Source organism: Streptomyces sp. NPDC050263 (genome assembly GCF_040655955.1).
GTDB lineage: Bacteria > Actinomycetota > Actinomycetes > Streptomycetales > Streptomycetaceae > Streptomyces.
In genome coordinates, this window is the sequence record NZ_JBFAKW010000018.1 from 48,630 (window position 1) to 106,300 (window position 57,671).

Annotated in this window: 43 protein-coding genes and 2 pseudogenes (1 of these 45 only partly in view); 32 read left to right on the top strand and 13 right to left on the bottom strand. The window is 69.1% G+C overall.

Going from position 1 to position 57,671, the window contains the following annotated elements; genetic code table 11:
* Positions 1-161: 161 nt before the first annotated feature.
* The gene (locus AB0J04_RS11435; RefSeq protein ID WP_363168138.1) at positions 162-1,385 is read right to left on the bottom strand and encodes a cation:proton antiporter; all 1,224 of its coding nucleotides are present in this window, start codon (positions 1,383-1,385) and stop codon (positions 162-164) included.
* A 4-nt stretch (positions 1,386-1,389) separates the two neighbouring features.
* Positions 1,390-1,875, bottom strand: a complete 486-nt coding sequence (locus AB0J04_RS11440) for a TrkA C-terminal domain-containing protein (RefSeq protein WP_363168139.1) — start codon at positions 1,873-1,875, stop codon at positions 1,390-1,392.
* Between the two features lie 250 nt (positions 1,876-2,125).
* Between AB0J04_RS11440 and AB0J04_RS11445 the strand changes: the two genes are divergently transcribed.
* From AB0J04_RS11445 to AB0J04_RS11460, 4 genes are all read left to right on the top strand, one after another.
* Complete coding sequence (locus AB0J04_RS11445; RefSeq protein ID WP_363168140.1) at positions 2,126-3,124, top strand: sensor histidine kinase; 999 nt, start codon at positions 2,126-2,128, stop codon at positions 3,122-3,124.
* Complete coding sequence (locus tag AB0J04_RS11450; protein ID WP_363168141.1) at positions 3,121-3,837, top strand: response regulator transcription factor; 717 nt, start codon at positions 3,121-3,123, stop codon at positions 3,835-3,837. Before AB0J04_RS11445 ends, AB0J04_RS11450 begins: the two co-directional genes overlap by 4 nt.
* A gap of 66 nt (positions 3,838-3,903) precedes the next feature.
* Positions 3,904-5,433 (top strand): tRNA (N6-isopentenyl adenosine(37)-C2)-methylthiotransferase MiaB, encoded by a 1,530-nt coding sequence (gene miaB / locus AB0J04_RS11455; protein ID WP_363168142.1) that lies wholly within the window; start codon positions 3,904-3,906, stop codon positions 5,431-5,433.
* 63 nt (positions 5,434-5,496) lie between these two features.
* On the top strand, positions 5,497-6,210 hold the full coding sequence (locus tag AB0J04_RS11460; protein WP_363168143.1) for a class III extradiol dioxygenase subunit B-like domain-containing protein: 714 nt from the start codon (positions 5,497-5,499) through the stop codon (positions 6,208-6,210).
* A gap of 187 nt (positions 6,211-6,397) precedes the next feature.
* Here AB0J04_RS11460 and AB0J04_RS11465 read toward each other — a convergent pair whose 3' ends face one another.
* Positions 6,398-6,667, bottom strand: a complete 270-nt coding sequence (locus AB0J04_RS11465; RefSeq protein WP_363168144.1) for an antitoxin — start codon at positions 6,665-6,667, stop codon at positions 6,398-6,400.
* Positions 6,668-6,692: 25 nt separating this feature from the next.
* Positions 6,693-7,022: a hypothetical protein gene (locus AB0J04_RS11470; protein WP_363168145.1), complete on the bottom strand. Its 330-nt coding sequence runs from the start codon at positions 7,020-7,022 to the stop codon at positions 6,693-6,695.
* Between the two features lie 181 nt (positions 7,023-7,203).
* Between AB0J04_RS11470 and miaA the strand changes: the two genes are divergently transcribed.
* The 6 genes from miaA to hflX all read left to right on the top strand — a co-directional run bounded on the left by miaA (position 7,204) and on the right by hflX (position 15,502).
* On the top strand, positions 7,204-8,142 hold the full coding sequence (gene miaA / locus AB0J04_RS11475; RefSeq protein ID WP_363168146.1) for a tRNA (adenosine(37)-N6)-dimethylallyltransferase MiaA: 939 nt from the start codon (positions 7,204-7,206) through the stop codon (positions 8,140-8,142).
* A gap of 108 nt (positions 8,143-8,250) precedes the next feature.
* Positions 8,251-8,760, top strand: a complete 510-nt coding sequence (locus tag AB0J04_RS11480) for a hypothetical protein (RefSeq protein WP_363168181.1) — start codon at positions 8,251-8,253, stop codon at positions 8,758-8,760.
* A 32-nt stretch (positions 8,761-8,792) separates the two neighbouring features.
* The gene (gene dapF / locus AB0J04_RS11485) at positions 8,793-9,662 is read left to right on the top strand and encodes a diaminopimelate epimerase (RefSeq protein ID WP_363168147.1); all 870 of its coding nucleotides are present in this window, start codon (positions 8,793-8,795) and stop codon (positions 9,660-9,662) included.
* Positions 9,663-9,961: 299 nt separating this feature from the next.
* The gene (locus tag AB0J04_RS11490; RefSeq protein WP_363168148.1) at positions 9,962-12,151 is read left to right on the top strand and encodes an HD domain-containing protein; all 2,190 of its coding nucleotides are present in this window, start codon (positions 9,962-9,964) and stop codon (positions 12,149-12,151) included.
* A 196-nt stretch (positions 12,152-12,347) separates the two neighbouring features.
* A complete protein-coding gene (locus AB0J04_RS11495) occupies positions 12,348-13,871 on the top strand; it encodes a M1 family metallopeptidase (RefSeq protein WP_363168149.1) in 1,524 nt (507 codons plus the stop codon).
* A gap of 137 nt (positions 13,872-14,008) precedes the next feature.
* Positions 14,009-15,502 carry a GTPase HflX gene (hflX, locus tag AB0J04_RS11500; RefSeq protein WP_363168150.1) on the top strand — a complete coding sequence of 498 codons (1,494 nt, stop codon included), beginning with the start codon at positions 14,009-14,011 and terminating at the stop codon, positions 15,500-15,502.
* 97 nt (positions 15,503-15,599) lie between these two features.
* Here the strand turns inward: hflX and AB0J04_RS11505 are convergent, their stop codons facing one another.
* Positions 15,600-16,790: a hypothetical protein gene (locus tag AB0J04_RS11505; protein WP_363168151.1), complete on the bottom strand. Its 1,191-nt coding sequence runs from the start codon at positions 16,788-16,790 to the stop codon at positions 15,600-15,602.
* Between the two features lie 252 nt (positions 16,791-17,042).
* Positions 17,043-18,263 carry a hypothetical protein gene (locus AB0J04_RS11510; protein ID WP_363168152.1) on the bottom strand — a complete coding sequence of 407 codons (1,221 nt, stop codon included), beginning with the start codon at positions 18,261-18,263 and terminating at the stop codon, positions 17,043-17,045.
* A 280-nt stretch (positions 18,264-18,543) separates the two neighbouring features.
* Here AB0J04_RS11510 and AB0J04_RS11515 point away from each other — a divergent pair, with 280 nt between their 5' ends.
* From AB0J04_RS11515 to AB0J04_RS11530, 4 genes are all read left to right on the top strand, one after another.
* Positions 18,544-20,103, top strand: a complete 1,560-nt coding sequence (locus tag AB0J04_RS11515; RefSeq protein WP_363168153.1) for a diaminobutyrate--2-oxoglutarate transaminase family protein — start codon at positions 18,544-18,546, stop codon at positions 20,101-20,103.
* A gap of 160 nt (positions 20,104-20,263) precedes the next feature.
* A complete protein-coding gene (locus AB0J04_RS11520) occupies positions 20,264-22,141 on the top strand; it encodes an IucA/IucC family protein (RefSeq protein ID WP_363168182.1) in 1,878 nt (625 codons plus the stop codon).
* A gap of 115 nt (positions 22,142-22,256) precedes the next feature.
* Complete coding sequence (locus AB0J04_RS11525) at positions 22,257-22,880, top strand: GNAT family N-acetyltransferase (protein ID WP_363168154.1); 624 nt, start codon at positions 22,257-22,259, stop codon at positions 22,878-22,880.
* Between the two features lie 163 nt (positions 22,881-23,043).
* Positions 23,044-25,074: an ATP-dependent DNA helicase gene (locus AB0J04_RS11530; protein WP_363168155.1), complete on the top strand. Its 2,031-nt coding sequence runs from the start codon at positions 23,044-23,046 to the stop codon at positions 25,072-25,074.
* Positions 25,075-25,230: 156 nt separating this feature from the next.
* Here the strand turns inward: AB0J04_RS11530 and lexA are convergent, their stop codons facing one another.
* On the bottom strand, positions 25,231-26,010 hold the full coding sequence (lexA, locus tag AB0J04_RS11535; protein ID WP_351909523.1) for a transcriptional repressor LexA: 780 nt from the start codon (positions 26,008-26,010) through the stop codon (positions 25,231-25,233).
* Between the two features lie 583 nt (positions 26,011-26,593).
* Between lexA and nrdR the strand changes: the two genes are divergently transcribed.
* Complete coding sequence (gene nrdR, locus AB0J04_RS11540) at positions 26,594-27,163, top strand: transcriptional regulator NrdR (RefSeq protein WP_363168156.1); 570 nt, start codon at positions 26,594-26,596, stop codon at positions 27,161-27,163.
* A 166-nt stretch (positions 27,164-27,329) separates the two neighbouring features.
* Positions 27,330-30,230 carry a vitamin B12-dependent ribonucleotide reductase gene (locus tag AB0J04_RS11545; RefSeq protein ID WP_363168157.1) on the top strand — a complete coding sequence of 967 codons (2,901 nt, stop codon included), beginning with the start codon at positions 27,330-27,332 and terminating at the stop codon, positions 30,228-30,230.
* A 103-nt stretch (positions 30,231-30,333) separates the two neighbouring features.
* Here the strand turns inward: AB0J04_RS11545 and AB0J04_RS11550 are convergent, their stop codons facing one another.
* Positions 30,334-30,867 (bottom strand): TerD family protein, encoded by a 534-nt coding sequence (locus AB0J04_RS11550; RefSeq protein WP_363168158.1) that lies wholly within the window; start codon positions 30,865-30,867, stop codon positions 30,334-30,336.
* A 155-nt stretch (positions 30,868-31,022) separates the two neighbouring features.
* Here AB0J04_RS11550 and AB0J04_RS11555 point away from each other — a divergent pair, with 155 nt between their 5' ends.
* The 3 genes from AB0J04_RS11555 (at position 31,023) to AB0J04_RS11565 (ending at position 33,337) form a co-directional block, all read left to right on the top strand.
* Positions 31,023-31,628, top strand: a complete 606-nt coding sequence (locus tag AB0J04_RS11555) for a YdbC family protein (protein ID WP_363168183.1) — start codon at positions 31,023-31,025, stop codon at positions 31,626-31,628.
* Positions 31,629-31,759: 131 nt separating this feature from the next.
* Positions 31,760-32,419, top strand: a complete 660-nt coding sequence (locus AB0J04_RS11560) for a histidine phosphatase family protein (RefSeq protein ID WP_363168159.1) — start codon at positions 31,760-31,762, stop codon at positions 32,417-32,419.
* Positions 32,420-32,431: 12 nt separating this feature from the next.
* The gene (locus AB0J04_RS11565) at positions 32,432-33,337 is read left to right on the top strand and encodes an ADP-ribosylglycohydrolase family protein (protein ID WP_363168160.1); all 906 of its coding nucleotides are present in this window, start codon (positions 32,432-32,434) and stop codon (positions 33,335-33,337) included.
* A 309-nt stretch (positions 33,338-33,646) separates the two neighbouring features.
* Here AB0J04_RS11565 and AB0J04_RS11570 read toward each other — a convergent pair.
* A pseudogene (locus tag AB0J04_RS11570) lies at positions 33,647-35,107 on the bottom strand (MFS transporter).
* A gap of 189 nt (positions 35,108-35,296) precedes the next feature.
* On the opposite strand from AB0J04_RS11570, the gene AB0J04_RS11575 reads away from it, so the two are divergent.
* The 3 genes from AB0J04_RS11575 (at position 35,297) to AB0J04_RS11585 (ending at position 37,963) form a co-directional block, all read left to right on the top strand.
* Positions 35,297-36,082: an ArsR family transcriptional regulator gene (locus AB0J04_RS11575; RefSeq protein WP_363168161.1), complete on the top strand. Its 786-nt coding sequence runs from the start codon at positions 35,297-35,299 to the stop codon at positions 36,080-36,082.
* Positions 36,079-36,456, top strand: coding sequence for a VOC family protein (locus AB0J04_RS11580; protein ID WP_363168162.1), 378 nt, complete (start codon positions 36,079-36,081; stop codon positions 36,454-36,456). Before AB0J04_RS11575 ends, AB0J04_RS11580 begins: the two co-directional genes overlap by 4 nt.
* Positions 36,457-36,685: 229 nt before the next feature.
* Positions 36,686-37,963, top strand: a complete 1,278-nt coding sequence (locus AB0J04_RS11585; RefSeq protein WP_363168163.1) for an APC family permease — start codon at positions 36,686-36,688, stop codon at positions 37,961-37,963.
* 99 nt (positions 37,964-38,062) lie between these two features.
* On the opposite strand, the pseudogene AB0J04_RS11590 reads toward AB0J04_RS11585, so the two are convergent.
* Positions 38,063-38,419: pseudogene (locus tag AB0J04_RS11590) on the bottom strand (DUF4396 domain-containing protein); the annotation flags it as partial.
* 628 nt (positions 38,420-39,047) lie between these two features.
* Between AB0J04_RS11590 and AB0J04_RS11595 the strand changes: the two are divergent.
* On the top strand, positions 39,048-41,024 hold the full coding sequence (locus AB0J04_RS11595; RefSeq protein ID WP_363168164.1) for a LuxR C-terminal-related transcriptional regulator: 1,977 nt from the start codon (positions 39,048-39,050) through the stop codon (positions 41,022-41,024).
* A 154-nt stretch (positions 41,025-41,178) separates the two neighbouring features.
* Here the strand turns inward: AB0J04_RS11595 and AB0J04_RS11600 are convergent, their stop codons facing one another.
* Positions 41,179-43,857, bottom strand: a complete 2,679-nt coding sequence (locus tag AB0J04_RS11600) for an AAA family ATPase (protein ID WP_363168165.1) — start codon at positions 43,855-43,857, stop codon at positions 41,179-41,181.
* A 465-nt stretch (positions 43,858-44,322) separates the two neighbouring features.
* Between AB0J04_RS11600 and AB0J04_RS11605 the strand changes: the two genes are divergently transcribed.
* The 9 genes from AB0J04_RS11605 to AB0J04_RS11645 all read left to right on the top strand — a co-directional run bounded on the left by AB0J04_RS11605 (position 44,323) and on the right by AB0J04_RS11645 (position 54,850).
* Complete coding sequence (locus tag AB0J04_RS11605) at positions 44,323-45,384, top strand: polyprenyl synthetase family protein (RefSeq protein WP_363168166.1); 1,062 nt, start codon at positions 44,323-44,325, stop codon at positions 45,382-45,384.
* On the top strand, positions 45,384-46,487 hold the full coding sequence (gene mvk / locus AB0J04_RS11610; protein ID WP_363168167.1) for a mevalonate kinase: 1,104 nt from the start codon (positions 45,384-45,386) through the stop codon (positions 46,485-46,487). The genes AB0J04_RS11605 and mvk overlap by 1 nt, the downstream gene beginning before the upstream one ends.
* Complete coding sequence (gene mvaD, locus AB0J04_RS11615) at positions 46,477-47,526, top strand: diphosphomevalonate decarboxylase (RefSeq protein WP_363168168.1); 1,050 nt, start codon at positions 46,477-46,479, stop codon at positions 47,524-47,526. The genes mvk and mvaD overlap by 11 nt, the downstream gene beginning before the upstream one ends.
* Positions 47,523-48,641: a phosphomevalonate kinase gene (locus tag AB0J04_RS11620; RefSeq protein ID WP_363168169.1), complete on the top strand. Its 1,119-nt coding sequence runs from the start codon at positions 47,523-47,525 to the stop codon at positions 48,639-48,641. Before mvaD ends, AB0J04_RS11620 begins: the two co-directional genes overlap by 4 nt.
* Positions 48,638-49,744 (top strand): type 2 isopentenyl-diphosphate Delta-isomerase, encoded by a 1,107-nt coding sequence (fni, locus tag AB0J04_RS11625; protein WP_363168170.1) that lies wholly within the window; start codon positions 48,638-48,640, stop codon positions 49,742-49,744. Before AB0J04_RS11620 ends, fni begins: the two co-directional genes overlap by 4 nt.
* The gene (locus tag AB0J04_RS11630; protein ID WP_363168171.1) at positions 49,741-50,802 is read left to right on the top strand and encodes a hydroxymethylglutaryl-CoA reductase; all 1,062 of its coding nucleotides are present in this window, start codon (positions 49,741-49,743) and stop codon (positions 50,800-50,802) included. The genes fni and AB0J04_RS11630 overlap by 4 nt, the downstream gene beginning before the upstream one ends.
* A gap of 2 nt (positions 50,803-50,804) precedes the next feature.
* Complete coding sequence (locus AB0J04_RS11635; RefSeq protein ID WP_363168172.1) at positions 50,805-51,980, top strand: hydroxymethylglutaryl-CoA synthase; 1,176 nt, start codon at positions 50,805-50,807, stop codon at positions 51,978-51,980.
* 58 nt (positions 51,981-52,038) lie between these two features.
* Positions 52,039-52,926: an aromatic prenyltransferase gene (locus tag AB0J04_RS11640; protein WP_363168173.1), complete on the top strand. Its 888-nt coding sequence runs from the start codon at positions 52,039-52,041 to the stop codon at positions 52,924-52,926.
* A gap of 427 nt (positions 52,927-53,353) precedes the next feature.
* Positions 53,354-54,850, top strand: a complete 1,497-nt coding sequence (locus tag AB0J04_RS11645) for a prenyltransferase/squalene oxidase repeat-containing protein (protein WP_363168174.1) — start codon at positions 53,354-53,356, stop codon at positions 54,848-54,850.
* Between the two features lie 91 nt (positions 54,851-54,941).
* On the opposite strand, the gene AB0J04_RS11650 is transcribed toward AB0J04_RS11645, so the two are convergent.
* Complete coding sequence (locus tag AB0J04_RS11650) at positions 54,942-56,405, bottom strand: DUF6851 domain-containing protein (RefSeq protein ID WP_363168175.1); 1,464 nt, start codon at positions 56,403-56,405, stop codon at positions 54,942-54,944.
* Positions 56,406-56,748: 343 nt separating this feature from the next.
* A protein-coding gene (locus tag AB0J04_RS11655; RefSeq protein ID WP_363168176.1) for a sensor histidine kinase crosses the window boundary here: on the bottom strand, positions 56,749-57,671 show its 3' portion. It continues 316 nt past the right edge of the window; 923 of the gene's 1,239 nt are visible here — the last part of the coding sequence; the start codon falls outside the window, past its right edge — the gene reads right to left on this strand; it ends in the stop codon at positions 56,749-56,751.

Here is a 57,671-nt window from a genome sequence, read left to right on the forward strand (position 1 = left end):
CCGTAGCCGTAGCCGTAGCCGTAGCCGTAGCCGTAGCCGTAGCCGTAGCCGTAGCCGTAGCCGTAGCCGTAGCCGTAGCCGTAGCCGTAGCCGTAGCCGTAGCGGCAGCGGCAGCCGTCAGCGGCCGTGCTCAGCCGCCGGCAGGCATCAGCGGCTGTGCCTCAGTCGCCCACCCGCGTCGGCGGCAGCGCCTCGGGCAATTGCTCCGGCTTGCCGTTGTCCTGGGCCGCCCGGCGGCGCGCCCAGCGAGCCGCCAGGGGTTCCGTGTAGCGGGCGGTGATCGGGCCCGCGATGACCAGGATCAGGACGTATGCCGTGGCCAGCGGACCCAAGGACGGCTCGATCCCGGCGGTGACGGCGAGTCCGGCGATGACGATCGAGAACTCCCCGCGCGCCACCAGCGCACCGCCCGCCCGCCAGCGACCCTTGACCGATATCCCGGCCCGCCGGGCCGCCCAGTAGCCCGTGGCGATCTTCGTAGCGGCGGTGACGACCGCCAGCGCGAGGGCGGGCAGGAGCACCGGAGGGATGCTCGCCGGGTCGGTGTGCAGCCCGAAGAAGACGAAGAAGACCGCGGCGAACAGGTCCCGCAGCGGGCTCAGCAGGGTGTGCGCCCCCTCGGCGACCTCCCCGGACAGCGCGATGCCCACCAGGAACGCCCCCACCGCCGCCGACACCTGGAGCTGCTGCGCCACGCCCGCGACCAGGATCGTCAGCCCCAGCACGACGAGGAGCAGCTTCTCCGGGTCGTCGCTCGACACGAACCGGGAGATGACCCGGCCGTAACGCACCGCCACGAACAGCACGAGCCCCGCGACCCCCAGCGCGATCGCCACGGTCACGCTGCCGGCCGCCAGCCCCACCCCGGCCACCAGGGCGGTGACGACGGGCAGGTAGACCGCCATGGCCAGGTCCTCCAGCACCAGCACGCTCAGGATCACCGGCGTCTCCCGGTTGCCGACCCGGCCCAGATCGCCGAGCACCTTGGCGATCACCCCGGACGACGAGATCCAGGTGACGCCCGCCAGCACCACGGCCGCCACCGGCCCCCAGCCCAGCAGCAGCGCGGCGGCCGCGCCCGGCACGGCGTTGAGGGCACAGTCGACGAGACCTGCCGGATAGTGGCACTTCAGGTTGGAGACCAGATCGCTCGCCGTGTACTCCAGGCCGAGCATCAGCAGCAACAGGATGACGCCGATCTCGGCGCCGATGGCGACGAACTCCTCGCTCGCGCCCAGCGGCAGCAGCCCGCCCTCGCCGAAGGCCAGCCCGGCCAGCAGATACAGCGGGATCGGCGAGAGCTGGAAGCGGGCGGCGAACCGGCCGAGCAGGCCGAGGCCGAGGATGATGGAACCGAACTCGATGAGCAGGACTGCGGAGTGCACCGGATCACTCCCGGCCGAGTATCGCCGCGGCCGCGTCCACGCCCTCGCGGGTGCCGATGACGATGAGCGTGTCGCCGCCCGCGAGCCGGAAGTCGGGCGTCGGGGACGGAATCGCCTCGGCCCGGCGCAGAACCGCCACGATCGAGGCTCCGGTCTCCGTGCGCATCCGGGTGTCGCCCAGCAGCCGCCCGTTCCAGCGCGAGGTGGCCGCCACCTCGACCCGCTCGGCGACCAGTCCCAGGTCCGTGGTGTAGAGCAGGCTCGGGCTGTGATGGGAGGGCATCAGCGCGTCGATCAGCGCGTCCGCCTCGGTGCCGGTCAGCCGCAGGGACTGGGCGCAGGAGTCGGGGTCGTCGGCCCGGTACACGCTGAACGTGCGGGTGCCGTCGCGGTGGGCCACCACGGAGAGGTGGCGCTGCTCCCGCGTCACAAGGTCGTACTGGACTCCGATGCCTGGCAGCGGTGTCATTCGGAGGCGTGGAGCAGACACGTTTCTTCCCCTTGCTGGTCGCGGGCGGTTGTTCCTGTGACGTGTAGTGGCGTCTGCTGACGTCTGCTGACGTCTGCTGACCTTCTTCTGACCTTCTTCGGCGAGTGCCCGGAGCAGCCATGCTGCCATCCCCCCGTACGGTGACGACATGGGTGTCGTGACGGATGGACAGGGCCGACGGTGGACGAAGAGGCTGGTCACGGCGGTGCCATGGCAAGGGGGAGAGAGCGGGAGAGGAGGAGCCGCGCACGTGTCGTTGTTCTGGCGGATCTTCGTCCTCAACGCCTTCGGCCTGGTCGTGGCGGCCGCGCTGCTGCTGGGCCCGGTCACCGTCTCCACGCCCATACTGCCGGGCGAGGTGCTCGTCGTGGTGGCAGGCCTGGCCGCGCTGCTGACCGTCAACGCGGTCGTGCTGCGCGTCGGACTGGCCCCGCTGGGGCGGCTGGGCCGGGCCATGGCCGACGCCGACCTGCTGCACCCCGGGGCCCGTGCCGTCGTCTCGGGGCCGGTCGAGACGGCCGAACTGATCACCACTTACAACGCCATGCTGGACCGGCTGGAGGCCGAACGCGCCGCCAGCGCGGCCGGGGCGCTGTCCGCGCAGGAACGCGAGCGCCACCGCATCGCCCGTGAACTGCACGACGAGGTCGGCCAGACCCTGACCGCCGTGCTGCTCCAGCTCAAGCGCGTGGCCGACCGGGCCCCCGCGGACCTGCGCGAGGAACTGGGCCAGGCGCAGGAGGCCACCCGGGCCGGCCTCGACGAGATCCGCCGCATCGCCCGTCGGCTGCGCCCCGGCGTCCTCGACGAACTCGGCCTGCTCAGCGCGCTGCGCTCGCTCGCCGCAGAGTTCACCACCCATGGACTGACCGTGCGCCGTGAGCTGCGCACCGGTCTGCCCCCGCTGACCGAGGAGACGGAACTCGTGTTCTACCGCGTGGCCCAGGAAGCCCTCACCAACACCGCCCGGCACTCCGGCGCCGACCGCGCCGAACTTTGCCTCCGCCCGGTCGCCGACGGCGTCGAACTCCTCGTCCGGGACAACGGCAGCGGCCTGGGCGCGGCGGCGGAAGAGGGCGCCGGCATCCGGGGGATGCGCGAACGGGCCCTGCTGATCGGGGCGACCCTCACCGTGTCGGCGAGGGCGCACGGCAGCGGCGGCGGGACCAGGGGGACGGAGATACGGCTGCGGGCGGCGGCCGGCGCCGACCGACCGGACGCCGCCGCCCCTCCGGGAGGTCACCGATGACGGACGGTGCCTCGGCGACTTCGCCCGCCCCGACACCCGCACCACCCACCCCGCCGATCCGCGTTCTCCTCGCCGACGACCACACCCTCGTCCGTCGGGGAGTGCGGCTGATCCTGGACGGCGAGCCCGATCTGACGGTGGTCGCCGAGGCCGGTGACGGAGCCGAAGCGGTCGAGCGCGCCCGGGCCGGGGACATCGACCTGGCCGTCCTCGACGTGGCAATGCCCCGGATGACCGGTCTCCAGGCGGCCCGGGAACTCTCCCGCCGCCTCCCGGAACTGCCCATCCTCATCCTGACCATGTACGACAACGAGCAGTACTTCTTCGAGGCCCTCAAGGCCGGAGCCGGCGGCTATGTCCTCAAGTCGGTCGCCGACCGGGACCTGGTCGAGGCCTGCCGGGCGGTCGTGCGCGACGAGCCGTTCATCTACCCGGGCGCGGAACGGGCCCTCGTCCGCTCGTACCTGGACCGACTGCACCGGGGCGACGGCGGCGGTCTCGACGGACTGCCCGAGCGGCCCATCACCGAGCGCGAGGAGGAGATACTCAAGCTGGTGGCCGAGGGCCACACCTCCAGGGAGATCGGCGCGCTGCTCTACATCAGCGCCAAAACGGTCGAACGGCATCGTGCCAACCTCCTGCACAAGCTCGGCATGCGCGACCGCCTGGAGCTCACCCGCTACGCGATCCGCGCCGGACTCATCGACCCCTGAGGCCGGTCGGAGGCGCCTGGGACAAAGGGAGACGGGTGTTCCTCGTGGAGCGCCTACCCTTGAGCCATGACCAGCAGCAGCGACCGGAGCCTCGCAGTGGACGTTCACACACCCAAGAGCTATGAAATCCGCACTTACGGGTGCCAGATGAACGTCCATGACTCCGAGCGATTGTCCGGGCTGCTCGAAGAGGCCGGGTACGTGCGCGCGCCCGAGGGGTCCGACGGCGACGCGGACGTTGTCGTCTTCAACACCTGTGCGGTGCGGGAGAACGCCGACAACCGGCTGTACGGCAACCTCGGCAGGCTCGCGCCGAGGAAGGCGAGCCGTCCCGGGATGCAGATCGCGGTCGGCGGCTGCCTCGCGCAGAAGGACCGCGACACCATCGTGAAGCGGGCGCCCTGGGTGGACGTCGTCTTCGGCACGCACAACATCGGCAAGCTTCCGGTGCTGCTGGAACGCGCGCGCGTGCAGGAAGAGGCGCAGGTCGAGATCGCCGAGTCGCTGGAGGCATTCCCGTCCACTCTGCCGACCCGCCGCGAAAGCGCTTACGCGGCCTGGGTGTCGATCTCCGTCGGCTGCAACAACACATGCACCTTCTGCATCGTCCCGGCCCTGCGCGGCAAGGAGAAGGACCGCCGCACCGGCGACATCCTCGCCGAGATCGAGGCGCTGGTCGGCGAGGGCGTCTCCGAGATCACCCTGCTCGGCCAGAACGTAAACGCTTACGGCAGCGACATCGGCGACCGCGAGGCCTTCAGCAAGCTGCTCCGCGCGTGCGGCGCGATCGAGGGCCTGGAGCGCGTCCGCTTCACCTCGCCGCACCCGCGCGACTTCACCGACGACGTCATCGCCGCCATGGCCGAGACGCCCAACGTCATGCCGCAGCTGCACATGCCGATGCAGTCGGGGTCCGACACCGTCCTGAAGGCGATGCGCCGCTCCTACCGGCAGGAGCGCTACCTCGGGATCATCGACAAGGTCCGCGCCGCCATCCCGCACGCGGCGATCACCACCGACATCATCGTGGGCTTCCCCGGCGAGACCGAGGAGGACTTCGAGCAGACCCTCCACGCGGTCCGCGAGGCCCGCTTCGCCCAGGCCTTCACGTTCCAGTACTCCAAGCGGCCCGGCACCCCGGCCGCGACGATGGAGAACCAGATCCCCAAGGAGGTCGTGCAGGCGCGGTACGAGCGTCTTGTCGCCCTTCAGGAGGAGATCTCCTGGGAGGAGAACAAGAAGCAGGTCGGCCGCACCCTGGAGCTCATGGTGGCCGAGGGCGAGGGCCGCAAGGACGGCGCCACCCACCGCCTCTCCGGCCGCGCCCCCGACAACCGCCTGGTCCACTTCACCAAGCCGGAGCAGGAGGTCCGCCCCGGCGACGTCGTCGTCGTCGAGGTGACGTACGCCGCTCCGCACCACCTCCTGGCCGAGGGCGCCGTCCTGGAGGTGCGCCGCACGCGCGCGGGGGACGCCTGGGAGAAGCGCACCGCGGAGAAGGCGGCGAAGCCGGCCGGCGTGCTGCTCGGTCTGCCCAAGATCGGGGTGCCCGCCCCGCTTCCGGTCGCCACGGGCAGCGGCTGCGGCTGCGACTGACGCGTCCGGCGCGGCCCCCGAGTGGTTGCCCCGTGGGTCTCCTACGGGGCTACCCTGCCGATCATGCTTGTCGCCGCCGCAGTCTGCCCCTGCCCGCCCCTTCTCGTGCCCGAGGTGGCCGCGGGCGCCGCTCCCGAGCTGGACGCCGTGCGCACGGCCTGCTCCGACGCGCTGGCCGTGCTGGCGGCCGCCAGGCCGGACCGGCTCGTGGTCGTCGGACCGGCCGAGCAGTCCGCACGCGGAGCGCATCCGGAGGGCGCCCGGGGTTCGTTCCGCGGCTTCGGGGTGGACCTCTCCGTGCGGCTCGGCCGCGGCGACGACACCGCGTCCCCGCGCGAACTGCCGCCGTCCCTCGCCGTCGGCGCCTGGCTGCTGGAGCGGACCGGGTGGTCGGACGCCCCGATCGAGGGACTGGGCGTGGGCGAGCCGCTGACGCCCGAACGGTGTCTGGAGGCCGGCAGGGAGATCGCCGGGGCGGCGGGACGGGTCGCGCTGCTGGTGATGGGCGACGCGAGCGCGTGCCGGACGCTGAAGGCGCCGGGCTATCTCGACGAGCGCGCGGCGCCGTTCGACGCGGAGGTCGCGCGGGCGCTCGGCGCGGCGGACGTAGCGGCCCTCAAGGCACTGGACCCCGAGCCGGCGTCCGAGCTCAAGGCCTCGGGCCGGGCGCCCTGGCAGGTGCTCGCGGGCGCCGCCGAGGACGCGGGGCTGACCGGTGTGCTGCTGTACGAGGACGCCCCGTACGGGGTCGGGTACATCGTCGCGACCTGGTCGTAGCGCCGGGCCGCCGGATGGTGTAGCCGTACCGCGGGTGACACAGCGGGTGACACAGCGGGTGACACAGCGGGTGACACAGCGGGTGACACGGCGGGTGAGCGACGGGCGGAACGGCAGCTGAGACGGCGGACGGCCGCGAGCGTCTGCGCTTCGCGGCCGTCCGCCGTCTCACCGTTTCGCCGTCCGCTCAGGAGGCCGGCGGGGGCGGGCCGGGCGGCGTGAACGTGTCGCCGCCGCCTGCCGGCGGCTCCTTGTGCGCGATCCGGTCCATGGCGCCCTTGGCCTTGTCGGTGCCCGTGTGGATCCTGTCGCTGTACTTGCCCTTGGTCTTCTCGTCGACGACCTTCGCGGCCTTGTCGATACCGTGCTGGACCTTGTCCCCGTGCTGTTGCGCGAGGTCAGAGACCTTGCCCTTGGCCGGGGCGAGCCTGGCCTTCAAATTGTCCAAAAGGCCCATGGGCCACCTTCCCTCGCGGATGCGTTCACGTGCGGGCGCCCTCGCCGGCCTCGCTGTCGGCCGCTTCCTCGGCCGACTGCTGCCGGGGGATCTCGACGCCGTCGGTGGCGGCGACCGGCTCGGCTGCCGGCCCCGTCACCGTCTCTGTCTCTGTCTCTGTCTCTGTCTCTGTTTCCGTCGTGTCCCCCGCTTCGGCCTTCTCATGCACGGTCTCGGCGGCCTGCTCCGCCTCGGCGCTCTCCTCCGGGGTGTCGTCCGGCGTCGTACCGGACGGTGCCTCGGTGGCGGTCGCCTCCTCGGTCGCAGCCTCCTCCGAGGTCTTCGGCCTCCGGAAAAGTCGCGCCAAAACGCCCATATCCACTCCATACGGTACTCGTGCGGGCGAAATCCCGCGTTGGCCGGTGCGTCCGATTGCGCCACCGGGGCCGCCGCCCCCGTGCGGGGCGACGGGAATCTCGCAACGGGCAACGACCCCGGACCGGCGTCGTCACGTAACTCGTTCGAGGGCGGGTGTCGAGGTTTGCGAGACTGGTGCCGTGAGCAGCGCACCCCCCACCCCCCGCGTCATTGCCGTCGTCGGACCGACCGCAGCCGGAAAGTCCGATCTGGGCGTCTTCCTGGCCCGGCGGCTCGGCGGCGAGGTCGTCAACGCCGACTCCATGCAGCTCTACCGAGGGATGGACATCGGCACCGCCAAGCTGACGCCCGAGGAACGTCGAGGCGTCCCGCACCACCTTCTGGACGTCTGGGACGTCACCTTCACCGCCTCCGTCGCCGAGTACCAGCGACTGGCACGCGCGCGGATCGACGCCCTGCTCGCCGAGGGCCGGTGGCCGGTTCTCGTCGGCGGCTCCGGGCTGTACGTCCGCGGCGCCGTCGACAACCTGGAGTTCCCCGGCACCGACCCCGAGGTCCGCGCCAGGCTCGAGGAGGAGCTGACGCTGCGCGGATCGGGCGCGCTGCACGCCCGGTTGGCCGCCGCCGACCCCGAGGCGGCGCACGCGATCCTGCCCGGCAACGGCCGCCGAATCGTCCGGGCCCTGGAGGTGATCGAGATCACCGGAAAGCCCTTCACGGCCAATCTGCCCGGCCATGACTCCGTCTACGACACCGTCCAGATCGGGGTCGACGTGGCCCGTCCCGAACTCGACGAGCGCATCGCCCGCCGCGTCGACCGGATGTGGGACGCGGGGCTCGTGGACGAGGTGCGCGCGCTGGAGGCGCAGGGCCTGCGCGAGGGGCGTACGGCATCGCGCGCGCTCGGCTACCAGCAGGTTCTCTCGGCCCTCGCCGGCGAGTGCACGCAGGCCGAGGCGCGCGCGGAGACCGTCCGTGCCACCAAGCGCTTCGCGCGCCGTCAGGATTCGTGGTTCAGGCGCGATCCGCGGGTGCACTGGTTGAGTGGGGCTGCGGCTGATCTCACAGAACTTCCGGAGCTCGCGCTGGCGTTGGTGGAACGACCGGTCACAGCCTGATCACGTCATGGCATCGGGACGCCCAGGCCGTCATCCGGGCATCCGGTGCCGTGCCATCATCGAGCTTCGATCGACCAAGTGGAGTCCGAGTTGGGAGGGCGCGTGGCGATGGAGGCCGGCCCTCGCGACACCGCACAAGGCACCGAGCACGTCACCACCGAGCGTGGTGAACCGGAGCCCGAGGAAGCACGTCTGAGCCCCGACGGGCCGGACGAGGACGAGACTGCGGGCGGGGTGACCGACGACGGTCCCGAGCCCGAGGAGATGTTCGCGGGCGGCCCCGAGGTCGAGGTCGAGCTGCGCCCGCAGCGCCGGCTCCGGATCTGGCAGCTCGCGCCCATCGTGGCGCTGGCCGCGCTCGGCTCCCTGATGTTCGCCTTCCCGCTCGCCTTCGACTTCGGCGACAGCGGGGCCATGATCGCCATGCTCGGGCTGCTGATCTGCTCCTGCGCGGCCGGCTGGGGAATGATGGCCGCCCGCCGCGTTGGTTACACGTGGCCGGGCCTGCCCCAGCGCGGCTCCGGCCGGCGGCCCGACTGGCGGGTCGTCCTCGCCTACGTCGTGATGGTCGCCGCGGTGGTGGCCCTGGCCGTCGGACGGGTCGCCCGGCTGCGCTGAGCTCCGCTTCTGCCACCCCGTACGATCGAGGGATGAGCACCCGGATCGCCTTCCTCAAGGGGCACGGCACCGAGAACGACTTCGTGATCGTCCCGGACCCCGAGAACGCCATCGACCTCCCCCCGGCCGTCGTAGCCGCCCTGTGCGACCGTCGCGCGGGCATCGGCGGGGACGGACTGCTGCACGTCGTGCGGTCGGCCGCGCACCCCGAGGCGAAGGACATGGCGGCCGAGGCGGAGTGGTTCATGGACTACCGCAACGGCGACGGCTCCGTCGCCGAGATGTGCGGCAACGGGGTCCGGGTCTTCGCGCGCTACCTCCAGCACGCCGGCCTCATCCCTGGGGGGGACCTCGCGGTCGCCACGCGCGGGGGCGTCAAGAGTGTGCACCTCGCCAAGGACGGGGACGTCACCGTCGGCATGGGCAAGGCCCGCCTTCCCGAGGGGGAGGTCACGGTCAGCGTCGACGGGCGCAGCTGGCCCGCCCGGAACGTGAACATGGGCAACCCGCACGCCGTCGCCTTCGTGGACGACCTCGCGCACGCGGGCCCGCTGTACGCCCCGCCGCCCTTCAGCCCCGCCTCCGCCTATCCGGACGGCGTCAACGTCGAGTTCGTCGTGGACCGCGGCCCGCGGCACGTGGCCCTGCGGGTGCACGAGCGCGGGTCCGGCGAGACGCGCTCGTGCGGCACGGGCGCGTGCGCCGTCGCCGTGGCGGCCGCCCGCCGGGACGGCTCCGACCCGGCCGTCACCGGGACGCCCGCCACGTACACCGTGGACCTCCCCGGCGGCCGCCTGGTGATCACCGAGCGGCCCGACGGCGAGATCGAGATGACCGGGCCCGCAGTGATCGTGGCCACAGGTGAGATCGATCCCGAGTGGCTGGAAACAGTCGTTCGCTGACGCGGCCGCGGCTTGGCATCGGAGGCCGGGACGGCCCGGAGGTGCACCGGAGCATCCTCGGGGCCTGGTCGCGGGTTCGAATTCACGACGGCCTTCAGGTCAGGCGGCTCAAAACCGTAAACCCCCGATCCTTCGCTCGAATGGGTGATCCGTTTCACGCTCGGCGAGAGGCGGTCAGTCGGGCGTGGTGGGCTCGGTAGCATCAAGCACCGGCCCGGACGGGGGACCGTTCACCAGTCCCCTGAGCCGTGTCCGCCCTGGGACACCCCGTCCGCCGGTCCACGCAGCCGGAGGTGCCCATGAGTGCGGAGGCCACGAACCCTGCGACGCCAGGCCCGGTAGTGCCTGTAGTGCCTGCCGCCCCCCGCAGGCGCAGTCGCCCCCGGATCGACCTGCGCCGCCTGGGTCGGGCAGCGTTGCTCGGCCCGGCCTCCCGCGGCCGGCTGCCCGACGCGATCGGCCATGTGGTCGAGGCCCACCGCGCCCACTACCCCGACGCCGACCTGCAACCGTTGCACCGCGCCTACGTGCTCGCCGAGTCCTCGCACCGCGGCCAGATGCGCAAGAGCGGCGAGCCCTACATCACCCACCCGCTCGCCGTGACGCTGATCCTCGCCGAACTCGGCGCGGAGACCACGACCTTGACGGCGTCTCTGCTCCACGACACCGTCGAGGACACCGATGTGACCCTCGATCAGGTCGGGGAGCAGTTCGGCGCCGAGGTGCGCTATATCGTCGACGGCGTCACGAAGTTGGAGAAGGTCGACTACGGGGCGGCCGCCGAGCCCGAGACCTTCCGCAAGATGCTCGTCGCCACCGGCAACGACGTCCGCGTGATGTCGATCAAACTCGCAGACCGGCTGCACAACATGCGCACCCTCGGCGTGATGCGCCCCGAGAAACAGGAACGCATCGCCAAGGTGACCCGGGACGTCCTCATCCCGCTCGCCGAACGCCTCGGCGTCCAGGCGCTCAAGACCGAGCTGGAAGACCTCGTCTTCGCGATCCTGCACCCCGAGGAGTACGAGCACACGCGCGAGTTGATCGTCGACAACGCCTCCCGCGCGGACGACCCCCTCGCCGAGTTCTCCGAGGCCATGCGCGTGGTCCTGCGGGACGCCGACATCCAGGCCGAAGTCCTCATTCGGCCACGGCACTTCGTCTCCGTGCACCGCGTGTCCCGCAAGCGCGGCCGGATGCGGGGCGCCGACTTCGGCCGCCTGCTGGTACTCGTGAACGAGGACGCCGACTGTTACGCGGTCCTGGGTGAACTGCACACCTGTATGACGCCGGTCGTCTCGGAGTTCAAGGACTTCATCGCCGTCCCCAAGTTCAACCTGTACCAGTCGCTGCACACCGCCGTCGCCCGTGAGGACGGCCAGGTCGCCGAAGTCCTCATCCGCACCCACCAGATGCACAAGGTCGCCGAGGCCGGCGTCGTCGCCCTGGGCAATCCCTACACGGGACCCGCGGAGGAGCAGACCGGACAGGGAGTCCCCGCCGACGAGGAACGCGTCGACCCCACCCGGCCCGGCTGGCTCTCCCGCCTCCTGGACTGGCAGGAGGGCGCCCCCGACCCCGACACCTTCTGGTCCACCCTGCGCGAGGACCTCGCCCAGGACCGCGAGATCACCGTCTTCCGCCCCGACGGCGGAACCCTCGGCCTGCCCGAGGGAGCCACCTGCGTGGACGCCGCCTACGAGCAGTACGGCGAGGACGCGCACGCCTGCATGGGCGCCCGTGTCAACGGCCGCCTGGCGACCCTCAGCACCGTTCTGCGGGACGGCGACACCGTTCAGCTCCTCATGGGTCAGGATCCCGCCTCGGAGCCCTCCAGGGAGTGGCTGGAGCACGCCCACACGCCCGCCGCCCGGATCGCCATCCAGCGGTGGCTGGCCACGCACCCGACCCCGGCCGAGCACGAGGGCTCCGCACCGGCAGCGGACTCCGGGGCCTCCGGAACGGCCAAGGCCGCCGAGGCGACCGCACGGTCCACGGCCGACGAGCCCGCTCCGCGGCCCGGCGCCGCGATCACCGTCGTCGACCGGCCCGAGGCGAGCGTCCGGCTCGCCGGGTGCTGCACGCCCGTACCGCTCGACGAGGTCACCGGCTTCGCGGTGCGCGGGGGAGTGGTGACCGTGCACCGCGCCGAGTGCGCCGCCGTGGCGCGCATGGTGGACGCGGGGCGCGAGGAAGTCGACGTGAGCTGGGGCGACACCACCGGATGCCGGGTCACCCTGGTCGCCGAATCGTTCGGCCGCCCCCATCTGCTCGCCGACCTCACCGAGGCCATGGCGCTGGAAGGCGCGGAGATCGTCTCCGCGACCGTCGAGCCCCCGAGCCAGCAGCGGGTCCGCCACACCTACACCGTCCGGCTCCCCGACGCCGCCCAACTGCCCACCCTCATCAGGGCCATGCGGAACGTGCCCGGGGTGTACGACGTCGGCCGCGCACAGCACCACGCGCCGGCCTCCGCGGGGCCTGTCTAGCGCACGCACACGCGTGTGCCCGAGCCGCGCGTGCGTCCCGCCCGAGCGTCGCGCACGCGCGCGTGAGCAACGAGTTCGGGGTCGATGAGGCGCGGTCGATACCGGAGCGTCACGCACGCGCGCGTGAGCAACCCGTTCGGGTGGACCGGGCGCGCGTCGCCCACGCGGTGGCCGTGCGCGCTGGTAGCGGTGGTGCATGCTGCTCACCCCCCGCGTCCGGCTGAAATCCGCGCTGCTCGCCTCGGCCGTCTCCGTCTGTCTAGTCGCCGCGAGCGCACCGGCGGTCCCGCTCGGCGTCGGCGACCGCCTCTTCCCGCACCTGGGCAACCCTGGGTACGACGTCGCGTCGTACGACCTGGCCTTCACCTATTCCGGCACCAACAGCAAACCCCTCCAGACCGTCACGACCATCGACGCCTGGACCACCGCCGCCCTGGACCGGATCAACCTCGACTTCGCCCACGGCAAGGTCGACTCGGTCGAGGTCGACGGCGAGCCCGCCGCCTTCGTCGGCGCAGGCGATGACCTGGTGGTCACCCCGGAGGACTCGCTCACCCCGGGCAGCTGGATGCGGATCACCGTGCGGCACATCAGCGATCCCGTGAGCACCGCCGACCGCGACGGCGGCTGGGTCAGGACCGCGGACGGCCTCGCCATGGCCAACCAGGCGGACGCCGCCCACCTGGTCTTCCCGTGCAACGACCATCCGTCCGACAAGGCGATGTTCACCATCCGGATCACCGCGCCCAACGACTACACGGCCGTCGCCAACGGGCTGCCGGCCGGCGTCGAACGAGTCGGCGACAGCACCACGTGGACGTACCGCACCCAGCACCCCATGGCCACCGAGCTCGCCCAGGTGTCCGTAGGCCGTTCCACCGTCGTGCACCGCGAGGGGCCGCACGCACTGCCCGTCCGGGACGTCGTGCCCACCAAGGACCGTGCACTTCTCGAACCGTGGCTGAAGAAGACCCCCGACCAGATCTCCTGGATGGAGGGCAAGGTCGGCCCCTACCCCTTCGAGACGTACGGCCTGCTCATGGCCGAGGCGTCCACCGGGTTCGAACTCGAGACGCAGACCCTCTCTCTCTTCGAGAGAGACCTCTTCACCGAGCCCGGCTACCCCAAGTGGTACGTCGAGTCGATCATGGTCCATGAGCTGGCCCACCAGTGGTTCGGCGACAGCGTCAGCCCGCGCACCTGGTCCGACCTGTGGCTGAACGAGGGACACGCCACCTGGTACGAGGCGCTGTACGCGGAGGAGAAGGCGGGCCGCACCCTGGAGGCGCGCATGAAGGCGGCGTACGGCGCCTCCGACCGCTGGCGCGCCGCGGGAGGCCCGCCGGCGCAACCCAAGGCGCCCGACCCCGGCCAGAAGATCAGCATCTTCCGGCCCAACGTCTACGACGGCGCGGCTCTCGTCCTGTACGCCCTGCGCGAGAAGATCGGCCGGCCCGCGTTCCAGCACCTGGAGCGGGCATGGGTGCACAACCACCGCGACTCCACGGCGTCCACGGCCGACTTCCAGAGCCTCGCCGAGGAGATCTCCGGACGTGACCTGTCCGGGTTCTTCAAGGACTGGCTGTACGCCGAGAAGACCCCGCCGATGCCCGGCCACCCGGACTGGAAGTCCGTGGCGCCGACCGCCGCGAAGGGGTCGAAAGCCACACCCCAGGCCGCGCCGCACGCCGCGCCGAAGGCCCCGCCGGCCGCGAAATAAGGCCGTGACGAGACGGGCCGTACCGTGCGACCATCGTGACGTCGGCGCGCACGGGCCACGGGGAATCTCCCGGGGTGCTCGTGCGTTCTCCTTCATGAAGACCGCCGTGTCGGCACCCCCAACGACGTAAGGACCCAATGACCTCCTCTTCTTCCCCTTCCCAGGACACCAAGCGCATTGCGCACGCCTACCCCGAAGGTCTTCGGGCCGATGCCCTGATGGAAGAGGACGTCGCCTGGAGCCACGAGATCGACGGAGACCGGGACGGCGACCAGTTCGACCGCTCCGAGCGCGCGGCCCTGCGCCGCGTGGCAGGCCTCTCCACCGAGCTCGAGGACGTCACCGAGGTCGAGTACCGCCAGCTCCGCCTGGAGCGGGTCGTGCTCGTCGGCGTCTGGACCACGGGGACCGCACAGGACGCGGACAACTCCCTCGCGGAGCTGGCCGCCCTCGCGGAGACCGCGGGCGCGCTCGTGCTCGACGGCGTCATCCAGCGCCGCGACAAGCCCGACGCCGCCACCTACATCGGCTCCGGCAAGGCCGAAGAGCTGCGTGACATCGTCCTCGAGACGGGCGCGGACACGGTCATCTGCGACGGAGAACTCAGCCCGGGCCAACTGATCCATCTCGAAGACGTCGTCAAGGTCAAGGTCATCGACCGTACGGCCCTTATCCTCGACATCTTCGCCCAGCACGCCAAGTCCCGAGAGGGCAAGGCGCAGGTCGCGCTCGCGCAGATGCAGTACATGCTGCCGAGGCTGCGCGGCTGGGGCCAGTCGCTGTCCCGTCAGATGGGCGGCGGAAAGGGCGGCGGCCTCGCCACCCGTGGTCCCGGTGAGACCAAGATCGAGACGGACCGGCGGCGGATCCGCGAGAAGATGGCGAAGATGCGCCGGGAGATCGCGGAGATGAAGACCGGCCGCGAGATCAAGCGCCAGGAGCGCAAGCGCCACAAGGTGCCGTCCGTCGCCATCGCGGGCTACACCAACGCCGGTAAGTCCTCGCTGCTCAACCGCCTCACGGGCGCGGGTGTCCTCGTCGAGAACTCCCTGTTCGCGACCCTCGACCCGACCGTGCGTCGGGCCGAGACCCCGAGCGGCCGCCTGTACACGCTGGCGGACACCGTCGGCTTCGTCCGGCATCTGCCGCACCACCTGGTCGAGGCGTTCCGCTCCACCATGGAGGAGGTCGGCGAGTCCGACCTGATCCTGCACGTGGTGGACGGCTCGCACCCGAACCCGGAGGAGCAGCTGGCCGCCGTGCGCGAGGTGATCCGGGACGTCGGCGCCACCAAGGTGCCCGAGATCGTCGTGATCAACAAGGCGGACGCGGCGGACCCGCTGACGCTCCAGCGGCTGATGCGGATCGAGAAGCGCTCTATCGCGGTCTCGGCCCGTACCGGCCTGGGCATCGAGGAACTGCTCGCGCTGATCGACGACGAGCTGCCGCGGCCCTCGGTCGAGATCGAGGCGCTCGTGCCGTACACCCACGGCAAGCTGGTCGCCCGTGCCCACTCCGACGGCGAGGTGATCTCCGAGGAGCACACCCCGGAGGGCACCCTGCTCAAGGCGCGGGTGCACGAGGAACTGGCGGCGGACCTCGCGCCGTACGTACCGGCACCGGCGGCCTAGGACCAGGCCGTCCTGGCCGTCCGGGGCTGTCGTGGCCCGCTGAACGCCCGAAGGCCCGCCCCTGCTTGCCGCAGGGGCGGGCCTTCGGCGTGTCCGCTCACTGCCCGCCGTAGGTCTTGCTCATGTTCTGGTAGAGCGCCTCGGCCTCCTGGCCGAGCTGCGGTCCTGCCAGCCAGGTGTTGTCGACCGGGCCGATGGAGGTGTTGGAGACCAACTTGGTCTCGCCGTCCACCACCCGGAACCAGCCGCCGCCGGAGGAACCGCCGGTCATCGTGCAGCCGATCCGGTACATCGTCGGCAGCGACGTGCTCAGCGAGAGCCCGCCCGGCCGGTCGATGCACTTGAACATCTTCAGCCCGTTGTAGGGCGCCGCCGCGGGGTAGCCCCAGGCGCCCATCGCGTCGACCTCGGTCGCGGACGGCGCGGAGAAGTCCACGTCCAGTGCCCCGCCGACCGTCTCCTCCAGTGACTTGGAGCCTGCTTCCGGCGTCACATGCAGCACGGCGTAGTCGTACGCGGCGCCCGCGCCGCCGGTCTCCGAGCCGCCGGCGATCCACTCGTTCGAGGTCGATGCCCAGTCGGCCCACCAGTTGCCGTAGGGGGCGATCTCCGAGGCCTTGGCGTCGCCGAGCTGCGCCTCGGTCTTGCCGAGGTCGTTGTAGGCCGGGACGAAGACGAGGTTGCGGTACCAGCCGCCGTCGCCACCGGCGTGCACACAGTGGCCGGCCGTCCAGACGAGGTTGGACTTGCCCGGGTGGTTCACGTCCGTGACGACCGTCCCGGAGCAGACCATCGTGCCCTCGGGAGAGTCGAAGAAGACCTTGCCGACCGGGGCCGCGTTCTCGTGGTACGGCGTCTTCTCGGCCTCCGCCTCGACGGGCGTCGGCTCCGGGTCGCTGACGCCCTCGGCGGCGGCGTCCTTCGTCGTGACCGTCTTGTCGGCCTCCTTCGCGGACTGCATCCGCTCCGGCTTCCACAGCCCCTCGATCACGGGGTTGACGAAGTCCTTGGCCTCGCTGAGCCACTTGTCCTTGTCCCAGTCCTGCCAGCCGCCGTCGGCCCACTTGTCGACGTCGATGCCGTGCTTCTTGAGCTTGTCGGCGATCTCGGCCGGGACCTGGGCCTTGCCGGCACCGGCACCGGAGGCGGTGGCGGTGGCGGACTGGGAGGCGGCGGCAGCCGCCTTGTCGTCGTCGGAGCCGTTGCAGGCGGTGGCCGTCAAGGCCAGGGCGGTGGCGAGCCCGGCCGCGAGCAGGGTGCGCGCGACGGGCGTACGTGCGGAACGCATGGTGCGATGTCCCCCGTTGAAGCGTGTGGGTCGGTGGAGCGTGGGCATGGGCCATGACCTGGCAGGGGGCCACGACCCGGAAAATGGGCCACCCCCTTGGGTGTCATGCGCCTGTCACGCGGGCATCCGAGTTCACGCGGTGATCGCCCACAGACAACACCCCACTATGCCCGTGGAATTCGGGACGAACGGCGGTGGGACGGTGAAGGTTCCCGTCAGACGTCCCACCGCGCGCACAGCGCCCCGATCCGGCTACTGACCGGCGAACTTGTCGCGCACCGAGTCGTACACGCCCTTGGCCACCTCACCCAGCCGCGGTCCCGCGAGCCAGCCCGAATCCGCCGGGCCGATCGAGGTGTTGGACACCAGCGCCGGCTTGCCGTCCGACCCGTCGGCGACCCAGCCGCCGCCCGACGAACCGCCGGTCATCGTGCAGCCGATGCGGTACATCGTCGGGTCCGCGGAGCTCAGCGAGAACCGTCCGGGCCTGTCCTGGCACTGGTACAGCTTCTGCCCGTCGTACGGCGCAGCCGCCGGGTAGCCCGTCGCCGTGATGCTGCTCACCTTCGCCACCGCCGGGGCGTCGAAGTCCACCGGCAGCGCCGAACCGACCGTCTCCTCCAGGGACTTGCCCGAGCCGCCCTCCTCCGGCGTCACATGGATGACGGCGTAGTCGTACGAGGCGCCGGCACCGCCGGTCGGGCCGCCCTGCGCGATCCACTGGTCCGAGGTCCGAGTCCAGTCGCCCCACCACACGCCGTACGGAGCCGCTTCCTCCTTGGTGGCGGTCTCCAACTCCTTGGACGTCTTCCCGGAGTCGTTGTACGACGGCACGAACGCGATGTTGCGGTACCAGCCGCCGTTCTTGCCGGCGTGCACGCAGTGTCCCGCCGTCCACACCAGGTTGGACTTCCCGGGGTGGGCCGGGTCCTGGACGACCGTCGCCGAGCAGACCATCGTGCCCTCGGGGGCGTCGAAGAACACCTTGCCCGCCTCGGGAACCTTGGCGTGGTACGAGGGCGTGATGGCCTTCGCCTCCACCGCCTGCGGCGTCGCGTCGGTCACACCCTGGTCACCGGAGAGGTCGTTCTCGTCGACTCCGCGGTCCGGGTCCTCGGCCTCCCGCATCCGGTCCGGGTCCCACAGGCCCTTGATGATCGGGTTGATGTAGTCCTGCGCCTCGCGCAGCCAGTCGTCCTTGTCCCAGTTCTTCCAGGCGCCGTTCTTCCACTTGTCGAGATCGATCCCGTGCTCTTTGAGCTTGTCCTTGATGTCGTCCGGGATCGTGATCGTATTGTCGCCGGTCGACGCCGAGGCGCTGGCCTGGCTGTCCGCGTTGGTGTCGCCCGAGTCGCAGGCGGTCGCGGTGAGCGCGAGCGCCGAGGCGAGGGCCACGGCGCCCCACACGGGGGAGGTTCTGCGGCGCGCGTTCCTCCCCCGGCGAGCGGTGAACGACGGCCGTATGGATCGCATGGTCTGACTCCCCCTGCTGTCAACGAACTTGGAACACCGGCCGTTCCCCAGGGCGGAACTCATGGTGCTCTCATACCGAGTTCAAGCGGGTCTCACGGCCATGTGCGATGCCACCACACGATATGCGGTCGCTGTGGGGGACTCCCGACGGAATGGCAACTGTTCGGTCACAGCAAGGATCTTGAGGCAACCCGTAACCAGGAAGGCCGTCCGGGGTTGGTAGCGGTGGGGGGTCGGCTGCCTGCGCCCGGCCCCCTGAACTGCGGGAGGACAGGGAGCCGTGGCCGTCACCGAACCAGTGCCCGAGGGCATCCTGAGACGTCAGTCGGCACGCGAGTCGGCGGCGCGCACGTACGCGCGTGCCCTGCCGATCGTTCCGGTACGGGCACGTGGGCTGACCATCGAGGGCGCGGACGGACGCCGCTACCTCGACTGTCTCTCGGGCGCCGGCACCCTCGCGCTCGGTCACAACCACCCCGTCGTCCTGGAGGCCATCCGCGGGGTTCTCGACTCGGGCGCGCCCCTGCACGTCCTCGACCTCGCGACGCCCGTCAAGGACGCCTTCATCACCGAGCTGTTCCGGACCCTGCCGCCCGGTCTCGCCGACCACGCGCGCGTGCAGTTCTGCGGACCGGCCGGCACGGACGCCGTGGAGGCCGCGCTCAAACTGGTCCGCGCCGCCACCGGCCGCACGGGCGTCCTGGCCTTCACCGGCGCCTACCACGGGATGACCGCCGGATCCCTCGAAGCCTCTGGGGGCGCCTACGACGTACGGGTGGCGCGCCTGCCCTATCCGCAGGACTACCGCTGCCCGTTCGGCGTCGGCGGGGAACGCGGCGCAGAACTCGCCGCCCGCTGGACCGAGTCCGTCCTCGACGACCCCAAGTCGGGCGTACGGCAGCCCGCCGGCATGATCCTCGAACCCGTCCAGGGCGAGGGCGGTGTGATTCCCGCACCGGACGCCTGGATGCGCCGCATGCGACAGATCACCGTGGACCGCTCGATCCCGCTGATCGCCGACGAGGTCCAGACTGGCGTCGGACGGACCGGCGCCTTCTGGGCGGTGGAGCACAGCGGGGTCACCCCTGACGTGATGGTCCTGTCCAAGGCCATCGGCGGCAGCCTGCCGCTCGCCGTCGTCGTCTACCGCGAGGATCTCGACGTCTGGCAGCCCGGCGCCCACGCGGGCACGTTCCGCGGCAACCAGCTCGCCATGGCCGCCGGCACGGCGACCCTCGCCTACGTCCGCGAGAACCGCCTCGCCGAACGCGCAGCCGTCCTGGGAGCCCGCATGCTGGGCCGACTCCGGGACCTGGCCCGGGACTTCCCGTGCATCGGAGACGTGCGGGGGCGCGGGCTGATGATCGGAGTCGAGCTGGTGAACCCCGACGAGGCATGCGTGCCCGGCGGGATCGACGCCCCGCCGGTCGACGCCCACGCCCATGACGGACTCGACGCGACTGCCGACGGCGACGAGGTCCGTGCCGCCAGGCCCCGCACGGTGCCCCGCTCCGGCCCGGTTTCCGCCCCCTGCCCCGCCGCCCCAGCGCTGGCCGTCGCCGTCCAGCGAGAGTGTCTCCGGCGCGGCCTGATCGTCGAACTCGGCGGGCGGCACGCCAGCGTCGTACGACTGCTTCCGCCCCTGACCATCACCGACGAGCAGGCCGCCGCGGTACTGGACCGGCTGGCGGACGCCGTGGCCGCCGCGGCCGGCCACCACGCGCGCGGTGCGGGCAGCCGGGACCACACCCAGCCGAACCACCCCGACGAGCCGAGCAGGCCGCGCCGCCCGCCCGGGCGGGTTCCGCGCCAGGGCGGCCGTGCCGAACGGGCGGGCTAGTCCGGACAGCCGCTGCTGCACCGGCAAGACCACGGACCCGGTCGGCCCCACCACTTCACAAGGAACGACCTTGACCACCTCCCCACTGCCCGCCGACACCGATTCCGCGGCACCCGCGTCCGTCGCCCGTCCCACACCGGCGGCCCCCTCGGGCACAGCCCTGACGCAGGTTCCCGTGCCCCGTGGGCCAGGAGACGGTTCTGCCGCCGACCTCCTGGACCACCCCGATCCCCACACGGCCGCCCAGGCAGCCGCCGTGGAGAACCTGCTGCGCTGCTGGGTGCGCGAGACCGGTCTGCCCGCACCGGGCGACGGCATCCTGCGCGTGACGCTGCCCGCGAGCGGGGTCACCCTGCTCGCCCCCGTCCACTACTGGTCCTCGACGGGCTGGCACCGCTTCGGCCTCCCGCGCCTAGCCGGCGCGCCTCAGCAATCCCCACCCGCGGACGCCGTCACGGTCGCGGCCCTACTGGCCCGCGAGACGCTCACCGCTGCCGACCCGGCTCCCCGTCCCGCGCCCACCAGCGGTGGAGGCGGAGCAGACGTCGACCTGGTCGCACGCGTCGCAGACTCCGTCCGCCGTACCGCGGCCTTCATCAGCGAGCGCCGGGAGCGCCCCGCCCACGACGAACCCGACCTGTTCCTGGCCGCCGAGCAGGCACTGCTCCTCGGGCATCCGCTGCACCCGACCCCGAAGAGCCGAGAAGGACTCTCCGACGGCGAAGCACGCCGGTACTCACCCGAGTCGCGAGGCTCCTTCCTTCTCCGTTGGCTCGCTGTCGCTCCTTCCGTGCTCGCCACCGACTCCGCCTGGACCGAACGTGGCCGCCCCGTGCCCGCCCCCCAGCTGACGGCCCGCCTAGCCGGGGCCGGACTGCCGCTGCCCGACGGGTTCGCCGCCCTGCCGGTGCATCCCTGGCAACTGCGCGAGGCACGGCTTCGTCCCGAGGCCGAGGCACTGTTCGACGCCGGACTGCTCCAGGACCTCGGAGCCCACGGCCTCCCGTGGCATCCCACCTCCTCCGTACGCACCGTCCACCGCTCCGCCGCCCCCGCGATGCTGAAACTGTCGCTGGGGCTGCGCATCACCAACTCCCGTCGCGAGAACCTCCGCAAGGAACTCCATCGGGGTGTCGAGGTACATCGCCTCCTGCGCGCGGGTCTGTCGAAGGAGTGGCAGGCGGCCCACCCCGCCTTCGACATCGTCCGGGATCCGGCCTGGCTCTCGGTCGACGGACCGGACGGGCTCCCGCTGACGGGGCTCGACGTGATGATCCGGCACAACCCGTTCGCCCCGGCGGACGACGTCTCCTGCATCGCCGGACTCGTCGCGCCCCGGTCGCATGCCCTCTGGACCTCGGGGTCGGACGCCCCGACGCCTTCGGTCCACCCCGCCGCCCCGGACTCGGCGCCCGCCCACCGCTCCCGGCTGGCCTCGATCGTCGCGGGACTCGCCGTACGGACAGGCCGGCCGCTGGGGGCGGTCGCCGCCGAGTGGTTCCTGCGCTACCTGGAGCAGGTCGTCCGTCCCGTCCTGTGGCTCGACGGTGAGGCCGGGATCGCCCTGGAGGCGCACCAGCAGAACACCCTCGTCCTCCTGGACTCCGACGGCTGGCCCATGGGCGGCCGCTACCGCGACAACCAGGGCTACTACTTCCGCGAGTCCAGCCGCGCGGAACTCGAAGCCCGCCTGCCGGGCATCGGCGAGCGGAGCGACACCTTCGTCTCCGACGAGGTCACCGACGAGCGCTTCTGCTACTACCTGGGGATCAACAACGTGTTCGGGCTCATCGGCGCGTTCGGTTCCCAGCGGCTCGCCGACGAGCAACTGCTGCTCGCCGCATTCCGTCGCTTTCTCGCCGACGCCGCCTCCGGCCCCGACCGGCTGCGCAGTTCGCTGCCCGCCCGACTGCTCGACTCACCCGTCCTGCGCTGCAAGGCCAATCTGCTGACCCGGTTGCACGGCCTCGACGAGCTCGTCGGCCCGGTGGACACCCAGTCCGTCTACGTCACCATTCCCAATCCCCTCCGCCGCTGAATTGCCGCATCCCGTACCGCCGCCTCGGGTCTCCTCCTGTCTCTTAGCCTCTCTCTGCGCCTCCTGTTCTTCGCCGACGTACCTGCCGCCCCCGACCTGCCGAGAGGAGCCTGCCGTGCCTCCCGTCGAGGCTGACGCCGACACCCGTACGCGCACGCCCGCCGCTGTTCCCGGTCTGTTCGACCGCTTCGGCGACTGGGGGCCCATCGCCACTTCGGCCGGCGCCTTCCGGCTCGTGCCCGTACGGATCGACAGGGACCTCTCGCTCGTCGGCCGGTGGATGAACGACCCGGCCGTCGCGGCGTTCTGGGAACTGGCGGGGCCCGAGCCGGTGACCGAGGGACACCTGCGCCGCCAACTGGCCGACGGACGCAGCGTCCCGTGCCTCGGCCTGCTGGAAGGCCGGCCCATGAGCTACTGGGAGGTCTACCGGGCGGACCTCGACCCGCTGGCGCGCCACTATCCGGCCCGGCCTCACGACACCGGGATCCATCTCCTCATCGGCGGTGTCGCCGACCGTGGGAGAGGGCTCGGTGGCCCGCTGCTCAGAGGGGTCACCGAATTTCTCCTCGGCGGAAGATCCGCGTGCGCCCGCGTCGTCGCTGAACCCGACCTTCGCAACATTCCGTCCATCGCCACCTTTCTGAGCGCCGGTTTCCGGTTCTCCGCGGAACTCGACCTGCCCACCAAGCGGGCCGCCCTCATGGTCAGAGACCGAGTCCCGTCCGATGCTTCGTGACGCCACGCGGTCGTGTCGTCGCTTTTCGTAACGTCTCGCGCGCCGATCCGGTTCCCGCCCATCCGCTCCACCACCCGACCGAGAAGACCGCCGTCTTGATCCCTTCCCTCCCGTCAGCCTCGACCACCCGATTGTCAGTGCCGCGCCGTAGGGTGGTCGCGCTATGACGAAGCCCTCACTCCCTGAACTCCTGCACGCCGCCGTCACCGCCGTCGGCGGCACGGAGCGCCCCGGCCAGGTGACCATGGCCGAAGCCGTCGCCGAGGCGATCGACGACGGATCCCATCTGCTGGTCCAGGCCGGCACCGGCACCGGTAAGTCACTCGGCTACCTCGTGCCCGCGCTCGCGCACGGGGAGCGCGTCGTGGTGGCGACCGCCACGCTGGCCCTGCAGCGCCAGCTCGTCGAGCGGGACCTGCCGCGCACGGTCGAGGCGCTGCATCCGCTGCTGCGCCGCCGCCCGGAGTTCGCCATGCTCAAGGGCAGATCGAACTACCTGTGCCTGCACCGTCTGAACGAAGGCGTTCCGCAGGACGAGGAGGAGGGCCTCTTCGACCAGTTCGAGGCGGCCGCCCCCACCAGCAAGCTGGGCCAGGACCTGCTGCGTCTGCGGGACTGGGCGGGCGACACCGACTCCGGTGACCGCGACGACCTCACCCCCGGCGTGTCCGACCGCGCCTGGGCCCAGGTGTCGGTGTCCTCCAGGGAGTGCCTGGGCGCCACGAAGTGCGCCTACGGGGCCGAGTGCTTCGCGGAGATGGCGCGCGAGCGCGCCAAGCTGGCCGAGGTCGTCGTCACCAACCACGCGCTGCTCGCCATCGACGCCATCGAGGGCGCCCCGGTCCTGCCGCAGCACGAGGTGCTGATCGTCGACGAGGCGCACGAGCTGGTCTCGCGGGTCACCGGCGTCGCCACCGGAGAGCTCACCCCGGGCCAGGTCAACCGGGCCGTGCGCCGGTCGGCGAAGCTGGTCAACGAGAAGGCGGCCGACCAGCTGCAGACTGCTGCCGAGGGCTTCGAGCGGCTCATGGAGCTGGCGCTGCCCGGCCGCCTGGAGGAGATCCCGGAAGACCTCGGCTACGCCCTCATGGCCCTGCGCGACGCCGCGCGGACGGTCATCTCTGCCATCGGAGCGACCCGCGACAAGTCCGTCCAGGACGAGGACGCGGTGCGCAAGCAGGCGCTGGCCTCGGTGGAGACGGTGCACGACGTGGCGGAGCGGATCACCAACGGCTCCGAGTGGGACGTCGTCTGGTACGAACGGCACGACCGCTTCGGCGCCTCTCTGCGGGTCGCCCCCATGTCCGTGTCGGGCCTGCTGCGCGAGAAGCTCTTCGCGGACCGCTCCGTGACCCTGGCCTCGGCGACATTGAAACTGGGCGGGGACTTCAACGGGGTGGGCGCATCGATGGGGCTCGCCCCGGAGGGCACGCAGGGCGAGGACGTCCCGCAGTGGAAGGGCCTCGACGTCGGCTCGCCCTTCGACTACCCCAGGCAGGGCATCCTCTACGTCGCCAAGCACCTCTCGCGCCCCGCGCGGGACGGCGACCGCACCGACATGCTGGACGAACTCACCGAACTGATCCGGGCGGCCGGCGGCCGGACCCTCGGACTCTTCTCCTCGATGCGGGCCGCGCAGCTCGCCGCCGAGGAACTGCGCATCCGCATCCCCGAGTTCCCGATCCTCCTCCAGGGCGAGGAGACCCTCGGCGAGCTGATCAAGAACTTTTCGGCGGACGCCCGGACCTGCCTGTTCGGCACGCTGTCGCTCTGGCAGGGCGTCGATGTCCCCGGTCCCAGCTGCCAGCTGGTCGTCATGGACAAGATCCCGTTCCCGCGGCCGGACGACCCCCTGATGAGCGCTCGCCAGAAGGCGGTGGAGGAGGCCGGCGGCAATGGCTTCATGGCGGTCGCGGCCACCCACGCGGCGCTGCTGATGGCACAGGGCGCGGGCCGCCTCGTACGTGCGTCGGGGGACCGCGGCGTGGTCGCCGTACTGGACCAGCGGCTGGCGACGGCCCGCTACGGGAGCTATCTGAAAGCGTCTCTGCCGGACTTCTGGTACACCACGGACCGCGATCAGGTCCGGAAGTCGCTCACCGCGATCGACGCGGCGGCCAAGCAGGCAGAGACGGCCGAACAGGCAGAGGCAGCCGAGCAGACAGAAGCGGCCGAGGAGGCAGCGGCGCAGTGAAGGCAGGGGGCCGTCCCGGAGCGGGTACGGCCCCCTGCCTTCACGGACCCTCGGGCGCCTTCACGAACGTCGGGCACAGCGCAGGGCCCCGGAACCGGCGCAGGGATCCCGGGGCCCAGTCAGGGGTGGACGGGGAAGGCCCGCCCGCCGCCGTCCTCAGACGCGGCGGAGTACGGCCACCACCTTGCCGAGGATCGTCGCGTCGTCACCCGGGATCGGCTCGTAGGCGGCGTTGTGCGGCAGAAGCCACACATGGCCGTCCTCGCGCTTGAAGCGCTTGACGGTGGCCTCTCCGTCCAGCATCGCGGCCACGATGTCGCCGTTCTCGGCGACGGGCTGACGGCGTACGGTGACCCAGTCGCCGTCGCAGATCGCTGCCTCGATCATCGAGTCGCCGACGACCTTCAGCACGAACAGCTCGCCGTCGCCCACCAACTGCCTCGGCAGCGGGAAGACGTCCTCGACCGATTCCTCGGCGAGGATCGGGCCACCGGCGGCGATGCGGCCGACCAGCGGGACGTACGACGCGGCGGGCTTGCCGGCCGTGTCCGTGGGCTGCACGGAGGCGGCCTGATCGGAACCGCGCACCTCGTACGCGCGCGGGCGGTGCGGGTCGCGGCGCAGGAAGCCCTTCCGCTCCAGTGCCATCAGCTGGTGGGCGACCGAGGAGGTGCTGGACAGGCCGACCGCCTGACCGATCTCCCGCATGGACGGCGGGTAGCCGCGCCGCTGCACGGAGTCCCTGATGACCTCGATCACTCGGCGCTGCCGGTCGGTGAGTCCCGAACTGTCCGCACGGATGCCTGGAGGTCGCCCAGGCAGTGAGCGCTTGTGCGCTTCGGGATTCATGGATTCGTTCATCGCATGCACCGGCTCGAGTCGGCCCTGGGAGCGGTCCTGGGCAGTGATGGTGGCACTGTCTGCGGTGGTGGTCACGTCGGCCCCTCTCGGTTGTCTCCCTGCTGGACAACGGTAGTTGCTTTCGAAAGGTTGCGCCAAACACACGTTCGAGTGAAAAAGCGTGGATAGCCTGACTTGATCATGTGTCTGGGTGTATGGCTAACGCGGTCCCTGGCAGGTAAAAGGGCTCATTGTTGTACTCTTCACCGCCGGGGCCGACGACCTTGTGAGGTGCGGCCTCAGTCTGCCATCCGGTCTCCCGTCAACCGGGGACCGGCCCCCGCTGTGCGCGAGAGTCCCACCTCTCCTCCTTGTGGCGCCCACGGTATCGCCGTACGTGTCGCGGCGATACGCCCGTACGCGCGCGTGCAGGGGTGGATTTCGGGTGCTCGGCGTGACGGCGGGATCGCGTGGGGTGAGCCCGGCGAACGCGACACGCGATACGGCCTGGATGTATGAGCCAAGCCCTATATCTAGTGGTTGGATTGCAGCAGCAGCCCAGAAGTTGTGGTCCCCGGTGTCTTCGGATGCTCATGGATCCCCTATGCTTGGGGCTGCTTCGAGGGGCCCATGAGGCCCGGCGAGGCCATTGAGTCTGCTGTGAGGAGGGTTGGAGTTCATGCACTGCCCCTTCTGCAGGCACCCCGACAGTCGTGTCGTCGACAGCCGTACGACGGATGACGGCACGTCGATCCGCAGGCGCCGCCAGTGCCCTGACTGCTCCCGTCGTTTCACGACCGTGGAGACGTGCTCGCTCATGGTGGTGAAGCGGTCCGGAGTCACGGAACCCTTCAGTCGCACCAAGGTCATCAACGGCGTGCGCAAGGCATGCCAGGGACGGCCGGTGACGGAGGACGCGCTCGCTCAGCTCGGCCAGCGGGTCGAGGAAGCGGTGCGGGCCACCGGAAGCGCCGAGTTGACCACCCATGACGTGGGACTGGCCATACTCGGCCCGTTGCAGGAGCTCGATCTGGTCGCCTATCTGCGATTCGCCTCCGTCTACCGGGCGTTCGACTCGCTCGAGGACTTCGAGGCCGCCATCGTCGAACTCAGGTATCAGACGGGACACCCCACCGCGGACGACGACGACCGCGAGGACGACACAGGGGCTGTCGCGGGGAGCCAGGAAGACGGCGGCGGGTCCGGAGAGGCCGTGCAGGTCCCCGAGCCCGCCCACGCCGCCGACTGACCGACGGGCCGGAACCAGGACCTCACACTCCGGGACCGGCCGGGCGGCGGCGGACCAACACCTGCTGTGGGCGGTAGCGCGTGGGCGCCCGCAGTACAAGACAGAACACCGTGTCACGGGAACAGCGTGGCATTTCAGGGCGTTTTCGCCCGTAGAGGGAGGCGGCATGACAGAGACGGCGAGCGGTCCGGCACGAGGTTCCCGAGCTAAGGGCGCCAAGACCACCAAGGGCCTGCGTATCGAGCGCATCCACACCACCCCCGGCGTGCACCCGTACGACGAGGTGGTCTGGGAGCGCCGTGACGTCGTCATGACCAACTGGCGCGACGGCTCGGTCAATTTCGAGCAGCGTGGCGTCGAGTTCCCCGACTTCTGGTCGGTGAACGCGGTCAACATCGTCACCAGCAAGTACTTCCGCGGTGCCGTCGGCACCCCGCAGCGCGAGGTCAGCCTCAGGCAGCTGATCGACCGCATCGTGAAGACGTACCGGAAGGCCGGCGAGGACCACAACTACTTCGTCTCGCCCGCCGACGCCGAGATCTTCGAGCACGAGCTGGCGTACGCCCTCCTGCACCAGATCTTCAGCTTCAACAGCCCCGTCTGGTTCAACGTGGGCACGCCGCAACCCCAGCAGGTCTCCGCCTGCTTCATCCTTGCCGTCGACGACTCCATGGAGTCGATCCTCGACTGGTACAAGGAAGAGGGCATGATCTTCAAGGGCGGTTCCGGCGCCGGCCTGAACCTTTCCCGCATCCGCTCCTCCAAGGAACTCCTCTCCTCCGGCGGCAACGCCTCCGGACCGGTCTCCTTCATGCGTGGCGCCGACGCCTCCGCCGGCACCATCAAGTCCGGTGGCGCCACCCGCCGGGCGGCCAAGATGGTCGTCCTCGACGTGGACCACCCGGACATCGAGGACTTCATCGCGACCAAGGTGAAGGAAGAGGAGAAGATCCGCGCTCTGCGCGACGCGGGCTTCGACATGGACCTGGGCGGCGACGACATCACGTCCGTCCAGTACCAGAACGCCAACAACTCGGTCCGGGTGAACGACGAGTTCATGGAGGCCGTCGAGCAGGGCGGCCAGTTCGGCCTCCGCGCGCGGATGAGCGGCGAGATCATCGAGAAGGTCGACGCCAAGGCGTTGTTCCGCAAGCTCGCCGAGGCCGCCTGGGCCTGTGCCGACCCGGGCATCCAGTACGACGGCGTGATCAACAACTGGCACACCTGCCCCGAGTCCGGCCGGATCACCGCGTCGAATCCGTGCAGCGAGTACATGCACCTGGACAACACGTCCTGCAACCTCGCCTCGCTGAACCTGATGAAGTTCCTCAAGGACGACAGCAAGGGCAGCCAGTCCTTCGACGCCGACCGCTTCCAGAAGGTCGTCGAGCTCGTCATCACCGCGATGGACATCTCCATCTGCTTCGCGGACTTCCCGACCCAGAAGATCGGCGAGAACACGCGCGCGTTCCGCCAGCTCGGCATCGGCTACGCCAACCTCGGCGCGCTGCTGATGGCCACCGGCCACGCGTACGACTCCGACGGCGGCCGCTCCCTGGCCGGCGCGATCACCTCCCTGATGACGGGCACGGCGTACCGTCGCTCCTCCGAGCTGGCCTCGGTCGTCGGCCCCTACGACGGCTACGCCCGCAACGCCGACGCCCACAACCGCGTCATGAAGCAGCACTCCGACGCCAACGGCACGGCCGTCCGCACGGACGACCTGGACAGCCCGGTCTGGGCCGCCGCCACGGAGGCCTGGCAGGACGTGCTGCGCCTCGGCGAGAAGAACGGTTTCCGTAACTCCCAGGCGTCCGTGCTCGCCCCGACCGGCACCATCGGTCTGGCGATGTCCTGCGACACCACCGGCGTCGAGCCCGACCTCGCCCTGGTCAAGTTCAAGAAGCTGGTCGGCGGCGGCTCGATGCAGATCGTCAACGGCACCGTGCCGCAGGCCCTGCGTCGCCTGGGCTACCAGGAGGAGCAGATCGAGGCGATCGTCGCCCACATCGCCGAGAACGGCAATGTGATCGACGCGCCGAGCCTCAAGCACGAGCACTACGAGGTCTTCGACTGCGCCATGGGCGAGCGCGCCATCTCCCCGATGGGCCACGTCCGCATGATGGCCGCGATCCAGCCGTGGATCTCCGGCGCCATCTCCAAGACCGTCAACATGCCGGAGACGGCGACCGTCGAGGAGGTCGAGGAGATCTACTTCGAGGCCTGGAAGCTCGGCGTCAAGGCGCTCGCGATCTACCGCGACAACTGCAAGGTCGGCCAGCCCCTCTCCGCGAAGACCAAGGAGAAGGAGAAGGCCGAGGTCACCGCGAAGGCCGAGGACACGATCCGCACCGCGGTCGAGAAGGTCATCGAGTACCGCCCGGTCCGCAAGCGCCTGCCCAAGGGCCGTCCCGGCATCACGACCTCGTTCACGGTCGGTGGCGCCGAGGGCTACATGACCGCCAATTCCTACCCGGACGACGGTCTCGGCGAGGTCTTCCTGAAGATGTCCAAGCAGGGTTCGACCCTCGCAGGCATGATGGACGCCTTCTCCATCGCGGTCTCCGTCGGCCTCCAGTACGGCGTGCCGCTGGAGACGTACGTCTCGAAGTTCACGAACATGCGCTTCGAGCCGGCCGGCATGACCGACGACCCGGACGTGCGGATGGCGCAGTCGATCGTCGACTACATCTTCCGTCGCCTGGCGCTCGACTTCCTGCCCTTCGAGACGCGCTCCGCGCTCGGCATCCACTCCGCCGAGGAGCGTCAGCGCCACCTGGAGACCGGCTCCTACGAGCCGAACCTCGAGGAGGAGGACGTGGACGTCGAGGGGCTCGCCCAGTCCGCCCCGCGCCAGACGGACCTGAAGGCCGTCGCCACCCCGAAGGCCGACGTCGAGGTGGCCAAGCCCGCCCCGCGGCAGGCCCACACCAGTGCCGAACTGGTGGAGATGCAGCTGGGCATCCAGGCCGACGCCCCGCTGTGCTTCTCCTGCGGCACGAAGATGCAGCGGGCCGGTTCCTGCTACATCTGCGAGGGCTGCGGGTCGACCAGCGGCTGCAGCTGATGCCTCGCACCTGCTCGGTGTGACCTAGCTGGTCAGGGCGGTGGAGCCGGTACTCGGCCCCACCGCCCTCCGCGTCCGGCGGCCCAGGGCCGACGCGGCGCCGTCAGGAGCGGCGCACCTGGCCCATGATCCTCGTGAACGTCGCCGGGTCGTCCTCGAAGCCCTGGACGCCGGAGTGGAACGACCACCCGTCGGCTGCCTCACGGACGAACTCCGCGACCGTCGCCGCGGTCGCACCGAGAACGTCGCCGAAGTCGTCCTCGTCCAGGACGGTGTAGCCCTCCCGTATCCGGTAGGCGGGGTTGAGCACGCTGACGAAGCTCCGGTGCTCGGTGTTCTGCTGGATGACGACGCCGACGACCACGCGCGCGTACCGCGCATCGAGGCGGTCGAGCTCCAGCGTCATCACCTCGTCCCAGCCGAACCCCTTGCCGTCCTTGCTGTCCCGGTTGAGATAGATCGTGCCGTCCGGGGAGCGACTGTCGAAGTGCACCACATAGGCAGGGGCGCCCTTCGGATCGCTCGCCAGATAGGTCGCGGCCACAATGTCCAGATCGGTGGGCGGCTGTCCCGCAGGACTCGGGTCCCACTTCAGCGCCATCTCGATCTTGCGGATTCCCTTGTTGAGCCCGCTCACCGGACTTCCCCTCCCCGTTTCCCGTCTGCTGTCGCCCCGAACTGGCCGACCATCAGGGCAGGTTGTCCATCCTGCCACGCGCGCGTGCACCGTCGCAGGACCGCTCTGTGTCCGAGCGTGACCAACGCCACGCCCGCTGGCCGTACCATGGCGCGGTGCTGGTCAAGTGGATTCGCTGCACCGTGGTGGACCGCCGCGGTTTCGAACGGGGACAGCGAAAATGGGCGGGGCTTCTGGGGGAGCCGGGATTTCGGGGACAGGGCGGGGGCTGGAGCAGGGGGCGCCCCGCGGTCGCGCATGTCTTCGCCTTCTGGGAGAGCCGCGCCTTCTACGACTCCTTCATGGCGCGCTCCCACGACCGCCTGGCGGCGGCCCAGTCGGGAACCTTCAAGGACGCCCAGGTGCGCCTGTTCGACTACCGCTTCGACGTGAAGACCGGCTTCGAGCCCCGCTTCACCGACTCCGACCTGCTGCGGGTGGCCCTGTGCCGGGTCCATGAGGAACGCGCCGAGCACTTCACCCTGATGCAGGAGAAGGTGTGGAACCCCGCCATGGCCGGCTCGCCCGGCATGATCCGCGGGCTGTTCGCCGAGGCGCCCGGGCACGAGTTCATGGTCCTGTCGATGTGGCGCTCGGAGGCCGAACACGGCAAGTACCGCACCGAGCGCGTGGAGCGGCTCGCTCTGCGCGCCCAGACCGAGGCGGACATCTCCACGCTCACCGGCGACATCGTCGAACTCGAGTCGACCTGGACGGTTTGAAGTCAGGACTCACCGCGCAGCTTGTTGAACGTGTGCCGTTTTGGGCCTTCTGCTGCGGGATCTGTGTGACCTGCGCCGTATGGAGGCCCTACGAGTGCTCGATCGGCCGTGATCCGATCTAGGGTTTTGGCATGGCACGACCACGGCGCATCGTCCTTGTCCGCCACGGGGAGTCAACGGGCAATGTTGATGACACCGTCTACGAGCGTGAACCCGACCATGCACTCGACCTGACCGACCGAGGACGGCGGCAGGCCGAGGAAACGGGAAAGAACCTGCGGGAGGTGTTCGGCCGCGAGCGGGTCAGCGTGTACGTCTCCCCCTATCGGCGTACGCATGAGACCCTCCGCGCCTTCCACCTCGATCCCGAGCTCATACGGGTACGTGAGGAGCCCCGGCTGCGCGAGCAGGACTGGGGAAACTGGCAGGACCGCGACGACGTACGACTGCAGAAGACCTACCGGGACGCCTACGGGCACTTCTTCTACCGTTTCGCACAGGGCGAGAGCGGAGCCGACGTCTATGACCGGGTCGGCGGCTTCCTGGAGAGCCTGTTCCGCAGCTTCGAGGCCCCGGACCACCCACCGAACGTGCTCCTGGTGACCCATGGCCTGGCGATGCGCCTGTTCTGCATGCGCTGGTTCCACTGGACGGTCGCCGAATTCGAGTCCCTCGCGAACCCGGGGAACGCCGAGACGCGCATGCTCGTTCTCGGGGACGACGGCAGGTACACGCTTGACCGGCCCTTCAACCGCTGGCGAGATCCAGAACCGTACGGGATCACCGGATAGAGTGGGAGATCGATGACCGTTGACACCTCTCCCGACGGGCGCCTGGAACGCGCCCTTGCCAGCCTGCGCGGCCTCGCCGTGGGTGATGCGCTGGGCTCCCAGTTCTTCGTACCGGCGAACTACTCGCTCCTGCAGCGCCGTGAGCTGCCTCCCGGCCCATGGCAGTGGACCGACGACACCGAGATGGCCTGCTCCGTCGTGGCCGTCCTCGCCACCCACCACCGCATCGACCAGGACGCCCTGGCCCACTCCTTCGCGGAACACCACGACTTCGACCGCGGGTACGGCCCTGCGGTCAACCGGCTGCTGAGGCTGGTCAGGGAGGGTGCCGACTGGCGTGAGCTGTCGGCCGCCCTCTTCCACGGGCAGGGGTCCTGGGGCAACGGCGCCGCGATGCGGATCGCCCCGTTGGGCGCCTGGTACGCGCACGACCCCGAGCAGGCGACCCACCAGGCGGAGATCTCCGCCTACCCCACGCATCAGCACCGTGAGGCCGTGGTCGGCGCCATGGCCGTGGCTGCGGCCGCAGCGCTGGTTGGCGCCCCGGAAGGCCCGCCGAGCGCCGAGGCACTGCTGGACGGTGTCATCGCGCTCGTCCCGAAGAGCGCCGTGGGCGCCGGCCTGCGCCGCGCCAGGGACATGCTCGACTACGCCGACGCGGCCACCGTCGCGGCGGTGCTGGGCTGCGGACGCCGAACGTCCGCCCACGACACCGTCCCCTTCGCGGTCTGGTCGGCCGCTCGCGCCCTCACCGACTACGAGACGGCGTTCTGGACGACCGCACAGGTCGGCGGGGACGTGGACACGACCTGCGCGATCGTGGGCGGAGTGCTGGCGTCCGGCAAGGCCGGAGCACCTCCAGGGGCGTGGGCGCGGCAGGTGGAAGCGCTGCCGGGATGGATGCCCACTTCCGTTTGACGCGCGGCGTCCGCCCTCCGATGAGAACTCATGGTGTTCGGCGGGAACTCTGCGTGACGGGCTGCGCGTTCTCTCGACAACCGCCGCATGGCGTATGCGGACACATGGGCATATCGGCGCATGGGCACATGGGTGGCTGAGCAGGTGACTGCGGGAGCGGCGTAGGGGGTGGGGGTGGGTATGCGGTTCGTTCTTTTCGTGATCATGCTGTTGGTTCTCGGCGGCAGGGCGGGCCGATCGGGGAGCGGCGGACGCGCCTTCGCCATGCCTGGCGGCGTCACTCCGAGATCGGCCCGTGGAACCGTGCTGTCAGCCGACCGCGGGGCCGGCCGTACCGGAGAGCGCCTCCAGGTCGCTCTTGCGGACGCGGATCACGAGCCAGGCCGTCACCAGAGCGAGTACGGCCATGGCGGCGGCCGGGACGAAGGCTGTCGAGATGCCGTGAGCGAGTACCTCGTGTCCCCAGGGCGCGGGCAGTTGGTGAGTCTTGGCGAACTCGGCCTTCTGTTCCGCGGATCCCTCGGCCAGGAACTTCGGCAGTTGCTTCTCCGCTTCGTCTTTGCTGGCCGAGCCGAAGACGGTCGTCAGGATGGACAGCCCGAGCGAACCTCCCACCTGTTGCGTGGCGTTGAGCAGTCCGGACGCGGCGCCCGCTTCCTGCGGGGCGACGCCGGAGACCGCGGTGACCGTCACCGTCACGAAGTTCAGCCCCATGCCGAAGCCGAAGACCAGCATCGGTCCGAGCACCCCGCCGACATAGGAGCTGTCAGGGCTGATGAAGGCCTGCCAGGTCAGCCCGATCGCGACCAGAGTGGATCCGCCGAGCATGAACGGCTTGGGGCCGAGGACCGGCAGGAAACGCTGCGACAGACCCGCGCCGGTCGCGATGGCGACCGTCACGGGAAGGAAGGCGAGGCCCGCCTTGATCGGGCTGTAGCCCAGTACGTTCTGCACGAACAGCACGATGTAGAAGAACATGCCGAACATGGCCGCGGCGAGGCTCAGCATGATCACGTACGTACCGGAGCGGTTGCGGTCGGCGAACATTTTCAGCGGGGTGATCGGCTCCTTGGCCCGCATCTCCGTGAACATGAACGCGATCAACAGGGCCAGTGCGGCCCCGAAGGCGCCGAGGGTCACGCCGTCCCGCCAGCCTGCCTCCGCGGCGCGGATGAAGGCATAGACCAGGGAGGCCATGCCGGCTGTCGAAGTCAGCGCGCCCGCGATGTCGAAGCGCCCCGGGTGTCGCTCGGACTCGCTGATGTACAGCGGCGCGAGGACCGCGATGAGTATGCCGATGGGCACGTTGACGAACAGCACCTACCGCCAGTCGAGCCACTCGGTGAGCATGCCGCCCGCGAGCAGGCCGATGGCGCCGCCGCCCGCGGAGACCGCGGCGAAGACCCCGAAGGCCCGGTTCCGCTCCGGCCCCTCGGGGAACGTGGTGGTGATGAGCGCCAGGGAGGTGGGCGACGCGATGGCGCCTCCCACGCCCTGGAGGACGCGCGCGGCCAGCAGCTGCCAGGGCTCCTGGGCCAGTCCGCCGAGCAGCGAGGCGAAGGTGAAGAGCAGGATGCCGGCCATGAACACCCGGCGTCGCCCGAGGATGTCCCCGGCTCGCGCGCCGAGCAGCAGCAGGCCGCCGAAGGTGAGTGTGTAGGCGCTGACCACCCAGGTGAGATCGGTGGTGCTGAAGTTGAGCGCGCCTTGAATGTGCGGGAGTGCGATGTTCACAATCGTCGCGTCCGGAAGCGTTACGCCGCACGTCATTAGGTTCCGGCTCACACTGGAGTCCTGACCAGCGTAAACGGGAGTGTGCCCTTCGGCGGGTGCTCTCTTTGGGCGGCGATCTCGGGCCGACCAGACAAGAGGGCGAACCTGCAAAGTGTGGTCGGTGTCCATGCCGGAGTCGGTGGGACGGGAAAATGCATCGACTGCATTTGATGTATTCTCCTGTTTATGATGTCCACGGGACATGTCGCTCCGGCGTTCGTGCATCTGACCGCTCACCCATTGCGGTGGCGGTTGCTGACCGAGCTAGCCGCAGGCGACTACCGGGTCCGTGAACTGGTGGAGCGGGTTGGACAGCCGCAGAACCTGGTCTCCTACCACCTGCGGCTCTTGCGCAGCGGTGGGCTGGTCACGGCCCGGCGCAGCAGCTTCGATGGTCGTGACACCTACTACCACCTGGACCTGGAGCGTTGCGCGTACGCACTCGCCGACGCCGGTACCTCTCTGCACCCGGCTCTGGGATTCGATCCCATCAGCTCGTCGCCGCCATCCACACCGTCATCCGTGAGGCCCGCTGTGCTGTTCGCCTGCACTGGCAACAGTGCCCGCTCAGCGATCGCCGAGGCGCTGCTGCGGCACCGCGCCAACGGTCAGGTCGAGGCGAGCAGCGCAGGCAGTCATCCCAAACCTCGCATTCACCAGGACGCCGTGCGGGTCCTGCGAGAGAGCTATGGGATCGATATCTCGACTCAGCGTCCGCAACGCCTGGACACGTTGACCGGCCTCCGGTTCGACTACGTGATCAGCCTGTGCGACAAGGTCCGCGAGGTCTGCCCCGACTTCGGTGACCATCCGCGGCTGGTCCACTGGAGCATTCCTGACCCCGCCGCAGCCGATGGCAACAATGGCCCGGTCGGTTACCCCGCTTTCGTCCGAACGGCGGCAGAGATCGACACGCGCATCCGTTACCTGCTGCCGCTGCTTGCCCACACGCCACAGGAGGTCAAGCCGTGACTACACACGACGAGTTCGCCAGCGTCCGGTACGTCGTCGACGACGTCCAGGCGGCCGTCGACTTCTACACCACCCATCTGGGTTTCACCCTTCGTTTCAGCGCCGCCCCGGCCTTCGCCGACGTGGTGCGCGGGCCGCTGCGGCTACTGCTGTCCGGCCCGGCCAGCTCCGGTGCCCGCGCCACTCCCAGTGGCGTAGGTGCCGGACGCAACCGCATCCATCTGATCGTTGAGGACCTCGACACCGAGATCGAACGGCTCCGCGATGCAGGACTGGCTTTCCACAGCGACGTGGTCTCGGGTCCCGGCGGACGTCAAATCCTGCTCACTGACCCCGCAGGCAACCTCATCGAACTGTTCGAGCCTGCCCGTTAGTCGAAGCGCGACCACGGCAACCCCGTTCCGATCCCCGGTGTTGTCGGGCGCGGCGCCGCCTGCTGAGCACCAGGGCACAGGCGCTGTCACCACTGCTGTTGCGACCCACTCACCAGCCGCGCCGAGATCCGAGGAGCCGCCGTGATGATCGTGCCCGAGGCCCCCCCGAGGTTCCCGTCGTCTCCCGTACCGGAGACCGCAAGGGATGCATTGACGAGGAACTGTGCGTATGAGTAAGTCGTCGACAGCGAACGGTGTTCCAGACGAGCTGCAGCGCAGGCTCGGGGTGGGTGACGCCGTGGTGATCGGTCTGGGATCCATGATCGGTGCGGGGATCTTCGCCGCTTTGGCCCCGGCGGCGGGTGCAGCCGGGCCCGGGCTGTTGCTTGGCCTGTTTGTTGCGGCTGTGGTGGCTTACTGCAATGCGACGTCCTCCGCCCGGCTGGCCGCCCGGTATCCGGCCTCGGGCGGCACCTATGTCTACGGCCGTGAGCGGCTGGGGGATTTCTGGGGCTACCTGGCCGGCTGGGCCTTCGTGGTGGGTAAAATCGCCTCCTGCGCGGCGATGGCGCTCACGGTTGGCTCGTACGTGTGGCCCGGCCAGGCGCATGCGGTGGCAGTGGCCGCGGTGGTGGCGCTGACCGTGGTCAATTACGTGGGGGTGCAGAGGTCTGCCTGGCTCACGCGGGGCATCGTGGCGGTCGTGCTGGCGGTGCTCGTCGCCGTCGTGGTCGCGGCCCTGACGTCCTCGGCGGCAGAGCCCACGCGTCTGGACGTTGGCGCGGATGCCTCCTTCGATGGGGTGCTGCAGGCGGCGGGGCTTTTGTTCTTCGCATTCGCCGGATACGCGCGTATTGCCACGCTCGGCGAGGAAATACGCGACCCGGCGCGCACGATCCCCCGGGCGATCCCGCTGGCGCTGGGCATCACCCTCGTCGTCTACGCCGTCGTCGCCGTCGCCGTTCTGACGGTGTTGGGCCCGGCCCGACTGGCGGATGCCACGGCGCCGTTGTCGGATGCGGTCCGCGCCGCGGGCGCCGACTGGCTGGCGCCCGTCGTGCGCGTCGGCGCGGCGGTGGCCGCGCTCGGCTCGCTGCTGGCGCTGATTCTCGGCGTCTCCCGCACCACCCTCGCTATGGCCCGCGACCGGCACCTGCCGCACGCCCTGGCGGCGGTCCACCCGCGCTCCAAGGTGCCGCACCGGGCCGAGCTGGTGGTCGGCGCCGTGGTGGCGGCAGTCGCGGCGACGGCGGATGTGCGCGGCGCGATCGGGTTCTCCTCTCTCGGAGTGCTCGCCTACTACGCGATCGCCAATGCTTCGGCCTGGACCCTCACCCCCACGGAGGGCCGCCCGCACCGACCGATCCCCCTGCTGGGGCTGATCGGATGCCTCGTGCTCGCCTTCGCCCTGCCCGCGACGTCCGTGGTCTCCGGTGCGGCGGTACTGGTCCTCGGCGCTGCAGCCTATGGTCTGCGCCGGGCGTTCGCCGTCCGGCGGTCCCCGTGAGCTGCTCGCCCGCGCGTACTTCGGGTGCCACAAGCGCGCCTGAGGCGCCCCTTGATCTCGGGGCGCACCCTGGGCGGGTTGGTGTCGGTCCTTTGGTTGTCAGTGTTGGGCGTGGACGACGGGGTGGCCCTTGCCGCGGCCGATCATCCACTTGTTGACCGGGGTAGTGATCAGGAAGGTGACCGCGAAGCCGCCGAGGAGGGCGTACCAGAAGAGCCCGTCGGAAGGTGGGCGTCCAACGCGCGGCGTGATGGCGATGATGGTGTTGTCCTCCACTTCCATCACGGCTATGCCAGGCCGGCGGACCGCGAACAGTGTGAAGGAGCAGCCGAAGTGGAACGCGAGCGTGATCGCCAGGACCATGGTGGGCATGTTGCTCCACAGCAGGGCAGTGCTGAGGATCTCGCCGATCGCGCAGTGCAGCGTCGCCTTCGCGGCCGTTCCCCAGGATGTCCCCGCGTCCCCGCTTGTTCGGTGTGGTCGCGTGTGGTGCTGGTGTGGTGAGCGGTGTGGTCCATGACCTCTTACCCATTTTCATCCGGAGTGGCACGAGTTTCCGAGTCTCAACCGGATGATCTGCGACAACACCGAAGCCCAATGTCAGATGAAAAATAATGGCCATGTCGCGGGGAACCCCCCCCGAAATCGTTTAAAGCCACTGGCCGAGACGTCGCGTCGTGCTATAGTTAGTATAGGTTGGATCGGCACATATGCCCGCTATGATCAGGAAGGTATAGACCTTCACCTGTCGGTGTTGACATACAGTCGAATGGCGCGCTGAGTAACAATCGGCGGAATGGGATGTTCCGACTCTAATGGGTCGGACGGTATACGGGGAGAAGTCATGGCAGACGATGGCATACCTTGAATTGGCCCGACGCTGATCATGCGTCCTCGCCGTCAATTGATGGACTTCACGTTTGAAGTCGGAAAAACCGTACCACTCTCTGTGTGCTGCGGTTGATCGAATTCAGCATGTTCTCTTCAGTTGCATGAGTGTCATCGGGGGTAGGTTATGTCAACGAGGCCGACAATTGAGAGCCGAAAGCCGGATGTGATATCTGGTGCCGCAATCAGGGGGCGGATGCCGGGGCTGCTGGACGAAGACGCCCGGAGGAAAATATTGCTGGATATTCTCGGGACTGATATCAGTCCCGAGTTGATTGAATTTTCGGAGGGTGTCGGCGGAGACCCTCACTTGCTTGCCGAACTCGCGCTCGGGCTCGCCGAGGAAGGGCTTGTTGAGGAGCGTAATGGCGCGGTGTGGCTCACGGTGCGGCGGATTCCACGTCGTGTGCTGGCTGGTGTGATTCGTCAGTTGGACGAGCTGAGCGCGGCCTGCCAGCAGTTCCTCAAGGTCGCAGCGGTGTTGGGCAGGTCCTTCATGCTGGAAGATGTGTCCAGAATGCTGGATCGGACCTCGGCCAGCTTGCTTGCGCCCCTGGATGAAGCGCTGGTCTCCGGATTCGTCATTGAGGCTGAGCAAAAGCTCGCGTTCCAGAGTGATTTCCTTTTTTGGGGGATTGTCGAGTCCATTCCCGCTCCTGCGCGTGGCGCGTTGCAGCGTGAGGCGATGAGGCTCTCCAGAAAGCTTGGCCAGGAAAGCGATGTGCGTCTCGGGGCGACTGAGTGTCCGGCTGAACCGTGCTTTGTCGTCGAAGTGGCAGCAGGTGGCCAGTGCTCCAGGGCCTATGGTCTGATCATGAACGGAAATGCGGCAGCCGGCATACATGCGGCGGAAAGCGTTCTCGCCAGTCCGGGGATTCCTCAGGCCGTGCGGCTCGATGCGGAAGCATCAGTGATCCTGGGGTACTTCCTGATCGGCAAAGAAAAGGCCGTCGAGCTCTCCGAGCAAATTCTTCGGGAGCGTGGTACTCGGCCGGGTGATATCGCCGCGTTGATGGCGCTGACTACCCTTTCCAATGTGCGCTGGCACGCCGGAGAGTTATCCGAGGGTCTCAGTCTTGGCCGTACCGCGGTACGCCACAGTGACGATGCTGATCCCGTATGGCGTCTGCATTTCCAGCTTGCGCTGGCGGGAAAGCTCGCAAACCTTCGCGAATTCAGCAAGGCGGAATCGTTGATCGATGACGTTGACGTTGGCCTGCGAGGACTGTTCACACCGGTCTGGACGGCTGCGCCCGCGGCTATGCGGGCCCGGATATTCCTCCAGTCCGGGCGTTTGGGCGATGCCCGCCGGCAGGCGGAGGCAGCGACCGCCGCGGGGGAGGGGGAAGCTGTTCCCATGCTCCGGCCCCTGGCGTCCTCCGTGCTCAGCACGATCTTTCTCTATCTGGGGGACCTACCCGCAGCGATCGAGCACGTGGAGCGGATGCGCGCTGACCTGGCGAGCGGTCAGGGGGTGCTGGAGTCCGCACAGTACGCTTGGACGGACATACTCATCACGGCCAAGAAGGACGGACCTCGGGCGGCTGTCGAGTTGCTGTCCGACAAGTACGGTCACCTCCCGACGCGGCGGTCTCTCTACATCGAGGATCCGAGTTCTGCCGCCTTTCTGGTCCGCCTGGCACGCGACGTCGGTGACAGCAGCCTCAAGCGCAGCGTCCTCGACACCGTGAACGGTCTTGCGGGCGACAACCCCAATATTTCGATCGTGGGCCTCACGGCCATGCATGCCAACGCGTTGGCCAACAGCGACCCGGCTGCCCTGGCACACATCATCGTGGAGTCGCCGGACCCCGTCTCCGTGGCCTTGGCGACAGAAGAACTTGCCAAGCTGTATGCGGCCCAAGCTCCGGCGCGGTGGCGGCAGGCGATTTCACCGACACCTGCGGACGCCATCTCACTGCAGAATGTCACCTGCTGGGGGCGCCTCTCCGAGATGGAGCAGCGAATTTCCTATTTGGTGAGTGTGGGACTGACGAATCGCCAGATCGCCAGACGAGTGCACTTATCCGCGCATACGGTCAACTACCACCTCCGCAAGGTCTATCGGAAGTTGGGGATCAACACCCGCGTCGAACTGGCGCGCCAGGCGGCGACCTATGCGAGTGGAGCCGCCGTCTACTCGATGGAAGGCGAGGAGGGCAACCCCATCTGATCGGCAGGGCTAGATGTCATGCATATGATCGATGGTCGAGGTCCTTTGGTTGGCAGGGTCGAGACACGGGCGCCTCGCCCCGGCTGTCGGGGGCTCGTTGGGTAGTTCCCTCTTCGGGCACGCTCGACTCTTTTCGCACCGCGCCGCGGCCGGGTCAGCCTGCGACTCCGAGCTGGCGGGCGTCATCCGGCACCGGAGAGGGTGTCTCGTGCGCGAAGAAGTGCTGGGTCAGCTTGACGCGACTGTTGATGTCGAGCTTCGAGAACACCCGCCGGAGGTGGCTGTCGACGGTGTGGGGTGACAGGAACAGGGCGCTCGCCGCTTCACGGTTGGTCCTGCCATCGACGATCGCTCGTACAACGCGCAGTTCCGCACTCGTGAGGCTCTCCCAGCCCGACTTGGGCCGACCGGCGCCGAGTCGGCGCACCGGGTGCACGCCGAGGCGACGCAGCTTCCTCTGCACGCGTGCCGTGTCGCGCGTGGCCCCGCAGTCCAGATAGAGGTCCAGGGCGGACTCGAGGAGCTGGACCGCTCGGCTCTTGCCCCCCATGCACTGGTTCACCCGCGCCGCGTCCTCCAGCGCGTTGCCCGCCGCCAGGGGATGTCCGGCGAGCCGGTGGAGCTCCGCAGCGCGATGCAGTGCGGTCGCATCGTCGTATAGAACGCCCTCCGCGTGTTCGGCTCCGCCCCTCAACGACTGCACGCCCGGGTTGCGCTCGGCGACGTGCCGGGCGAACGCGGCTGCCTGCTCAGCTTCCGCGCCGAGTCCCGCCTGCTTGGCCTGGCGAATGAGCGTCGCGGCCGCCGTCGGAGCCTCGGAGAAGAGCAGGGGGTCGGGTGAGGTCTGCGCCTGGACGTTGATCAGTGTCTGGACCATCATCGCCGGACGCCCACTGGCCGCGTGGAACTGCGCGAGCGCCCAGTCTAGGCGGGTCCTGTCGGCTGCCGCACCGCCGGGCACCAGTCGTTCGGCCATGCGCAGCTGTTCGCTGGCGGTGGCAAGATCATCACATTGCGTACTGATGCGCGCCAGCACCAGGCGTGCGGGTACCGAGTGTTCGGGTGCCGACCACTCCGCCAGGCGGAGCGCGCTCTCGGCTTCGGCACGGGCTTCCTCGAGCCGGCCTGTCGCCGCCAGCAGTTCGGCCTGATGTCCGTGCCATAGGGACTCAGGCCAGGTCTCGTCGAGCCTGTCCGCCTCCTCTTTGACGGTGGTGAGGACGGCCGCCGCTGCATCGAACCGATCGACCGCCACGAGGGCCCGGGCCAGCCATGTCCACAACGGGCGTTCGTACGCGTCGGAGTGAGACGAAGCTGTCGGCTGCCCATGCGCCGGTGCCGCCATCGTGCCTGGTTCGCCGCTCACGCGTTCCGCGGCCTCAGTGACTGCCCGGCTCAGTTTGGCGCGGTCCAGCTCGCCGATATCCTGCCGAGCCAGCGCTCGACGCAGCAACTCGGCGGACAAGTCGTCGCAGTCGGCGTCCCGCAGCCCTTGCCCCAGCTCCAGCACGAGCTGCGTCTCGGCCGCCGCGTCGAGGCCGGGGCGCACGCCGATGTCCAGGAGACGGGAGGCTTCGGCATCCCGCCCCACCGCAACGAGTAGGCGCAGTACACGTGCCAGCGCTTCCGGTGTGTCGTCGCAGTGACGCGCCAGTGCCGAGACGGCCCGGGTCGTCATGGAGTCGTCCCTGTCTCTCGGCGATGACGGTCGCGGTGGTGTGGCGGGTGTAACGGCTGACGGGACAGGGTTCGGCCGATCGGGGCGGAAGTCCGTGGCGCCGGTCTGGGGGAGTCGCACGGCGGGAGAAGGTACGGCGGCAGGCCCGGCGGACTCACTGTCCGAGGACGCGGCATACTGAAGCGCTTCAGCGATCACCGCGTGGGTGAACGCCAACTCCGCGCCCTCCCTTCGCACCAGGCCCACCTGCACCGCCTCCTCGACAGCGGTGGACAGACCGGCGGTCGGCTCGCCGAGTAGATCTGAGACTTGCTCGACCGCGAACGGACGGCCGGACCGCCCGCCGTGTTCGACGAGCCGCCGAACCCCGGGCGACATACCATCCAGCAGCCTGTCGATCGCCGTACGGACTCCGGCGGGTACACGTTCGGTCAGCACCGAGGCCGTGCCGTCCAGGACGACGACCTGCCCGGCTTTCATGAGCGCGCGGAAGACGTTCTTCACCAACCAGGGGTTGCCTTCGCAGCGAACCGCCCAGCGGAGCACCGATGAGTCCGGTTTGGCGCCGAGGATGCCGCTACACAGCTCGGCCACCGCCTCATCGTCCAGCGCCCCCACGTGGAGCCGAACGGCAGCGTGGTCGATCAGCCAGTCGAGGGCGTGCTGGGCGAGCATCGACGAGGGAACCGGCCGGCGGGCGAGTAGCCAGAGCACCGGAGACGAGGCGAGTGACCGGACAAGCTCCCGCAGGGCGAGTGCGCTGACATCGTCGATCCGATGGATGTCATCCAGCACGATCACAAGAGGGTGCCTGCGCGCTGCGTCTTCGACCAGCTCACCGATCCGGTCCATGAGGCAGAAGGGATTGCTGCCCGGACGCACCAGATCGTCGAGTCCGGCCGAACCGGACAGCGCCCGCCGTAAGAAGTTGATCAGCAGGTGCACGGGGGTCAGATGATCGGTGCCGCCTGTCCGCCCTACGACCGCCGTCAGGCCGCGTTCGGCCGCCTCTAGGGCCGCAGCCTGCAACAGCTGAGTCTTGCCCATGCCGAACGAGCCCTCGAGGATGACGCAGTTCCCGGACCCCTGCGCGGTGGCGTCCAAACGGGAGCCCAGCGCAGCCAGGATGTGCTCACGCCCTGCCAATGGATTCATGATTCCCCCCGTGTTGCTCTGAAGAGCCGTGCAAACAGCGTTCCGTCAGGCGCAACGCGGTGTGCAACTGTCCGGACTGGCCAGTTGAACACCCAGCGTTCACCAGTGATCAATTCGAGCGATCAGCGTGGCCCGTTCAGTTATACGGGATGCCCGCCGGTGCGACAGGAGTGACCGGCCCCATTCGTACTACTCGCCCGAGTAGTGGGCAGCACGGACGTTTCGTCATTACCGTTCGTGTCGTTCCGATTCGCTGGTGAGCAGGCATCGACTTTGACGCACTGTTCCCGAGATCGCCTTGTTTTCCTGCGGGATGACATGCATTCGGAATGGGCCGGGATCCGCTCCGCGCTCGACGTGACTGATCGCAGCGAATTCACGGGAGTCCGAGATGCATGAGTGTGAGAGTGACCGTCGCCTCGACCGGGAGATGAAAGCATGACCGTCAGTTATCTCGGAGCAGCCGTGGACCCGGCCGCCGTCGATGCCGCGATCAGTGACTTTTTCGCGGAACGCCGAGCCGAGGCCGCTTCGCTCGGTGGGGACTTCGCGGCGACCGTCGCTGAGTTGGAGAACTACATCCTGCGCGGCGGCAAGCGCATCCGGCCGGCCTTCGCCTGGCTGGGCTGGCTCGGTGCCGGCGGCGACCCGGGCGACCCGGTAGCCTCGGCGGTGTTGCGCGCCTGCGCGGGATTCGAGCTGCTGCATGCGTCGGGGCTGATCCACGACGACATCATCGACGCGTCCCAGACCCGTCGCGGCTATCCCGCCGCACATGTGGTCTTCGCCGAGCGGCATCGGATGCGGCGCTTCTCCGGTGACCCGGGTGCCTTCGGCGCAGGCGCCGCCATCCTGGTCGGAGACCTGGCCCTGGTGTGGTCCGACGTCATGGTGCGCGCGTCGGGGCTGCCGGCGGATGCGCAGACCCGGCTCGGACCGGTGTGGTCAGCGGTGCGCTACGAGGTGATGTACGGTCAGCTGCTCGACCTGATCAGCCAGGCGAGCGACGAGGAGGACGTCCACGCGGCGCTGCTTGTCGACCAGTACAAGACCGCCTCGTACACGGTGGAGCGACCACTGCAGTTCGGCGCCGCGATCGCTGGCGCCGAGATCGGCCTCGTCGCGGCCTACCGGGCGTTCGGCGCCGACATCGGAATCGCCTTCCAGCTGCGGGACGACCTGCTGGGCGTGTTCGGCGACCCGGCGGTGACGGGCAAGCCGTCGGGAGACGACCTGCGCGAGGGCAAGCGGACGGTGCTGCTTGCGACAGCGCTGAAGCGCGCGGACGAACGCAATCCGCAGGCGGCGGCGTTCCTCAGGGCGACGATCGGAACCGACCTCACCGACGACGACCTCGCCCGGGTCCGCGCCGTCCTCACCGACGTCGGCGCCGTGGATGACATCGAACGGGAGATCGCGCGACGCGCCGACCAGGCCCTTGCGGTACTGGAGGCGAGCAGCGCCACCAGTACCGCAAAGCAACAGCTCGCCGCGATGGCGATCAAGGCGACGCAGCGGGCCCACTGATGGCAGCGACACATCCCCGCACCTTCACCGACCGCACGGATCTCACGGGCGAGCCGGACGCCGACCCGCGGCGCACCGGTGTCGGACGTGCCCACGGCAAGGCCATCCTGCTCGGCGAACACGCCGTCGTGTACGGCGCTCCGGCCCTGGCCATTCCGGTTCCGCAGCTGACGGTCACCGCGAACGCGACGCGGCGTCAAGGGTCGGGTGACAACGCGGGCCAGGTCACCTTCGCGCTGGCAGGACCGGGGTCCACCTCGGAGATACCGCCGTCCTCGAGCGGACTGCAGAGCCTGGTGGCGGAGTTCAAGGAATGGGCGGGCATCGGCGACGGTTTGTGTGCAGACGTGGTCATCGACTGCGCGATCCCGCAGGGTCGTGGGCTCGGCTCCAGCGCCGCCTGTGCCAGGGCGGCGGTACTGGCGCTCGCGGATCTCCTCGGCCGCCACCTCGACGCCAGGGCGGCGTTCGATCTCGTACAGGCTTCCGAAAGAGTGACCCACGGCAGGGCGAGCGGCATCGACGCGCTCGCCACCGGTGCGACATCGCCCCTGCTGTTCCGCTCCGGCACTGCCCAAGACCTGCCTCTTCCGATGCCGGTGGACGGCTCCTCGCACACCAGGGAGCGGACCGTCGGCCGCGCCGGCATCGGCCGGCCTCCCGGTTCCGGCGGACTGTTCGTCATTGCGGACAGCGGAGTGAGTAGCGGCACCAGGGTGGCGGTGGAGCTACTGCGGAGCAGGTTCGAGCGCGAACCGGAGACGCGAGAGGCGTTCGTCGGCCAGGTGTCGGACCTGACGGACGCGGCCGTCCGGGACCTCGCTCGCGGCCGGTGGAGCGATTTCGGCGCGCGGATGACCGAGAACCACCGGCTGCTACGCGAGATCGGGATCAGCACGGACCGAATCGACGTCCTGGTCGAAGCCGCGCTCGCCGCCGGCAGCCTGGGTGCCAAGATCAGCGGCGGCGGTCTGGGCGGCTGCGTGATCGCGCTGGTCGGCGAGCCCGGCCAGGCGGAGGCGGTTGTGAGCGGTCTCCGACAAGCCGGTGCCGTCGGGACCTGGATCGTGCCGGCAGGAAGGTATGCGCACCATGCGGACTGACCACCAGGCGGAGCCGACCGAGGCGGCCATCAGCGCCCTGGGCCACGGCACGACGGCCGTGGCTTATCCGAACATCGCGCTGATCAAGTACTGGGGCAAGCGCGACGAGCGGCTCATGATTCCGTACGTCGACAGCCTGTCGATGACCCTGGACGTATTCCCGACGACCACCACCGTCCGGTTGAACCCTGCGGCGCCGGCCGACAGCGTCACGCTCGACGGCTCGCCCGCGGAGGGCGAGGCGCGGCGGCGCGTCATCGACTTCCTGGAGCTACTGCGGGAGAGGTCCGGGCGTTCTGAGCCAGCCACCGTCGACACCCGCAACTCCGGCCCCACGGGGGCGGGTCTGGCGTCCTCGGCGAGCGGATTTGCCGCCCTGGCACTGGCCGGCGCCGCCGCATACGGGCTTGATCTCGATCGCACCGCGCTGTCGCGGCTGGCCCGCCGAGGGTCCGCGTCGGCCTCCCGGTCGATCTTCAGCGGCTTCGCGATCTGCCATGCGGGCCGGGGCGTCGGCGCGGCCGCGGACCTTGGCTCCTACGCGGAGCCGGTACCGGCCCCGGATTTCGACCCGGCGCTGGTGATCGCGCTGGTCGACGCAGGAGCCAAGGCCGTGTCCAGCCGGGCAGCCATGCGGCGGACCGTCGACACCTCGCCGCTTTACCAGGCGTGGGCGGCCTCCAGCAAGGCCGATCTGGCCGAGCTGCGGGCAGCGTTGTGGCGGGGCGATCTCGATGCGGTGGGGGAGATCGCCGAGCGGAACGCCCTCGGCATGCACGCGACGATGCTGGCCGCGCGACCGGCGGTGCGCTATCTGTCGCCGGCCACGGTGGCCGTGCTCGACGGCGTGCTGTGGCTGCGTTCGGACGGCGTCCCGGCCTACGCGACCATGGACGCCGGACCCAACGTCAAGGTGCTCTGCCACCGTGCGGACGCCGCTCGGGTAGCCGATGCGGTGAGTGACGCCGCACCCGGCTGCTCGGTGGTCATTGCGCGGCGCGGACCAGGCGCTTGGCTGCAGAAAGGGGTCGAGCGGTGACCGCCGGCAGGGCGATCACCCGGCAGGCCCCGGGCAAGCTGTTCGTCGTCGGCGAGTATGCGGTGCTGGAGCCGGGCCACCCGGCGATCCTGGTGGCGGTCGACCGCCACGTCAGCGTCACTGTGTCGGCAGTTGACGGGGCCGAGGTCGTGATCGAGTCCGACCTCTGCCCGCAAGGAGCGCGCCTGTGGCGCGGTGAAGACGGGCTCGCCGGGCTCGACGCCGACGACGGGTCGCGGGCACTGAACCGCCTCGGTCATGTGGTCTCAGCGATCGACGTGGTCGACGGACTGCTGGCCGAGCGTGGACGGCGCGCGCCGCCGATCCATGTCTCGATCACGAGCCGCCTGCACCGCGACGGGACCAAGTTCGGCCTGGGGTCGAGCGGCGCGGTGACGGTCGCCACGGTGACCGCCGTGGCCGCGTACTACGGCATGGAGCTGTCACCCGATGACCGGTTCCGGCTCGCGCTGCTGGCTACGGCGGGGCGCGACCCCCGTCCATCCGGCGGCGATCTCGCCGCGAGCGTCTGGGGCGGCTGGGTCGCGTACCAGGCGCCCGACCGGGCGGCCGTGCTCGCCATGGCGCGGCGCGGGGGCATCGAGGAGACCCTCCGGGCGCCGTGGCCGGGTTTCGCGCTGCGCCGGCTGCCGCCGCCCCGGGGACTCGCGCTGGAGGCTGGGTGGACGGGACAACCGGCCAGCACCTCCTCGTTGGCAGGACGCCTGGAGACGGGGGAGTGGCGGGGCAGCGCGGCACAGCGGGACTTCGTCGAGCGCAGCGACGCCTGCGTGCATGCCTCGATCCGCGCGCTCGAACAGGGAGACGACAACGAGCTGCTGCATCGGATCCGCGGTGCCCGCCGGATGCTCGCCGATCTGGACGACGAGGTTCGTCTCGGCATTTTCACCACCAGGCTGACGGCGCTGTGCGACGCCGCCGAGGCCGTCGGCGGCGCCGCAAAGCCCTCGGGCGCCGGAGGCGGCGACTGCGGCATCGCGTTCCTGGACGCCGCGGCGGCACGGAAGGTGTCGCGACTGCGGCAGCGGTGGGCCGCCGCGGGGGTGCTCCCCATGCCGATTCACATCCAACAGACGAAAGGGAGCGCAGCATGATCGCTGAGCGTAAGGACGCCCACGTCCGGTTCGCTACCGAGCAGCATCGCCAACGCAACGTGTACAACCAGTTCGATGACGTGTCCTTCGTGCATCATGCGCTGTCCGGCATCGATCGCTCCGACGTCTCGCTGGCCACCCGGTTCGGCGGCATCGAATGGCAGGTTCCGCTCTACATCAATGCGATGACCGGCGGCAGCCCCAAGACCGGCGTCATCAACCGCGATCTGGCGATCGCCGCCCGCGAGACCGGTGTGTCCATCGCGACGGGATCCATGAGCCCGTACTTCGCCGACGAATCGGTGGCGGACACCTTCAGCGTGATGCGCAAGGAGAACCCGGACGGATTCATCCTGGCGAACGTCAACGCCAACGCCACGGTCGAGAAGGCACGGAGGGCCGTCGATCTGCTGCAGGCCGATGCTCTGCAGATCCATGTCAACGTGGTCCAGGAAACGGTGATGCCGGAGGGCGACCGGTCGTTCGCCTCCTGGGGCCCGCGGATCGAAGAGATCGCGGCTGGCGTCGACGTCCCGCTGATCGTGAAGGAGGTCGGCTTCGGGCTCAGCCGCGAAACCCTGCTGCAGCTTCAGAAGATGGGCGTGCGGGTGGCCGATGTCTCCGGCAGCGGAGGCACGAACTTCGCACGTATCGAGAACGACCGGCGTGATCAACCCGACTATTCGTACCTCAACGGCTGGGGACAGTCCACTCCGGCCTGCCTGCTGGACGCCCAGGGCGTCGATCTCCCGGTGCTGGCCTCCGGCGGTGTCCGCCACCCGCTCGACGTGGTGCGTGCACTGGCGCTCGGCGCTTCCGCCGCCGGGGCGTCCGGCCTGTTCCTCAAGACCGTGCTCGACGGCGGTGTGCCGGCACTGGTCTCGCTGCTCTCCTCGTGGATCGATCAGGTCAAAGCCCTGATGACCGCGCTGGGCGCGCGTACCCCCGCCGGCCTGACCCGGTGCGACGTGCTGGTCCATGGCGACCTGCGCGCGTTCTGCACCGACCGGGGGATCGAGACCCGGTGGCTGGCCACCCGCTCCCAGTCCGACAGCACCAACTCCTACAGCACTGACCACGAGACGATTGGAGGCACCCGATGACCGATGCCACCGCGGTCGCCGGCGTTCCCATGAAATGGGTGGGTCCCCTGCGTATATCGGGGAATGTGGCCGAACTCGAGACGGAGGTGCCGCTCGCCACCTACGAGTCACCGCTGTGGCCCTCCGTCGGCCGGGGCGCGAGGCTCTCCACCATGGTCGAGCAGGGCATCGTCACCACCCTGGTCGACGAGCGGATGACGCGCTCGGTGTTCGTCAGAGCCGAGGATGCGCAGACCGCGCACATGGCCGCCCTGGAGGTCGACGCACGCCTCGATGAACTTCGTGAGATCGTCCGCACCTGCGGCCGGTTCGTCGAACTCATCGGGTTCCACCATGAGATCGCGGCCAACCTGCTGTTTCTCCGCTTCGAATTCACCACCGGCGACGCGTCCGGGCACAATATGGCGACGCTGGCCGCCGATGCGCTCCTCACCCACATCCTGAAGGCCATTCCGGGAATCACCTACGGGTCGATCTCGGCGAACTACTGCACGGACAAGAAGGCGACCGCGATCAACGGCATCCTCGGCCGCGGCAAGAGGGTCATCGCCGAACTGCTGTTGCCACGTGACATCGTCCACAAGTCGCTGCGCACATCGGCTGCTTCGATAGCCGACCTGAACGTCGGCAAGAACCTGATCGGCACCCTGCTCGCTGGCGGAATCCGCTCAGCCAATGCGCATTACGCGAACATGCTGCTCGGTTTCTATCTGGCGACGGGCCAGGACGCGGCGAACATCGTGGAGGGTTCCCAGGGCGTGACCGTGGCCGAGGACCGGGACGGCGACCTTTACTTCTCCTGCACCCTGCCCAACCTGATCGTGGGAACGGTCGGCAATGGAAAGGGCCTCGACTTCGTCGAGGAGAACCTGGACCGGCTCGGCTGCCGCGCGGTGCGTGAACCCGGCGACAACGCGCGCCGGCTCGCGGTCATCGCAGCCGCGACGGTGCTGTGCGGCGAACTCTCCCTGATGGCGGCGCAGACAAACCCGGGGGAGCTCATGCGGGCGCACGTCCGACTGGAACGCAAAAACGCGACAACCAAGATCGGAGGCTAGTGATGCCCGGGGATGTCACCATCGGAATCCACGATCTCTCCCTCGCCACGGCGCGGTACGTCCTGACGCACGAGACACTGGCTGCCCAGAACGGCGCCAACGTCGCCAAGTACCACCGGGGCATCGGACAGCACTCGATGAGCGTGCCGGCCGCCGACGAGGACATCGTGACGATGGCCGCCGACGCAGCCGCCCCCATCGTCGCCAGGCATGGAGCCGACCGGATCCGGACGGTCGTCTTCGCGACCGAGACATCCGTCGACCAGTCGAAGGCGGCTGGGGTCTACGTCCACTCGCTGCTGGGGCTGCCTTCTGCCGCCCGGGTCGTGGAGCTCAAGCAGGCGTGCTACAGCGGGACGGCGGCCTTGCAGTTCGCCATCGGCCTCGTTCACCGTGACCCGTCGCAACAGGTCCTTGTGATCGCCAGCGATGTCTCGAGGTACGAGCTGGGCACGGCAGGTGAAGCGACTCAGGGCGCGGCCGCGGTGGCCATGCTGGTCGGCGCGGATCCCGCACTGGTGCGTATCGAGAAGCAGTCGGGGGTGTTCACCGCTGACATCATGGACTTCTGGCGGCCGAACTATCTCACCACCGCCCTGGTCGATGGGCGTGAGTCCATCTCCGCGTACCTGCAGGCGGTGGAAGGTACGTGGAAGGACTACACCGAGCGCGGCGGCCGAGCGCTCGACGAGTTCAGCGCGTTCTGCTACCACCAGCCGTTCACGAAGATGGCCTACAAGGCGCATCGGCATCTGCTCCAGCACTGCGGGCACGCTACCGACGAGGGCGAGATCACCCGCGCCATAGGGCACACGACGGCCTACAACGCCGAGATCGGCAACAGCTACACCGCGTCGATGTACGTCGGGCTGGCCGCGCTGCTCGACCACGCCGATGACCTGACCGGCCGGGCCATCGGCTTCCTCAGCTACGGGTCCGGCAGCGTCGCCGAGTTCTTCGCGGGCACCGTCGTCCCGGGATACCGCGCGCAGCTGCGCTCCGACGCGCACCGCGAGGCGATCAGCCGGCGCGAGAAGATCGGCTACACCAAGTACCGAGAACTCCACGAGCGGTCCTTCCCGGTCGACGGCGGAGACCATCCCGTGCCGACGGAGACCACCGGGCCGTACAGGCTGGTCGGACTCTCCAGCCACAAGCGCATCTACGCGACGCGATAAGGCCACCGTCGCACGCCCGTGTGCATGCGAGTGCATGCCTCTATTGCTTGGAGGGTACATGTCCGGGAATTCTGAGGCGGCAGAAATCTATTCGGCCGTCACGGAAACAGTCAGGCTGCTGGGAATAGCCTGCTCGCGCGACAAGGTTTGGCCTATCCTGTCTGCGTACGGGGAGGCGTTTACGCACGCCATGCCACTGGCTTTGAGGATGGCGACCGGCCCGCAGCACGCGGGAGATCTCGACTGCCGCTTCATCACGTATCCAAAGGGCCAGAATCCATATCCCCTGGCCCTGTCGAAAGGGCTCACCCCGAAGACGAGCCACCCCGTCGGCGCCTTGCTTTCGGACATTGAGGAGCGATTTCCGATTGACGGGTACGGTATCGACTTCGGAGTGGTGAGCGGCTTCACGAAGGTCTATGTGGGCTTCGCGCCGGAGGACCTGCAAAAGCTGTCAAATCTCTCTGAGATCCCAGCCGTGCCGAGCAGTCTTGCAGACAATACCGACTTCTTCGTCCGTCATGGCCTGGACGATAAAATCGCCTTTGTCGCGATCGATTACCTGCACAGAACGGTGAATTTGTACTTCAACGACGTGCCCGCTGCATGTTTTGAAGCCGAGGCCATCCGATTGATGCTCCGAGAAATCGGACTGCCGGAGCCGAGTGAGCAGATGCTCGGGCTCGGCGGGCAGGCGTTCGGGCTGTACGTAACCCTGAGCTGGGACTCTCCGGTGATCGAGCGGTTCTGCTTCGGCGTGACGACCACGGATCTGGCGAGTCTTCCCGTTCCCATCGAGCCACAGCTCGAGAAATTCGCGCAAAGCGTTCCATACGGTGACGCCGATCGTAAGTTCGTCTATGGCGTCGCGGCGACAGCCGTAGGGGAGTACTACAAACTCGAGACACACTACAAATGGAACCCCGGGACTGTGGCCTTCATCTGAGCCAACGCCGGTCCGGGCTTTCATCCTGTGGCCGAGCCACTTGCCCGCGAAGTCCGGCACCGCTCCCCACCCAATAAGTCGCGCAGGTCTTGACCTCGTTCGTGTCCACCGGTCAGGACCTGCGGCCGGCTAGCCATGCCCTGAAACGGCTGGCGAACAGGCGATCACGTCATACGACGGAATGCCGAGGGTGTGGTGTTTCTGCTTGTCGCGGGCACACGGTGCCGTTCTCGAGTCCACCACCGACCACCAGGAATCCAGACAGGAGTGCGCCATGAAACCAATGAATGAATCGCATAGGGCTCTCATTCCGTGGCCCGTGGAAGTCGACCCGGAACACCTGCGCGAGGCCACATCCCGGTTGGTCACGCATGTCAGTAGCCAGGTTGACGATGAGGGTGCGATACGTGGGGAATGCCGGAGCCGGGTGCTGGAGTCCGCGCTGGCGCTGTCGTTGATGACGCGCACCGGTGTGGCCTTACCCGCTCGGGATCGCGTGCTCGCCTACCTCCGGGAGCACCTCGACTCCCCCCATGAGTTCGACCGGGTTCTCGCCACTCTGGCAGTCGGCCGGGCCACCGACCGGGCATTCGTCGGCGACGCCGACATCGTCGACAAGCTGACCGACGCGCTGCTCGGCGCCGCACCGGCGTTCATCTCCGCTCGCCGCCGCAGGATGTTGTACGCCGTGCTGTCGCTGCTCGGATGCCCGGTGCCGCCCGACGCCGCCCCCGCAGCCGACGAAGAGGCCCCCACGGATCCCGCGCATTCCTGGGCCGCCGTCCAGCAGGCCGCGGTCACGCTGGTCCTTGCCACCGCTACGGGGGTCAGCAATGGAGCCACGGCCGCTGCGCTGCGGACGCTGGCCGCCGTACGTCCGGCGACGACGGTGTGGGAGGGGTATGTGCTGCTGCACCTGCTGTCGCTGCACGGGCTCGCCGGCGTTCCCGGGCAGGAAGAGACCGTGCGCAGCGGCCTGGAGACACTGCTGCGGTACCAGCGTGACGACGGCGGCTTCCCGTTCGTGGTGGACCTGCAGCACTGGTGCACGTCAACCGCCGGAATCGCGCTCGCTGCGGCCGGTTCGCCGCCGGGCGTACTGCGGGCGATGGCAGAGGTGCTCGCCGCCCACGAGGTCGACGAGGCACAGCGCTCCCTGTGCTTGTCCCTCTCCCGTGGTGCGCCGCTCGCAGACGGCTGGTCCTTCGGCCCCCATGTGGCGCAGAACGACGTGGACTGCACTTCGTGCATCTTGGAGTTCCTGCAGACCGTCGACCCTGTTGCCTACCGCGGCGCTGTGCGGCGCGGCTTGGACGCGCTGCTGGCCGTCCAGGGCACCGACGGCGGGTTCCCCACATATGTGGCCGGCGCCTCCTCCGAGGCGTGCATGACGGCCGCGGCTGTCAACGCGCTCGCCCCGCATCCCTCCACCGCACCCGCCCGGGAGCGTGCTCTGGCGTTCCTTGCCGGCAGCCAGCTGCCGGACGGCGGATTCGAGCCGGGGTGGAGCCGTAGTCGCCTGCACGCGATGTTCCGTGCACGTCTTGCAGCATGCACGGCGGCCCCGGACGACCACCGGGCGGCCCGAATGGCTGAACGGATCGAGCGCTCGGTGCGCGAGACACAGAACGCCGACGGCGGCTGGGGGTTGCAGCCTGGCGATCCCAGCGACGACATCAGCACCGCCTACGGACTGATCACGTTGTGTTACGGGTCTGAGTCCGCGCCGATCGGGCGTGCCACGTCCTGGCTGCTCGCCCACCAGAACGCGGACGGTGGGTATGGCGGTCCGCCTGACATGGTCGGCCCCCGCCCGTTCCCGTACCACATCCCCATCCTGACCGACGCCCCCGTGCTCCTCGCACTGGGACACGTGCGCCACCGAGTGCAGGGCACGGCGTCCTTGCTCCGGGAAGTGGCATAGCGCCGATCGCGACTCGTCTACGGGACAGACAGCCGGCTGCCGGCGAAGCCATCGGGCTTCGCCGGCAGCCGGCTGTCGTTGGCCGAGAAGATCAGCCGCCGTTCACCTTGCGCTGAACGTACTCGTAGGCCAGGTCGGCGATCCGCGGTGCGTACTGGGACGATGCCTCGATGGCGGAACGGAAGTTCTTGCCGCCCAAGAGAGGGCTGTCGGCACAGTCCCTGGCATAGTCGGTCCAGTTGCTCCAGTGCAGCGTCATGTCCTGGGCCGGGGTGACTCCCGGTTCCACAAGGGAGGAGCCCTTGGCCACGGGATAGTTGATGTTGATGTTGTCGGTGCCGGTGAAACGTCGCGTCAGCTGGGCGTAGGCAAGGCATTCCGCGGAAGCCCCGGAAGGATATGCGGGGCTGTCAGGAGCCTTGATGGGGTGGTCGGTCGGCCATGCGTCCAGGTAGGCCCGCCACTCGTCTCCTGTGATGTCGTTGACGGTGCCTTTGCCAGGTCCGCCCCACGCCGTTACTTTCTTTTCACCGTACAAGTAGCGGATGGCGCTGAACGGCCGTACTGAATCGTACTTGCGCTTGAAGTACCACGTCGCGATGGTGAGATCGTAGAACCCGAGGTCGCGAACGGCCGTGAAGTGAACTGTCTTCTCGGTGTCGTAGTTGCCTCCGAGGATGACTGGCAGACCTCCGACGGTTCCGTAGGCGTCGAAGACGGTGTGGAAGAGTTCGGTCGCCATCTTCTGACGATCATTCAGATGTGCCGACGCCTTCAAGACCTCGTCGGCCTGGGCTTTGTAGGCCGAGTGATTGCGATAGGTGCTCTTCCACGGCGGAGAGACCTTGAACTGGGTGGGGCTGCCGTACGTGAACGGCTTCACCCGGCCGAAGAACGGAGTCGAGAACTCCTGGGTGGTGAAGATGCCCTTCGACGAGAACGTGTTCGGCTGCCAGCGGGATGGATCGCGAAGTTCGTGTGCGCTGTTGACCGGCTTGTACCCGGTGTAGTCGGAGTAAGACTGGCGGTTGTACTGACGTTCGCCTTCCGTGCCGTCCCGGTTGGTGCCGTCGTTCTCTCTCGCCGCGAAGGCGTTCTTGGCAGCAAGAATTCCTATACCACTCGGCGTGGTCGGATCCTCTTCGGTGTTGTCAGGATCGAGACCTGCCCGTTCCATCATCGCGCGCCATTCGGACTTATGGCCCGGATAGATTACGTTCAAGGACGTGAAGGCGGAGTACAGGACAGCGATGTTCTTGTTGCGCGTCGTATGTTCGGCGCTCGGTCGGCGGCCAAGGTCCGAGAAGATGCCCACCGACGTCGGGTGATACGGAGCTATAGCGTCGAACCACGGCACTTCCACCAGGATGTTGACATCCCTGTTCACGGGACTGCTGCCCGTGAAATTCGCACGCGACACTGGGCTGAGGTATGGATAGACGGCCCCGACCACGGCATTCCCGTGGTCGAGGTCAAAGGCCGCCGCCTGTTGCGGGGAGGCCGTCACAGCACTGGTCAAGGATCCCGTCAGGGCTGCCGCGGTGGCGATGGCCACCGCGTACCTGGGGCGCCTACTTCGAGGCCGCCTTAAATTTGTCACCGAAATCTTCCTTTCAGTCGACTTTTCGAGCCTCAGAGGTCGCCGGCGGAAAGAGTGAGGTTCCTTTCGGGCGCGGAAGTAGCCGCACGGTAATTTGAGCTCTGCCGCACTGAAATTAGTTGATGTTCTTCGGCTTGGCCACTGCTCGTGTTGGTAGTCGACACTACTCACGTTGGAGCTGGGGAGAGTGTTGATCGCCATGATGTCCGTGGCAATAATGTGCCCTGGAAAGCTTCATCGCTTTCCAGGGCACTCTCGCTGCCGTCCGGTGAATCGAGTTGGCTGCGGGACGCTGCGTTCAAAGGCGCGACCTGGTCGGCGCGAGGGGCAGCCGTGCCTTGACCTCGAACCCCCCGCCGGGAGTCGACTCGGCGTTGAAATCTCCGCCGAGCAGGTGACAGCGCTCGCGCATGCCCAGGATCCCGCGGCCGGGCTTGTTCGCCAAGCCTGTGCCCGTGCCGTTGCCGGAGGGCCGAGTCGAGGGGGTGCCATTGGAACCGGCGCGGCCCTGGTCCGTGACGCGGATTTCCAGATGGTCGATTCCCGGGTTCACCGCGACCGTAACCCGGGTCGGGCCGGTATGCCGGATGATGTTGGTGATTGACTCCTGAAGGATCCGGTAGGCGGCGCTATCCACCGCGCTCGGCAACGGCGTTGAGGGCGAGTCCACTTCGAGAGTGACGTCCAGTCCGGCGGCGCGTGCCTCGGCGGTGAGGCCGTCGATCTGTTCCAGGCTGGCGTGTGGCACGGGGTCGTCGTCGTCGCCACGGAGAACGCCGAGAATGGCTCGCATCTCCTGCAGCGTCCGGGAACTTGTCTGCTCGATGATCTGCAACGCTTCGCGTGCCTGTTCCGGTCGCTTGTCGAGCACGTGCGCGGTGACCCCGGACTGTACGTTGATGATCGCTATGGCGTGAGCGACGGTGTCGTGGACTTCGCGCGCAATCCGGAGCCGTTCGGCATCGACCCGCGCCCGCGCTTCTTCCTCGCGGGTCCGTTCCGCCAGTTCCGCACGCTCTTGAGCGTCGGCCGCGATGACCCGCCGGGACCGGACGGACTCGCCGAGAGTCGTGCTCATGACCGACACACCGATACGGAAGAACACCCAGCCGATGGCCTCGCGCGGCTCTACGTCGGCCCCTGCGAACAGCCACCCGGTGGCCAGGATCGCGGTGCCCACGCCGACGATCGTCAATGACCGGCGCCCATCACCGTAGGCGG

What these genes read in the sequence shown, in the direction of transcription:
- AB0J04_RS11560 (WP_363168159.1), top strand. Translation starts at nt 31,760, where the DNA reads ATGGCACGACCACGGCGCATCGTCCTTGTCCGCCACGGGGAGTCAACG.
- miaB (WP_363168142.1), top strand. Translation starts at nt 3,904, where the DNA reads ATGACCAGCAGCAGCGACCGGAGCCTCGCAGTGGACGTTCACACACCC.
- AB0J04_RS11545 (WP_363168157.1), top strand. Translation starts at nt 27,330, where the DNA reads ATGACAGAGACGGCGAGCGGTCCGGCACGAGGTTCCCGAGCTAAGGGC.
- AB0J04_RS11640 (WP_363168173.1), top strand. Translation starts at nt 52,039, where the DNA reads ATGTCCGGGAATTCTGAGGCGGCAGAAATCTATTCGGCCGTCACGGAA.
- AB0J04_RS11460 (WP_363168143.1), top strand. Translation starts at nt 5,497, where the DNA reads ATGCTTGTCGCCGCCGCAGTCTGCCCCTGCCCGCCCCTTCTCGTGCCC.
- AB0J04_RS11450 (WP_363168141.1), top strand. Translation starts at nt 3,121, where the DNA reads ATGACGGACGGTGCCTCGGCGACTTCGCCCGCCCCGACACCCGCACCA.
- AB0J04_RS11490 (WP_363168148.1), top strand. Translation starts at nt 9,962, where the DNA reads ATGAGTGCGGAGGCCACGAACCCTGCGACGCCAGGCCCGGTAGTGCCT.
- mvaD (WP_363168168.1), top strand. Translation starts at nt 46,477, where the DNA reads ATGCGGACTGACCACCAGGCGGAGCCGACCGAGGCGGCCATCAGCGCC.
- nrdR (WP_363168156.1), top strand. Translation starts at nt 26,594, where the DNA reads ATGCACTGCCCCTTCTGCAGGCACCCCGACAGTCGTGTCGTCGACAGC.
- AB0J04_RS11505 (WP_363168151.1), bottom strand. Translation starts at nt 16,790, where the DNA reads ATGCGTTCCGCACGTACGCCCGTCGCGCGCACCCTGCTCGCGGCCGGG.
- AB0J04_RS11510 (WP_363168152.1), bottom strand. Translation starts at nt 18,263, where the DNA reads ATGCGATCCATACGGCCGTCGTTCACCGCTCGCCGGGGGAGGAACGCG.
- AB0J04_RS11470 (WP_363168145.1), bottom strand. Translation starts at nt 7,022, where the DNA reads ATGGGCGTTTTGGCGCGACTTTTCCGGAGGCCGAAGACCTCGGAGGAG.
- AB0J04_RS11565 (WP_363168160.1), top strand. Translation starts at nt 32,432, where the DNA reads ATGACCGTTGACACCTCTCCCGACGGGCGCCTGGAACGCGCCCTTGCC.
- AB0J04_RS11575 (WP_363168161.1), top strand. Translation starts at nt 35,297, where the DNA reads ATGATGTCCACGGGACATGTCGCTCCGGCGTTCGTGCATCTGACCGCT.
- AB0J04_RS11530 (WP_363168155.1), top strand. Translation starts at nt 23,044, where the DNA reads ATGACGAAGCCCTCACTCCCTGAACTCCTGCACGCCGCCGTCACCGCC.
- AB0J04_RS11595 (WP_363168164.1), top strand. Translation starts at nt 39,048, where the DNA reads ATGCCGGGGCTGCTGGACGAAGACGCCCGGAGGAAAATATTGCTGGAT.
- mvk (WP_363168167.1), top strand. Translation starts at nt 45,384, where the DNA reads ATGGCAGCGACACATCCCCGCACCTTCACCGACCGCACGGATCTCACG.
- AB0J04_RS11585 (WP_363168163.1), top strand. Translation starts at nt 36,686, where the DNA reads ATGAGTAAGTCGTCGACAGCGAACGGTGTTCCAGACGAGCTGCAGCGC.
- dapF (WP_363168147.1), top strand. Translation starts at nt 8,793, where the DNA reads ATGAGCACCCGGATCGCCTTCCTCAAGGGGCACGGCACCGAGAACGAC.
- AB0J04_RS11480 (WP_363168181.1), top strand. Translation starts at nt 8,251, where the DNA reads ATGGAGGCCGGCCCTCGCGACACCGCACAAGGCACCGAGCACGTCACC.
- AB0J04_RS11635 (WP_363168172.1), top strand. Translation starts at nt 50,805, where the DNA reads ATGCCCGGGGATGTCACCATCGGAATCCACGATCTCTCCCTCGCCACG.
- AB0J04_RS11630 (WP_363168171.1), top strand. Translation starts at nt 49,741, where the DNA reads ATGACCGATGCCACCGCGGTCGCCGGCGTTCCCATGAAATGGGTGGGT.
- AB0J04_RS11465 (WP_363168144.1), bottom strand. Translation starts at nt 6,667, where the DNA reads ATGGGCCTTTTGGACAATTTGAAGGCCAGGCTCGCCCCGGCCAAGGGC.
- fni (WP_363168170.1), top strand. Translation starts at nt 48,638, where the DNA reads ATGATCGCTGAGCGTAAGGACGCCCACGTCCGGTTCGCTACCGAGCAG.
- AB0J04_RS11495 (WP_363168149.1), top strand. Translation starts at nt 12,348, where the DNA reads ATGCTGCTCACCCCCCGCGTCCGGCTGAAATCCGCGCTGCTCGCCTCG.
- hflX (WP_363168150.1), top strand. Translation starts at nt 14,009, where the DNA reads ATGACCTCCTCTTCTTCCCCTTCCCAGGACACCAAGCGCATTGCGCAC.
- AB0J04_RS11600 (WP_363168165.1), bottom strand. Translation starts at nt 43,857, where the DNA reads ATGAATCCATTGGCAGGGCGTGAGCACATCCTGGCTGCGCTGGGCTCC.